Source organism: Streptomyces sp. NPDC006261, from assembly GCF_040613515.1.
Taxonomy (GTDB): domain Bacteria; phylum Actinomycetota; class Actinomycetes; order Streptomycetales; family Streptomycetaceae; genus Streptomyces.
Genome location: NZ_JBEXSI010000027.1, coordinates 1 through 55,085, shown reverse-complemented (window position 1 = coordinate 55,085; position 55,085 = coordinate 1). Strand labels below are relative to the sequence as shown.

The 55,085-nt window shown below is 72.1% G+C and carries 56 protein-coding genes and 4 pseudogenes (1 of these 60 running past the window's edge); 22 read left to right on the top strand and 38 right to left on the bottom strand.

Annotated elements, in window-relative coordinates:
* The 3 genes from ABZ154_RS19390 to ABZ154_RS19380 form a co-directional block, all read right to left on the bottom strand.
* Positions 1–658: the 5' portion of a DUF5063 domain-containing protein gene (locus tag ABZ154_RS19390; RefSeq protein ID WP_030565136.1), read on the bottom strand. The gene continues 2 nt to the left of window position 1, outside the view; 658 of the gene's 660 nt are visible here — the first part of the coding sequence; its start codon is at positions 656–658; the stop codon is cut by the window's left edge — 1 of its three bases falls inside, at position 1.
* 83 nt (positions 659–741) lie between these two features.
* Positions 742–1,341, bottom strand: a complete 600-nt coding sequence (gene recR, locus ABZ154_RS19385) for a recombination mediator RecR (RefSeq protein WP_030565138.1) — start codon at positions 1,339–1,341, stop codon at positions 742–744.
* Between the two features lie 93 nt (positions 1,342–1,434).
* Positions 1,435–1,779 (bottom strand): YbaB/EbfC family nucleoid-associated protein, encoded by a 345-nt coding sequence (locus ABZ154_RS19380; protein WP_128849177.1) that lies wholly within the window; start codon positions 1,777–1,779, stop codon positions 1,435–1,437.
* A gap of 309 nt (positions 1,780–2,088) precedes the next feature.
* Here ABZ154_RS19380 and ABZ154_RS19375 point away from each other — a divergent pair, with 309 nt between their 5' ends.
* Positions 2,089–3,036, top strand: a complete 948-nt coding sequence (locus ABZ154_RS19375) for an SLATT domain-containing protein (RefSeq protein WP_356834146.1) — start codon at positions 2,089–2,091, stop codon at positions 3,034–3,036.
* A 13-nt stretch (positions 3,037–3,049) separates the two neighbouring features.
* On the opposite strand, the gene ABZ154_RS19370 is transcribed toward ABZ154_RS19375, so the two are convergent.
* The 3 genes from ABZ154_RS19370 to ABZ154_RS19360 all read right to left on the bottom strand — a co-directional run bounded on the left by ABZ154_RS19370 (position 3,050) and on the right by ABZ154_RS19360 (position 5,967).
* Positions 3,050–3,700 carry a hypothetical protein gene (locus ABZ154_RS19370; RefSeq protein ID WP_356834144.1) on the bottom strand — a complete coding sequence of 217 codons (651 nt, stop codon included), beginning with the start codon at positions 3,698–3,700 and terminating at the stop codon, positions 3,050–3,052.
* An 80-nt stretch (positions 3,701–3,780) separates the two neighbouring features.
* Entirely contained in the window at positions 3,781–4,473 is a 693-nt protein-coding gene (locus ABZ154_RS19365; RefSeq protein WP_356834142.1) for a GntR family transcriptional regulator, read from the bottom strand.
* A 120-nt stretch (positions 4,474–4,593) separates the two neighbouring features.
* A complete protein-coding gene (locus ABZ154_RS19360) occupies positions 4,594–5,967 on the bottom strand; it encodes an aspartate aminotransferase family protein (RefSeq protein ID WP_356834140.1) in 1,374 nt (457 codons plus the stop codon).
* A 157-nt stretch (positions 5,968–6,124) separates the two neighbouring features.
* Between ABZ154_RS19360 and ABZ154_RS19355 the strand changes: the two genes are divergently transcribed.
* From ABZ154_RS19355 to ABZ154_RS19340, 4 genes and pseudogenes are all read left to right on the top strand, one after another.
* Complete coding sequence (locus tag ABZ154_RS19355; RefSeq protein ID WP_356834138.1) at positions 6,125–6,730, top strand: DJ-1/PfpI family protein; 606 nt, start codon at positions 6,125–6,127, stop codon at positions 6,728–6,730.
* Positions 6,723–7,250, top strand: a complete 528-nt coding sequence (locus ABZ154_RS19350) for a MarR family transcriptional regulator (RefSeq protein ID WP_356834136.1) — start codon at positions 6,723–6,725, stop codon at positions 7,248–7,250. The genes ABZ154_RS19355 and ABZ154_RS19350 overlap by 8 nt, the downstream gene beginning before the upstream one ends.
* Before the next feature lie 76 nt (positions 7,251–7,326).
* Positions 7,327–9,030 carry a serine/threonine-protein kinase gene (locus ABZ154_RS19345; RefSeq protein WP_356834134.1) on the top strand — a complete coding sequence of 568 codons (1,704 nt, stop codon included), beginning with the start codon at positions 7,327–7,329 and terminating at the stop codon, positions 9,028–9,030.
* A 103-nt stretch (positions 9,031–9,133) separates the two neighbouring features.
* Positions 9,134–9,499: pseudogene (locus tag ABZ154_RS19340) on the top strand (helix-turn-helix domain-containing protein); the annotation flags it as partial.
* 355 nt (positions 9,500–9,854) lie between these two features.
* On the opposite strand, the gene ABZ154_RS19335 reads toward ABZ154_RS19340, so the two are convergent.
* Positions 9,855–10,043, bottom strand: coding sequence for a hypothetical protein (locus tag ABZ154_RS19335; RefSeq protein ID WP_356834132.1), 189 nt, complete (start codon positions 10,041–10,043; stop codon positions 9,855–9,857).
* Between the two features lie 209 nt (positions 10,044–10,252).
* Between ABZ154_RS19335 and ABZ154_RS19330 the strand changes: the two genes are divergently transcribed.
* Entirely contained in the window at positions 10,253–10,891 is a 639-nt protein-coding gene (locus ABZ154_RS19330; RefSeq protein ID WP_356834130.1) for a GNAT family N-acetyltransferase, read from the top strand.
* Here the strand turns inward: ABZ154_RS19330 and ABZ154_RS19325 are convergent.
* Positions 10,848–11,270 carry a hypothetical protein gene (locus ABZ154_RS19325; RefSeq protein ID WP_356834127.1) on the bottom strand — a complete coding sequence of 141 codons (423 nt, stop codon included), beginning with the start codon at positions 11,268–11,270 and terminating at the stop codon, positions 10,848–10,850. The genes ABZ154_RS19330 and ABZ154_RS19325 overlap by 44 nt on opposite strands.
* A gap of 156 nt (positions 11,271–11,426) precedes the next feature.
* Here ABZ154_RS19325 and ABZ154_RS19320 point away from each other — a divergent pair, with 156 nt between their 5' ends.
* The 4 genes and pseudogenes from ABZ154_RS19320 to ABZ154_RS19305 all read left to right on the top strand — a co-directional run bounded on the left by ABZ154_RS19320 (position 11,427) and on the right by ABZ154_RS19305 (position 13,654).
* Positions 11,427–12,263, top strand: coding sequence for a DUF5753 domain-containing protein (locus ABZ154_RS19320; protein WP_356834125.1), 837 nt, complete (start codon positions 11,427–11,429; stop codon positions 12,261–12,263).
* Entirely contained in the window at positions 12,260–12,496 is a 237-nt protein-coding gene (locus ABZ154_RS19315; protein WP_356834123.1) for a DUF397 domain-containing protein, read from the top strand. Before ABZ154_RS19320 ends, ABZ154_RS19315 begins: the two co-directional genes overlap by 4 nt.
* A 125-nt stretch (positions 12,497–12,621) precedes the next feature.
* Positions 12,622–13,150 (top strand): annotated as a pseudogene (locus tag ABZ154_RS19310) (VCBS repeat-containing protein); the annotation flags it as partial.
* Positions 13,151–13,252: 102 nt separating this feature from the next.
* Positions 13,253–13,654 (top strand): DUF393 domain-containing protein, encoded by a 402-nt coding sequence (locus ABZ154_RS19305; RefSeq protein WP_356834121.1) that lies wholly within the window; start codon positions 13,253–13,255, stop codon positions 13,652–13,654.
* Here the strand turns inward: ABZ154_RS19305 and ABZ154_RS19300 are convergent.
* From ABZ154_RS19300 to ABZ154_RS19285, 4 genes are read right to left on the bottom strand one after another with little or no spacing between them, the layout of a single operon-like run.
* Positions 13,651–14,793, bottom strand: a complete 1,143-nt coding sequence (locus ABZ154_RS19300) for an HTTM domain-containing protein (protein ID WP_356834119.1) — start codon at positions 14,791–14,793, stop codon at positions 13,651–13,653. The genes ABZ154_RS19305 and ABZ154_RS19300 overlap by 4 nt on opposite strands.
* Entirely contained in the window at positions 14,786–15,523 is a 738-nt protein-coding gene (locus ABZ154_RS19295; RefSeq protein WP_356834117.1) for a DUF5819 family protein, read from the bottom strand. The genes ABZ154_RS19300 and ABZ154_RS19295 overlap by 8 nt, the downstream gene beginning before the upstream one ends.
* A 27-nt stretch (positions 15,524–15,550) precedes the next feature.
* A complete protein-coding gene (locus ABZ154_RS19290) occupies positions 15,551–16,609 on the bottom strand; it encodes an ice-binding family protein (RefSeq protein ID WP_356834115.1) in 1,059 nt (352 codons plus the stop codon).
* 24 nt (positions 16,610–16,633) lie between these two features.
* On the bottom strand, positions 16,634–16,810 hold the full coding sequence (locus ABZ154_RS19285) for a hypothetical protein (RefSeq protein WP_356834113.1): 177 nt from the start codon (positions 16,808–16,810) through the stop codon (positions 16,634–16,636).
* Positions 16,811–17,233: 423 nt separating this feature from the next.
* On the opposite strand from ABZ154_RS19285, the pseudogene ABZ154_RS19280 reads away from it, so the two are divergent.
* Positions 17,234–17,467 (top strand): annotated as a pseudogene (locus ABZ154_RS19280) (Ig-like domain repeat protein); the annotation flags it as partial.
* Here the strand turns inward: ABZ154_RS19280 and ABZ154_RS19275 are convergent.
* A complete protein-coding gene (locus tag ABZ154_RS19275) occupies positions 17,437–19,008 on the bottom strand; it encodes a helix-turn-helix domain-containing protein (protein WP_356834224.1) in 1,572 nt (523 codons plus the stop codon). The pseudogene ABZ154_RS19280 and the gene ABZ154_RS19275 overlap by 31 nt on opposite strands.
* Positions 19,009–19,316: 308 nt before the next feature.
* Here ABZ154_RS19275 and dnaN point away from each other — a divergent pair, with 308 nt between their 5' ends.
* The gene (gene dnaN / locus ABZ154_RS19270; protein ID WP_356834111.1) at positions 19,317–20,435 is read left to right on the top strand and encodes a DNA polymerase III subunit beta; all 1,119 of its coding nucleotides are present in this window, start codon (positions 19,317–19,319) and stop codon (positions 20,433–20,435) included.
* Positions 20,436–20,520: 85 nt separating this feature from the next.
* Here the strand turns inward: dnaN and ABZ154_RS19265 are convergent, their stop codons facing one another.
* Positions 20,521–21,408, bottom strand: coding sequence for a glycoside hydrolase family 19 protein (locus ABZ154_RS19265; protein WP_356834109.1), 888 nt, complete (start codon positions 21,406–21,408; stop codon positions 20,521–20,523).
* Between the two features lie 433 nt (positions 21,409–21,841).
* On the opposite strand from ABZ154_RS19265, the gene ABZ154_RS19260 reads away from it, so the two are divergent.
* The 3 genes from ABZ154_RS19260 to ABZ154_RS19250 are packed head-to-tail and all read left to right on the top strand — an operon-like array spanning position 21,842 to position 24,422.
* Complete coding sequence (locus tag ABZ154_RS19260) at positions 21,842–22,147, top strand: hypothetical protein (protein WP_356834107.1); 306 nt, start codon at positions 21,842–21,844, stop codon at positions 22,145–22,147.
* On the top strand, positions 22,134–23,210 hold the full coding sequence (locus ABZ154_RS19255; protein WP_356834222.1) for a polyprenyl synthetase family protein: 1,077 nt from the start codon (positions 22,134–22,136) through the stop codon (positions 23,208–23,210). The genes ABZ154_RS19260 and ABZ154_RS19255 overlap by 14 nt, the downstream gene beginning before the upstream one ends.
* Before the next feature lie 42 nt (positions 23,211–23,252).
* Positions 23,253–24,422 carry an oxygenase MpaB family protein gene (locus ABZ154_RS19250; protein ID WP_356834105.1) on the top strand — a complete coding sequence of 390 codons (1,170 nt, stop codon included), beginning with the start codon at positions 23,253–23,255 and terminating at the stop codon, positions 24,420–24,422.
* Positions 24,423–24,677: 255 nt separating this feature from the next.
* Here ABZ154_RS19250 and ABZ154_RS19245 read toward each other — a convergent pair whose 3' ends face one another.
* The gene (locus tag ABZ154_RS19245) at positions 24,678–25,961 is read right to left on the bottom strand and encodes an adenylosuccinate synthase (protein WP_030588646.1); all 1,284 of its coding nucleotides are present in this window, start codon (positions 25,959–25,961) and stop codon (positions 24,678–24,680) included.
* Between the two features lie 186 nt (positions 25,962–26,147).
* Here ABZ154_RS19245 and ABZ154_RS19240 point away from each other — a divergent pair, with 186 nt between their 5' ends.
* From ABZ154_RS19240 to ABZ154_RS19230, 3 genes are all read left to right on the top strand, one after another.
* On the top strand, positions 26,148–27,029 hold the full coding sequence (locus ABZ154_RS19240) for a diacylglycerol kinase (protein WP_356834103.1): 882 nt from the start codon (positions 26,148–26,150) through the stop codon (positions 27,027–27,029).
* Between the two features lie 64 nt (positions 27,030–27,093).
* Positions 27,094–27,366: a DUF1876 domain-containing protein gene (locus tag ABZ154_RS19235; protein WP_356834220.1), complete on the top strand. Its 273-nt coding sequence runs from the start codon at positions 27,094–27,096 to the stop codon at positions 27,364–27,366.
* Between the two features lie 100 nt (positions 27,367–27,466).
* Entirely contained in the window at positions 27,467–27,802 is a 336-nt protein-coding gene (locus tag ABZ154_RS19230; protein ID WP_356834101.1) for a hypothetical protein, read from the top strand.
* A 16-nt stretch (positions 27,803–27,818) separates the two neighbouring features.
* Here ABZ154_RS19230 and ABZ154_RS19225 read toward each other — a convergent pair whose 3' ends face one another.
* The 17 genes from ABZ154_RS19225 to ABZ154_RS19145 all read right to left on the bottom strand — a co-directional run bounded on the left by ABZ154_RS19225 (position 27,819) and on the right by ABZ154_RS19145 (position 45,307).
* Complete coding sequence (locus tag ABZ154_RS19225) at positions 27,819–29,018, bottom strand: cytochrome P450 (RefSeq protein ID WP_356834099.1); 1,200 nt, start codon at positions 29,016–29,018, stop codon at positions 27,819–27,821.
* A gap of 61 nt (positions 29,019–29,079) precedes the next feature.
* On the bottom strand, positions 29,080–29,772 hold the full coding sequence (locus tag ABZ154_RS19220; RefSeq protein ID WP_356834097.1) for a response regulator transcription factor: 693 nt from the start codon (positions 29,770–29,772) through the stop codon (positions 29,080–29,082).
* A complete protein-coding gene (locus tag ABZ154_RS19215; RefSeq protein WP_356834095.1) occupies positions 29,769–31,124 on the bottom strand; it encodes a histidine kinase in 1,356 nt (451 codons plus the stop codon). The genes ABZ154_RS19220 and ABZ154_RS19215 overlap by 4 nt, the downstream gene beginning before the upstream one ends.
* Positions 31,125–31,274: 150 nt before the next feature.
* Positions 31,275–32,096 (bottom strand): NAD(P)H-binding protein, encoded by an 822-nt coding sequence (locus ABZ154_RS19210; RefSeq protein ID WP_356834093.1) that lies wholly within the window; start codon positions 32,094–32,096, stop codon positions 31,275–31,277.
* Positions 32,097–32,185: 89 nt separating this feature from the next.
* A complete protein-coding gene (locus ABZ154_RS19205) occupies positions 32,186–33,073 on the bottom strand; it encodes an alpha/beta hydrolase (protein ID WP_356834091.1) in 888 nt (295 codons plus the stop codon).
* 123 nt (positions 33,074–33,196) lie between these two features.
* Positions 33,197–34,411, bottom strand: a complete 1,215-nt coding sequence (gene kynU, locus ABZ154_RS19200) for a kynureninase (RefSeq protein WP_356834089.1) — start codon at positions 34,409–34,411, stop codon at positions 33,197–33,199.
* A complete protein-coding gene (locus tag ABZ154_RS19195; RefSeq protein ID WP_356834087.1) occupies positions 34,404–35,252 on the bottom strand; it encodes a tryptophan 2,3-dioxygenase family protein in 849 nt (282 codons plus the stop codon). Before ABZ154_RS19195 ends, kynU begins: the two co-directional genes overlap by 8 nt.
* Positions 35,253–35,391: 139 nt before the next feature.
* Entirely contained in the window at positions 35,392–35,805 is a 414-nt protein-coding gene (locus tag ABZ154_RS19190; RefSeq protein WP_030588667.1) for a DUF3151 domain-containing protein, read from the bottom strand.
* A 90-nt stretch (positions 35,806–35,895) separates the two neighbouring features.
* On the bottom strand, positions 35,896–37,404 hold the full coding sequence (locus ABZ154_RS19185; protein WP_356834085.1) for an MFS transporter: 1,509 nt from the start codon (positions 37,402–37,404) through the stop codon (positions 35,896–35,898).
* Positions 37,405–37,518: 114 nt separating this feature from the next.
* Positions 37,519–38,670: a MalY/PatB family protein gene (locus tag ABZ154_RS19180; RefSeq protein WP_356834083.1), complete on the bottom strand. Its 1,152-nt coding sequence runs from the start codon at positions 38,668–38,670 to the stop codon at positions 37,519–37,521.
* Between the two features lie 120 nt (positions 38,671–38,790).
* A complete protein-coding gene (gene fbaA, locus ABZ154_RS19175; RefSeq protein ID WP_319175612.1) occupies positions 38,791–39,822 on the bottom strand; it encodes a class II fructose-bisphosphate aldolase in 1,032 nt (343 codons plus the stop codon).
* A gap of 166 nt (positions 39,823–39,988) precedes the next feature.
* The gene (gene pyrE, locus ABZ154_RS19170; RefSeq protein ID WP_073874771.1) at positions 39,989–40,528 is read right to left on the bottom strand and encodes an orotate phosphoribosyltransferase; all 540 of its coding nucleotides are present in this window, start codon (positions 40,526–40,528) and stop codon (positions 39,989–39,991) included.
* Positions 40,529–40,650: 122 nt separating this feature from the next.
* Positions 40,651–41,397: an aldose 1-epimerase gene (locus tag ABZ154_RS19165; protein WP_356834218.1), complete on the bottom strand. Its 747-nt coding sequence runs from the start codon at positions 41,395–41,397 to the stop codon at positions 40,651–40,653.
* 89 nt (positions 41,398–41,486) lie between these two features.
* Entirely contained in the window at positions 41,487–42,377 is an 891-nt protein-coding gene (locus tag ABZ154_RS19160) for an SRPBCC domain-containing protein (protein WP_356834081.1), read from the bottom strand.
* Positions 42,378–42,473: 96 nt separating this feature from the next.
* Complete coding sequence (locus ABZ154_RS19155) at positions 42,474–44,072, bottom strand: polyamine aminopropyltransferase (protein ID WP_356834079.1); 1,599 nt, start codon at positions 44,070–44,072, stop codon at positions 42,474–42,476.
* 115 nt (positions 44,073–44,187) lie between these two features.
* On the bottom strand, positions 44,188–44,709 hold the full coding sequence (locus tag ABZ154_RS19150) for a DUF2617 family protein (RefSeq protein ID WP_356834077.1): 522 nt from the start codon (positions 44,707–44,709) through the stop codon (positions 44,188–44,190).
* Positions 44,710–45,046: 337 nt separating this feature from the next.
* Positions 45,047–45,307, bottom strand: a complete 261-nt coding sequence (locus ABZ154_RS19145; protein WP_356834075.1) for a hypothetical protein — start codon at positions 45,305–45,307, stop codon at positions 45,047–45,049.
* A 150-nt stretch (positions 45,308–45,457) separates the two neighbouring features.
* Between ABZ154_RS19145 and ABZ154_RS19140 the strand changes: the two genes are divergently transcribed.
* A complete protein-coding gene (locus ABZ154_RS19140; RefSeq protein WP_356834073.1) occupies positions 45,458–46,639 on the top strand; it encodes a pyridoxal phosphate-dependent aminotransferase in 1,182 nt (393 codons plus the stop codon).
* A 69-nt stretch (positions 46,640–46,708) separates the two neighbouring features.
* On the opposite strand, the gene ABZ154_RS19135 is transcribed toward ABZ154_RS19140, so the two are convergent.
* Both ABZ154_RS19135 and clpB read right to left on the bottom strand, forming a co-directional pair.
* The gene (locus tag ABZ154_RS19135) at positions 46,709–47,245 is read right to left on the bottom strand and encodes a YbjN domain-containing protein (RefSeq protein ID WP_356834071.1); all 537 of its coding nucleotides are present in this window, start codon (positions 47,243–47,245) and stop codon (positions 46,709–46,711) included.
* 189 nt (positions 47,246–47,434) lie between these two features.
* On the bottom strand, positions 47,435–50,020 hold the full coding sequence (gene clpB / locus ABZ154_RS19130; protein ID WP_356834069.1) for an ATP-dependent chaperone ClpB: 2,586 nt from the start codon (positions 50,018–50,020) through the stop codon (positions 47,435–47,437).
* A gap of 176 nt (positions 50,021–50,196) precedes the next feature.
* Here clpB and ABZ154_RS19125 point away from each other — a divergent pair, with 176 nt between their 5' ends.
* Positions 50,197–50,598 carry a TIGR03618 family F420-dependent PPOX class oxidoreductase gene (locus ABZ154_RS19125; RefSeq protein WP_128847048.1) on the top strand — a complete coding sequence of 134 codons (402 nt, stop codon included), beginning with the start codon at positions 50,197–50,199 and terminating at the stop codon, positions 50,596–50,598.
* Between the two features lie 105 nt (positions 50,599–50,703).
* Here the strand turns inward: ABZ154_RS19125 and ABZ154_RS19120 are convergent, their stop codons facing one another.
* Both ABZ154_RS19120 and ABZ154_RS19115 read right to left on the bottom strand, forming a co-directional pair.
* Positions 50,704–51,024: a (2Fe-2S)-binding protein gene (locus tag ABZ154_RS19120; protein ID WP_125615796.1), complete on the bottom strand. Its 321-nt coding sequence runs from the start codon at positions 51,022–51,024 to the stop codon at positions 50,704–50,706.
* Positions 51,021–51,359: a hypothetical protein gene (locus ABZ154_RS19115; RefSeq protein ID WP_356834066.1), complete on the bottom strand. Its 339-nt coding sequence runs from the start codon at positions 51,357–51,359 to the stop codon at positions 51,021–51,023. The genes ABZ154_RS19120 and ABZ154_RS19115 overlap by 4 nt, the downstream gene beginning before the upstream one ends.
* A gap of 109 nt (positions 51,360–51,468) precedes the next feature.
* On the opposite strand from ABZ154_RS19115, the gene ABZ154_RS19110 reads away from it, so the two are divergent.
* Positions 51,469–52,473, top strand: coding sequence for a helix-turn-helix transcriptional regulator (locus tag ABZ154_RS19110; protein WP_356834064.1), 1,005 nt, complete (start codon positions 51,469–51,471; stop codon positions 52,471–52,473).
* Between the two features lie 230 nt (positions 52,474–52,703).
* Positions 52,704–53,232, top strand: a pseudogene (locus tag ABZ154_RS19105) (helix-turn-helix transcriptional regulator); the annotation flags it as partial.
* Between the two features lie 105 nt (positions 53,233–53,337).
* Here the strand turns inward: ABZ154_RS19105 and ABZ154_RS19100 are convergent.
* Both ABZ154_RS19100 and dnaJ read right to left on the bottom strand, forming a co-directional pair.
* Positions 53,338–53,793 carry a helix-turn-helix domain-containing protein gene (locus ABZ154_RS19100; RefSeq protein ID WP_356834062.1) on the bottom strand — a complete coding sequence of 152 codons (456 nt, stop codon included), beginning with the start codon at positions 53,791–53,793 and terminating at the stop codon, positions 53,338–53,340.
* Position 53,794: 1 nt separating this feature from the next.
* Positions 53,795–54,985 carry a molecular chaperone DnaJ gene (gene dnaJ, locus ABZ154_RS19095; RefSeq protein ID WP_356834060.1) on the bottom strand — a complete coding sequence of 397 codons (1,191 nt, stop codon included), beginning with the start codon at positions 54,983–54,985 and terminating at the stop codon, positions 53,795–53,797.
* Positions 54,986–55,085: the final 100 nt, after the last annotated feature.

Below are 55,085 nucleotides of genomic sequence, written 5' to 3'. Positions count from 1 at the left end.
ACTTCACCGGCCGCAGACCCAGCGGCCCCGCGATCTCCTGGAGCATGACGCGGCCCGCCTCCTCCGCCAGGTCGTCCTCGCCCGGGTCCTGGTCGGTGTCCAGGCCGTCCAGCTCCTCCAGGGGCTGGCCGAGGCGGATGTGGGCGACCAGGGACTGGAGGGCGCGGAGGGTGGCGGAGGCGGTGGAGCCCCAGTTGGAGAAGTAGGAGAACTGCCACCACCACAGCGCCTCGGCCGTGCGCTCCGCCTCGTAGTGCGCGAGGCCGTGGCCGAGGTCGGTGACCAGGTCGGCGAGGTCGTCGGAGATGCGGTGCGGGACCGGGGCCTTGCGGGGCTCGTACGGGTCGAAGACCTCGGAGTAGACGTCGATCGGCTCCAGGAGGGCCGCGAACCTCTCGCGCAGGCCGTCCGCGTCCGGCTCGGGGCCGAGGTCCGGCTCGTACCGCTCGTCGGGGAGGACGTCCTCGTACGCGCCGAGGCGGCCGCCCGCGAGCAGGAGCTGCGAGACCTGGAGGAGCAGGACCGGGACGGCCTCTTCCGGCTCGTCGACCTTGGAGACCTCGGTGACCGCGACGATGAACGTCTTGATCTGGTCCGCGATCTGGACGGCGAAGTCGCCCGGGTCCTGCGTGACGGAGTTCAGCGTGGCGTCAGACATCGAGGGGACCTCCCGTGGGCGCGGTCACAGACGGTGAAGCGGACGGCAGTGTGCGAGAAGCGCGGGGACCGGCCGCCGTGGTGTCAGACATCCAGCAGCCGCCTCCCCTCGAACGCGCGGCCCAGCGTGACCTCGTCGGCGTACTCCAGGTCGCCGCCGACCGGCAGGCCGCTGGCCAGCCGGGTCACCCTGAGGCCCATCGGCTTGACCATCCGCGCCAGGTACGTCGCGGTGGCCTCGCCCTCCAGGTTGGGGTCGGTCGCCAGGATCAGCTCCGTGATGGAGCCGTCCGCGAGCCGCGCCAGCAGCTCACGGATGCGCAGGTCGTCCGGGCCGACGCCCTCGATGGGGCTGATCGCCCCGCCCAGGACGTGGTAGCGGCCGCGGAACTCGCGCGTCCGCTCGATCGCCACGACGTCCTTGGGCTCCTCGACCACGCAGATGACACTCCGGTCGCGGCGCGGATCGCGGCAGATCCCGCACTCCTCCTGCTGGGCGACATTGCCGCACACGGCGCAGAACCGGACCTTGTCCTTGACCTCCAGGAGGGCATGGGCGAGACGGCGTACGTCGGTGGGCTCGGCCTGCAGGATGTGGAAGGCGATCCGCTGCGCGCTCTTGGGACCGACGCCGGGCAGCCTGCCCAGTTCGTCGATGAGGTCCTGAACAACGCCTTCGTACAACGGAACGCCTTTCTTTGCTTCCTGCTCCGTACCGTAGTGGGTACGGGTCGGTACCAGTAGGCCCCCGGCGTCAGCTCCCGGGGGCCCGGCCCGTCAGAACGGCAGGCCCGGGATCGAGCCTCCGCCGCCCAGGCCCTGCGCCAGCGGGCCGAGCTTCTCCTGCTGGAGCGCCTGCGCGTTCTCGTTGGCCGCCTGGACGGCCGCCACCACGAGGTCGGCGAGCGTCTCGGTGTCCTCCGGGTCCACGGCCTTCGGGTCGATCACCAGGGCCCGCAGCTCGCCGGAGCCGGTGACGGTGGCCTTCACGAGGCCTCCGCCCGCCTGTCCGTCGACCTCGGCGCTCGCCAGCTCCTCCTGGGCCGCGGCGAGGTCCTGCTGCATCTTCTGGGCCTGCTGGAGCAACTGCTGCATATCGGGCTGGCCACCACCGGGAATCACGGTCACTCCTGGCATTTCGACGACGAATGTTTCGGTAAGCCGAGCCTACGTGCTCCCCGGTCACCGCGCTTCACCCGCCGGGGACCAACTCTTTCGGGTGAGATTCGTCAACCGCCGTGAACGCTCCTATACCTGACCAGCGGCCCTGTGCAGGCGAGAATCCCGCGATTTCGACTCCGCAGACCACCATTCGGCGGTAGGAAGGGCATGCACATCGGTACGCATGCGCGCATGTGTGGTGACGCAGAGTTACCCGCGAGGAAGCCCCGACCGTCCGTTCCGTCCGTCAGAGTGCGAAGGAGTGCCCCGGTGAGTCAGCCGGAGATGCAGCCCGAGGGGCCGCCCCGCAAGGAGTCCGATGCGGGTTCCGGTGAGATCGGAGTGGAGTGTTCCGCTTCTGGCTCCCGCGCCGGCGGAGCCGGGGGAGGCGGCGGGGGTCGCGGGGTGGGCAGCGGTGGAGGAGGCGGTGGAGCCGGTGACGCCGGGGGGCCGGACGGATCGGGGAGCAGCGGGGCCAGGAGCGGTGGCGGTGCTCGTGCCGGTGGGGCCTGGGGCGGTGGCTCCGGGGCCGGCGGGCGCGACCTGACCGGGCGGCCCTTCCCCCTCGGGGACTGGGGCGAGCCCGCCGAGCGGCTCGACGAGCTCTACCGCTGGGTCGAGTCGGGCGCCCTCGCGACGGCAAAGTGGTATCTCACCGACCGTGTGTGGAAGCGCCGGGGGGCCCGGGCCCTGCGGCTGGGCACCGCCGCCGGGGTCGTCGCGGGGGCCGCACTGCCGCTGCTCGACCTGACCGGGACGCTGAGCGGGTCCGCCGGCTGGGGGTACCTCTCGCTGCTGCTGGGAGCCGCCTGCATGGGCTGCGACCGGTACTTCGGGCTCACCTCCGGCTGGATAAGGAACCTCGCCACAGCGCAGGCCGTGCAGCGGCGGCTCCAGGTGCTCCAGTTCGACTGGGCGTCGGAGTGCGTACGGGAGATGCTCGGCCCGTCCGAGGGGACGGCCAGCGAGGCGGCCGAGCGGTGCCTGGGGGTGCTGCGGCGGTTCTCCGAGGACATCACGGAGCTGGTGCGGTCGGAGACGGCGGACTGGATGGTGGAGTTCCGGGCGGGGCCCGCACCCATGGGGACGCAGGCGCTGGTTTCCGGGAGTGCGGGGGGCCGGGCCGAGCCCGGCGGGGTGCCGGGACGGTTCTCCATGCCGTCCGTCGCCGCGCGGCCGAACATGCCCCGGCAGCGGCCTCCGGAGGCGCCGCGCTAGCTCGACAGGTGGCTCAGCTGAAGATGATCATCGAGCCCTGCGCCAGCGACCGTGTGGCCGCCGCGTGCAGGCCCAGCCAGACGTGGCGCTCCCTCGCGAACGGACTGTCGTCGTACGGGACCGGGGTCGCCGGTTCCTCCAGGGCCGTGGGGCCCGGGGGCGGCTGAGGGGCGGCCGGGGGGTTGGCCGGGTCGATGCCGATGGACGGGGCCACGTACTCCAGCTCCCGCAGCAGCCCGTGCGCGGAGCCCAGGGGGCCGCCGCCCTCCAGCAGCGCGTCGTTCGAGAGCGGGGCCGGGAAGTCGACCGGGACGTACGCCCCGGCGTGGTCGTAGTGCCAGACCAGGTGCGACTGCTGCGCGGTCTGCTCGAACATCTCCAGCAGCTGCTCGTAGTCGCCGCCGAGTCCCTCGACCGGGGTGACGGCCAGACCGCTCAGCTGGAGCAGGTAGGCGCGGCGCAGGAAGTGCAGGGCGTCGTAGTCGAAGCCCGCCACCGGGGCCACGTCCCCGTTGAGGCCCGGCATGTAGGCGAACACGGGGACGGGGGGCAGCCCCGCGTCGTTGAGCGCCCGGTCGTAGACGGCGATCTCTTCGGCGAACGGATTGTCGGGGCTGTGGCACAGCACATCGACGAGGGGGACGAGCCACAGGTCACAGGCCACGAAGTCTCGCTCTCCAACGGGTTCGGCGATCGTCGGACCAGCGTAATGCGAGGTGAACCCCACGCACAGTGCGTGGGTTCCTACTCTTCCGGGCGCGCCCTGGCCCCCTGGGCCTCCAAGTGGTCCGCCCAGGCCAGCGCGTGGGCGTAGTACGCCTGCATCACCGCCAGCACCTCGCCGCGGTCGCCGCCCGCGATGGCCTCGACCAGCTCCTCGTGCCCGAACCACAGGACGTGCTCGTCCGCGTGCTCGCCGCGCAGCCGGTGGACGGCGAACGCCCAGGCCTGGACGCGGAGTTTGGCGAGGAAGGCGGTGATGTACGGGTTGAGGACGAAGGCCCCGAGCTCCCGCCAGAAGCGGAGGTCGTACCCGATCAGTACGTCGAGATCGCCGCCCTTCGCCGCGCGGACGGCCTCCGAGGCCCGGCGCCGGATCGGGGCGAGCGCCTCGGGCCGGACGGCCACCTGGTCGGCGGGGCTGCGGAAGATGCCCTCGACGACAAGGGAGCGGGCCTCGACCATCGCCCGGTAGTCCGCGATCGTGAACTCGTGGACCTGGAAGCCGCGGTGCTGGTCGGATGCGAGCAGCCCCTGGGCGGAGAGGTCGAAGAGCGCCTCGCGGACGGGCGTCGCCGAGACGCCGTACTGTTCCGCGATCTGCTTGACGGTGAACTCCCGGCCCGGGAGCAGTCGCCCGGCCAGCACTTCATCGCGCAGCGCGTCGGCGATCTGCTGGCGCAGCGTACTGCGGGTCACACCTCCGCTCGGCCCCATGGGCGGCCCTTCCCGTTCGTCGGCCGTCTTTCGGCTCGGGCCACCCTAAGCCAGCCGCCCGCCGTGCCCGATTCCGGGCAGGGCGGGCGGGGGATGGAGTGCGCGAGAGTGCTCAGACGCTTACACCGTGTGCTCGTCGGCCACCGCGAGCGCGATGTCCAGCGCCGCGAGACCCTCCTTGGCCTCGGCCTCGGTGACGTTGCACGCGGGGACGGCGTGGGTGCGGTTCATGTTGATGAACGGCCACAGGCCCTGCTTCTTCGCCGCCGCCCCGAAGGCCGCCATCGGCGCGTTCGCCTCGCCGGACGCGTTGTACGGGACGAGCGGCTCACGGGTCTCCCGGTCACGGACCAGCTCCAGCGCCCAGAACGCGCCGAGGCCGCGCACCTCGCCGACCGAGGGGTGGCGTTCGGCGAGTTCGCGCAGGCCGGGGCCGAGGACACTCTCCCCGATGCGGGCCGCGTTCTCGATGACCTTCTCGTCCTCCATCACACCGATGGTGGCGACGGCGGCCGCGCAGGCCAGCGGGTGGCCCGAGTAGGTGAGGCCGCCGGGGTAGGGGCGGGTCTCGAAGGTCGCGGCGATCTCCGCGCTGATGGCGACGCCGCCGAGCGGTACGTAGCCGGAGTTGACGCCCTTCGCAAAGGTCAGCAGGTCCGGCACCACGTCGAAGTGGTCGGCGGCGAACCAGGCGCCGGTGCGGCCGAAGCCGGCCATGACCTCGTCGAACACGAAGACGATCCCGTACCGGTCGCAGATCTCGCGGACGCCCGCCAGATAGCCCGGCGGCGGGGTCATGATGCCGGCCGTGCCCGGGATCGTCTCCAGGATGATCGCGGCGATGGTGGACGGTCCCTCGAAGGCGAGGGTGTCCTCCAAATGCTGGAGCGCGCGGGCGCACTCCTCGGCCTCCGTCTCGGCGTAGAACGGCGAGCGGTAGAGGAACGGCGCCCAGAAGCGGACCACGCCGGCCGAGCCGTTGTCGGAGGGCCAACGGCGCGGGTCGCCGGTGAGGTTGATCGCGGTGGAGGTGGCGCCGTGGTACGAGCGGTAGGCGGAGAGCACCTTCGTACGGCCGGTGTGCAGCCGGGCCATGCGGATGGCGTTCTCGACGGCTTCGGCCCCGCCGTTGGTGAAGAAGATCTTGTCCAGGTCGCCCGGGGTGCGCTCGGCGATGAGGCGTGCGGCCTCGGAGCGCGCCTCGACGGCGAACGCGGGCGCGAACGTGGCGAGTCTGCCCGCCTGCTCCTGGATCGCCGCGATCACGGTGGGGTGCTGGTAGCCGATGTTCGTGTAGACGAGTCCGCTGGTGAAGTCGAGGTAGCGGTTGCCGTCGTAGTCCCAGAAGTAGGACCCCTCGGCGCCGGCGACGGCGAGCGGGTCGATGAGGCCCTGGGCGGACCAGGAGTGGAACACGTGCGCGCGGTCCGCGGCCTTCACGGCCGCACCGGCCGCGGGGTCGGCGTACGGGGCATGAGGGGCATGAGGGGTCATGCCGGGAGCGTAGGCGCTGGTGGGGGGCGCCCTCCATGGCCATGTTGTACGGCGTGGGGCGCGGGGGTCGGCAGGGTGTCGGGTCCGGGCGCCGCCGTACTATTGACAGCATGCTGCCGTCATGACAGCCTTCTGTCATCTACTTCAGGAGGCCGTCGTGACCAGCAGCAGCAGAGCGGTTGTCCATCTCGCCGTGTATGACACCCTCGCCGACTGGGAGACCGGGTACACGACCGCCTTCCTCGCGCAGAACGGCTACACCGTGCGGACCGTGGGGCCGGAGCGGGAGTCCGTCACCACCATGGGCGGGCTGCGCGTCCAGCCCGATCTCGCGCTGGCCGAGCTGCGGCCCGAGGACAGTGCGCTGCTCGTCCTCCCCGGGGCGGGGCTCTGGGACGCGGGCGACGATCTGGCCCCGTTCGCCCGTACCGCGCGGGCCTTCCTCGACGCGGAGGTGCCGGTCGCGGCGATCTGCGGGGCGACGGCCGGGCTGGCCCGCGAGGGGCTCCTGGACGACCGGGCGCACACGAGCGCGGTCTCCTTCTACCTGGCGGCGACGGGGTACGGGGGTGGCGCGCGGTACGTGGACACCGACGCGGTGACGGACCGCGGGCTGATCACGGCCGGGCCCACGGAGCCGGTGGCGCTGGCGCGCGAGGTGTTCGGGCTGCTGGGGGTGTACGGGGAGGAGAAGCTGGGGGCCTGGTACCGGCTCTTCCACGACTCGGACGCGAGCGCGTACGAGGTGCTGGAGGGTGCGTGAGCGCGCGGAGGATGGTGGGGGAGCCCCGTCCCAGCAGGAGCTGTTGAGCCGGGCCGCGCTGACGGTGTTCCGGCTGAACGGACAGTTCCTCGGCGTGGCGGATGAGTTGGCCAAGCCGGGTGGGCTGACAGCGGCGTGGTGGCAGGTGCTGGGGGCGGTGCTGCCGGAGCCGCTGCCGGTGGCGGGGATCGCGCGGACGATGGGGATCACCCGCCAGAGCGTGCAGCGGATCGCTGACCTGCTGGTGGGGCGCGGGCTCGCGGAGTACGTCGAGAACCCGGCCCACCGCCGCGCGAAGCTGCTCCGCCCGACGGCTGCGGGCCGGGAGGCGGTGTCGCGGATCACCCCGTCGCACGCGGAGTTCGCCGCGCGCCTGGCGGCGGAGCTGGGAACGGAGGGGTTCGCGGAGGCGGTAGGGGTGCTGGAGCGGCTGGCGGGGGCCGTGGAGGCGGCGACGTCCCCTTCCCCGACCGGGCTGAGGGGGGCGGGCGGAACCGGCGGCGCGGCAGGGGTGTCGTAGACGGCGGGGACCGCGGCGGCGGCGCCCCCGACCCGCCGGGGCTATTCTCGTGCGGGCCGCAGGGGAGGAAGCGCACATGGACGAGCTCGGGCCCGACGACCCGCACCGCATAGGTGCGTACCGCCTCCTCGCCCGCCTGGGAGAGGGCGGCATGGGCCAGGTATTCCTCGCGCGCTCCGACCGAGGCCGCACCGTCGCCCTCAAGCTCGTCCGCCGCGAACTCGCGGAGCAGCCCGAGTTCCGCGCCCGCTTCCGCCAGGAAGTCCGCGCCGCGCACCAGGTCGGCGGCGCCTGGACCGCCCCGGTCCTGGACTCCGACACCGAGGCCCCCGTCCCCTGGGTCGCCACCGGCTACGTCGCCGGCCCCTCCCTCCACCACATCGTCTCCGGCCGCCCCGGCGCCCCGCTCGCGGACTCGGGGGCGTACGGCCCTTTGCCCCTGCGCTCCGTCCAGCTCCTCGGCTCCGGGCTCGCCCACGCCCTCCAGCACATCCACCGCGCCGGGCTCATCCACCGCGACCTGAAGCCCTCCAACGTGCTGCTCACCATCGACGGCCCCCGGGTCATCGACTTCGGCATCGCCCGCGCCCTGGAGTCCCTGGCCGACGGCGACCTGACCCGCACGGGAGCGATGATCGGCTCGCCGGGGTTCATGGCCCCGGAGCAGGTGCGCGGCGAGCGTGTGACCACCGCCTGCGATGTGTTCTGCCTCGGCTCCGTCCTCGCGTACGCCGCGACCGGCCGCCTCCCCTTCGGCGCGGCCGAGAGCGGCGGGGTGCACGCCCTGATGTTCCGGATCGCCCAGGAGGACCCGGACCTGACCGGCGTCCCGGCGGAGCTGGCCGGGGTCGTCCGGGACTGCCTGGCCAAGGACCCGGCCGCCCGGCCCCCCACCGAGGAGATCCTGGCGCGGCTGGGCGAGGCGCAGGCCGACGAGCCCTGGCTCCCCGCCACCCTCATCGCCCAACTGGGTCGCCACGCCGTGGGATTGCTCGACGCGGAGGACCCGGAGGCACCGGCGGACCCGCAGCGCCCGGCGGACCCGCCCACGCCCCCCGCCGCCGTCCACGCCCTGCCCACCCAGGCCGCGACGATTCACCCGCCGGCCCCGACACCGCCCCCGTACGCCCAACAGCACCAGCACCAGCCCCCGTACAGCCAGCCCCACCACCAGGGCTACAACCCCAACCCCGCCCCCGCGTACAACACACCCCTGCCACCCACCTACTTCACGCCCGTCCCGGCCCCCGCCCCCGCGCGCCGTTCCGCCGGGGCGACGGTCGCTCTCGTGGCCGTCGCGATAGTCGTGGCGATAGGCGCGGGCGGATCCGTGTACGCGTACATGAACAACAAGGGCGGTGATACGCCCACCCCCGGCCCGTCCTCCTCCGCCTCCGGCAACGCGGCGGGCACCGACGAGGGCGGCGTCCCGGACGACTACCTCGGCACCTGGTCCGCCTCCATCCCCGGCGACCGGGGCGCGTCCACCCGGAGGCTGACCATCCGCCAGGGCGACGTCGGCGACCAGGTCCTCTCCCTCACCGCCGAAGGCCCCCTGGCGCTGGGCGCCACGTACCACTGCGAGTTCACCGCTCCCCTGGCTGCTCGCCCCGACGACGGCGAAGCGGTCCTCATCGGCCCCTCCACCGTCTCCGTGGGCCGCCCGGCCGCCTCCTGCTCCCCCGGCAAGGCCACCCAGCTGACCCTGCTTCCGGACGGCACCCTGCGCCGGGAGACGACCGGGTCGGGCGAGAGCCTGATCTACACCAGGTCGCACTGAGCCGAAGACGCTTCGGCCGAGGAGACCGACGAACGCGAGGCCGCCGCGTCCGTACGTCACACCGCCGACCGCAACGCCTCCGCGACCAGCGCCGCAGCCGCCCGGTCAGGCGCAGTCCATCGTCCACGACTACGCGCCCGCCCCTCACGGCCACGCCCGGGAACCGCTCCTGGCCTGGCTCCAGGAGAACGGGGCCGCCGAGCTCACCCTGGCCGACGTCGCGTCCCGCGCCGGGATGGGCACGCGGACCCTGATGCGCCGCTTCCGCGAACGGACGGGCACCACCCCGCTCCAGCGGCTGCACCGTGCCCGCATCCGCCAGGCCCAGCACCTGCTGGAGACCACGGACCACTCCGTCGAACGGATTGGCACCGAGGTCGGGTTCGGCGGCTTCCCCACCGCCTTCCGCGACCGCTTCCGCAGAACGACCGGCGTCAGCCCCCGGGCCTACCGCCGCTCCTTCGCCTGACCTCCGCACCCTCCCGGATCGGAGGCGGTCATGGTCGCCCTCACCGTGGCGGACGTCGGTGCGTCGGCGACCGGCTGGATGCAGACGCCTGCCAGCTTCATGCCCACCCGCCACGCGGGACGCCCGCCCGCGCCCTTCGAACGCCTACGGGGCGCAGGCGTCGGACTACCGGCGCAGTTCCCCAGGTCTGTCCAGAAGTCGGCCCACCCGGACGTGCTCTTCGCGCTGCGCGTCACACCACGTCTTCACCGGCGAAGACGCCCACCGGCCCCCGCTGGCCATCGCTCGCCCATGCCTCTTAGCGCCCGCCGCACGCATCAGGCGGGTGATCGCCGGATCACCGTACCCAGGGCGGTCACCGATCGCCTCCGAGGAGGTCGTTGAGTTCGTCGGCGCAGTCCGTGCGGTCGCGGGAGAACACCAGGATTGCGCCTTCTCCCTTGCTGTTGCTCTTGGCTACGTGCATCCGGCCTTCGATCTCCGCGATGTACTCGCGGCACTCGGCCTTGATGCGTCTCTCGGGCCGCGCTTCCGGTGCCGACACGGACTGAAGCCCGGCGGTCGCGGTAAGGCCGGACACGCAGAGTGCCGCTCACGTGATCAACCATGCGCGGCGGTCCATCCGGCGTGGATTCGGCATTCAGGCAGCCTACGAGCCCGACGGCAGCCACGCCTGGGGAGCTGCTGAACCCTCCAACCACCGCCGCCGAAACTCACTTGCGGGAGCGCTCCCGCACCCCAAGGATCGGCGCCATGACTCGACCCGCCGGATCACTCCGCCCGTACCGCCCCGAGGACCGCGACGCCCTCTTCGACATCTGCGTACGCACCGGGCACGAAGGCGGTGACTCCCGCCGCCTCTACGAGGACCCGGACCTCCTGCCGAACATCTTCGCGGCGCCCTACGTCGTCCTCGAACCCGACCTCGCCTTCGTCGTGGAGGACGGCGGCCGAGCCGTCGGCTACATCCTCGGTACGGCGGACACCGCGTCCTTCGTCGCCCGCTACCGCACCGAGTGGCTCCCAGGCCTGGCGGACCGCTACCCCGCCCCCGTACAGCCGCAGTCCCCGTCCACCCCCGCCGAGATGATGACCGGGCTCCTGCACGACCCTGAGCGCATGGTGCTGCCGGAACTGGCCGCCTATCCGGCCCACCTCCACATCGACCTGCTGCCCAGCCACCAGCGGTACGGGTACGGGCGGGCGCTCATGGATACCTTCCTCGACGCGCTCCACGCCCGGGGCGTCCCGGCGGTCCACCTCTCCATGCTCACCGCCAACACCCCCGCCCGCGCCTTCTACGACCGCGTCGGCTTCCACGAGATCGCCGTCCCCGATCCAGGGCCCGTCACCTATCTCGGCCGGAGTACAGCAGCGACTCCGCCGCGTTGATCAGGATCAGCGTGTGGACGAACCGCGCCGGACCCGTCGGCGGGTACCGCCACGCCAGCGGCCACGTCCGGCCCTCCAGCGCCGGGACGGGTACATAGCTCACGCGGTTCCTCGTCGAGTTCAGGATCGTCACCTCGCGCGGCCAGCAGCGGTGCGCGGTCGAGCCCGGCGGCACGAGGAAGTACACCCCGCGCCGCCCGTTCGCCTCCGTCACCACCGGGCCCGGTTCGCCCCCGACCAACTCCTCCATGAGGTCGGCCAGCCGCCGCCCGGCGTCACCGTCGACGCGGACGGCGTCGAATTGGACGCCCGCCTTACGGAGTTGGAATCCGGCGCCCGGGATCCACCCGATGTTCCGCTCACCATTCAGTGCATTCACAGGACGATTGTGACCGCGATCACCTAGCGTTCTCTACGACTGGCGGGGGGCGTCGCACACCCGTTGACCTGCACGAACTTCGCTGTCGGGCGGTTGATTTCAGCCACATCGCGTAGTGACCGGTTGAGTTCGGTTGAGTCGAAAAGAGATCACGTCATGGCAAGTGCGGAGAACAAGGAGACGGCGAGTCCGGCGGCGAAGCTCGTGACCAAAGTGACGCGCATGCTGCGCGTCCAGCGGGAGTGGTCGCAGGACCGGCTGGGGGACGAGCTCGGCTACTCGGCCGCTGCGGTCAGCGCGATGGAGACGTGCGCCCAGCCCGCCAGTGACGCCATGCTGGTGGCGTTGAAGCGGGTCCTGAGCGAGGGCAGCGAGGTCTTCGAGACGGCCCGGCTGTACATGCGGATGGAGCGGCTTCCCGAGCAGTTCCAGAACTACGCGCTGCTGGAGCAGGCCGCGATCAGCCTCCAGCTGTTCGCCGCGAACGTCATCCACGGGCTCTTCCAGACGGAGGCCTACGCGCGAGCGCTCATCGGTGGCGGATATCCGCCGCTCTCCGACGAGCGCGTGGAAGAGCTTGTTCAGCTGCGGATGGAGCGCAAGGCCCTCTTCGACCGGGACCCGCTCCCGATGATCGAGATCATCATCGACGAGTCCGTCCTGCGCCGGGTCATCGGCAGCGATGAGATCATGCGGGAACAGCTGCTGTATCTCGCAGAATGCGCCCAGCGGCGCAATGTCACGCTGCTGGTGCTGCCTCTGGACGCCGGGATGTATGGGGAGTACGACGGTGGTCGTGGCTCGATGAGCCTGCTGGAGACGCCGACGCATGAGCACCTCGTCTATCTGGAGCCGCAGGACGAGAGTCTGCTGATCAGTGAGCCGGCGAAGGTGAGCGTCTACGCGCAGCGCTATGCGAAGATCCGGTCACAGGCCCTGGGTCCCCGTGAATCGCTGGACCTCATCATGCGGTTGGCAGGAGTGAAGGAATGAGCAGCACCCTCCGGTGGTTCACGTCGAGCTACAGCAGCGAAAGTGGCGGCGAGTGCATCGAGGTCGCCTTCGACTGGCGTCCGTCCTCCTACAGCAGCGAGAGCGGCGGCAACTGCGTCGAGGTCGCAGCCTGCCCCCACGCCGTCCACGTCCGTGACTCCAAGGTGACCGACGGGCCCGCCTTCGCCGTCGCCCCCGATGCCTGGTCCACGTTCGTCACCTGGGCGGACTGACCCACCCGCGCACGGGACCGACCCCGCTCGGCGGTCCCGTCACCGGGCATGGCTCAATACCTCCACAGAACGTTCAACTCAGGGGTGCGGGGCACCACATCATGACGAACGGCTACTTCGACCGCCGGATGACCGGCGGAGACGGCCTCACCTCCGCGGTCGGGGACGTGAACGGCGACGGTTACGGGGACCTGGTCGTCGGCGACCCCGACGACCCGAACGCGGCAGGGCGCTACGGCCATCTCGGCGGGGCCGTGCACGTGTGGTTCGGGTCGGCGAAGGGGCTCGCTTACGACAAGGCGCCGATGACCCTCCACCAGGACACGGCGGGCGTGCCGGGCTCCGGTGAGCGCGATGACGCCTTCGGGACCTCCGTCGCGGTCGCGGACCTGGACCGGGACGGGAAGGCCGAGATCATCGTCGGTGCTCCGGGCGAGGCCATCGGTACGAAGTCGCGTGCCGGCGTCGTCGTGGTCGTGCCCGGGCGGGCGACGGGGGCGCTGGGGGCGGGCTCGTACTCCTTCTCCCAGGACACGGCGGGTGTGCCGGGCGCGGTCGAAGCCCGCGTACGCGTCAGCGGTCTCCCTCGGGCCCGGTGGGCTGGGGCTGCCGAACATCAGCGGGCTGCTGCTGGGCGGCGATCTCCAGACGTGAGCCGGGCCGCTGGTTCGGACATCGGCCCCTCGACCGGGCACCGGCCCGTGACAGCGCCTTCCGGAACAGGGCAGCCGTTCGGGCAGGATGGGGTCCATGCCCATGCGACCTGTACCTGTCCTCGTCTACGACGGCGACTGCGCCTTCTGCACGACGTCGGTGAACTTCCTGACACGGCGTGTGCGGCCGCGATGCACCGTCACGCCGTGGCAGTTCGCCGACCTGGACGCTCTCGGCATCACCCAGGAGCGGGCCGAGCACGAGGTGCTGTGGATCTCGCCGCTCGGCACGGTGTACGGCGGTGCGCAGGCCGTCGCCAAGCTCCTGCTGAGCGCCGGCGGGGGCTGGGCGTGGCTGGGCGGGCTGCTCACCCTGCCCCCGGTGCGGTGGATCGCCCACGCGGTCTACCGGCTCGTCGCCGCCAACCGCACGCGCCTGCCGGGCGGTTCACCGGCCTGCGCGCTGCCGGCTAACCGCAGGCCGGGCGCACGGTCCGCGCCCTAGGTACGGTCGCGTACGGGGGAGGTGGGGCCGCCCTGCTTCGGCACCGCACCACGAGGTGCCTCCGAGGCTTCGGACGGCCCTGAGACCTCCGTTGCCTCCGGCACCTCCGGTGCCCCTGCCGGCACCGGCTGCGGCCCCTCCGTACGTCCCAGCGCACGCCGGGCCAGCCTTCCGGCCGCGATCCAGAAGCGGTCCGGCAGGAACACCGCGTCGGCGATGATCATCGCGCCCGAGAACAGCGGCAGTCCCATGAGCACCGCGATCCCGATGTGCATCCCGAGCAGCATCGTCAGCACCGGGTACTTCAGCCTGCCGAACAGCACGAACGGGAACGCGACCTGGAGCAGCACGGTCAGGTAGCCGGCCACCGCGATGGCGAGCGCCTGGTCGTCCGCCCAGTGGGAGAGCGCGGGCCACGGCTGGAAGAGGTCGAGGTTGAGGACGTAATGCAGCGCGGTTCCGGCTCCCCAGGTGCCGCCCTGGACCTTGTAGAGGCCGGCGGCGCCGTAGAGGAAGCAGACCTGGACGCCGATCACGAGGAGCCCGCAGTTGTGGAGCGTCGTGACCATCGTGGTCCGTGATGCGGCGAGTTGCGGTGGAAGGGCGGGCAGGCGTCGTCGGCGGGCGGGGGTGCGGCGGGCCCTCCTGGCGTCCAGGGACCAGCGGCGGCCGGACGCCGTGAGGACGAGGTAGAGCGCCATCAGCAGGACGAGGTTGTCGCCGCCGTCCGTCATGAAGATCGACCGCGCGTGGAACGAGGCCACGACGACGGCGAAGAGCACGGAGACCGCGCGGGTCCGCCAGCCCAGCAGGAACAGGACGCTGACCACGAGCGCGGCCGCGTAACAGAGTTCGAAGTAGAGGCGGCTGTCGGAGAGGGTCAGCACGCTGACCCAGCCGGTCTGGTCGAAGAGCTGCCGGGCCAGGTCCGGTGTCCACGGGGAGCCGGGGCCCCAGATCGCATCGCGGTGGGGGAACTCGCGCAGCAGGAAGACCAGATAGAGCAGGCCGTATCCGATGCGCAGGACCGATACCGCGTAGAGGGAGAGGGGGCGGTCCGTCAGCAGCGCCCAAGCGCGGCGGGCGGCCCCCGTCACCCGTACGAGCGGGCGGGGCGGGTTGTCGGTCGGCTCAGGCATCGGAGGTCACCTTCCACCAGGGCAGGAGCCGGGTATCGGCGTTCTTCGCGGCGGCGGTGGCCGCGCGGCGGTCGGCGTCAGCGCTGCTGCCCTGAGCGGCCACGGGGACGGTAACCACCCGGAGCTGGATGTTCTCGAACGGCTTGCCGTCCCGTTCGGCCATGCGGTCCGCGGCGATGTTCCGCAGGTACTGCTGCATCATCACGGCCCGGTCCGAACGCGAGAGGTCGTCGCCTCCGTGGAGTTCGGCGTACGACGTCCAGGACCGGCGCAGCATGTTCTGCGCGGTGTGGCTCGGGAGGGGGCTGTGCTTGATCGCGGCGGTGTCCACCGCCGTCAGGTCCACCCAGTCGCTGACGCGGACCGAGCCGTCCGGGGCCGTGTGCGCGGTGCGGGCGGAGATCTGCCGGTTGACGGAGTCCGGGTCGGGCGCGAACAGCCGCCAGTTCTGCTCGAAGAAGGGGTAGATCCAGGCGTCAACCTGGGAGTTGAAGCGCTGCGACACCACGTTCGACGGTGCCACGTGTAAGAACACCAGGCCGACGTGGGCCAGGGCCGTGGTCAGGCAGAGTGCCACGGCGGTGTTGAGAAGTCTTCTGTGTGCATGTTCCGTCGTGACTCCACCCAGCACGTGCCCCAGCCCCGCCCTGATCTCGTCGTTCTTGTGGTCGTACGTCTTGTGGAAGCGTGCGGCGGGGCAGGAGGACATGCCCCGCCGCACGCCGGTCATCGGGCAGCGCGCGTGCCGCGCCGCCGGTCAGCCCTCGTGGTGGCCGGGGCCTTCCGGCTGGTCGCCGTAGCCGCCGTGCTGCTCACCGTGGCCGGGGCCGTGGTCGCCGGGGCCTCCGTCGCCGTAGCCGTAGCCGCCGTTGTCGTGACCGCCGGAGTGACCCCCGGTGCCGCCGCCCTTGCCGCCGCCGGTGTGACCGCCGGAGTGGCCGCCGGTGCCGCCGCCCTTGCCGCCGCCGATGACGCCGCCCTTGCCACCGCCCGTGGTGTTGCCGGCGATGTTCCCCGTGGTGGTGCCGGTGGTGGTGGAGCCGCCCGGAGTGCCTCCGGTGGTGCCGCCGGTCAGGACGCCGCCGAGCACCCCGCCCAGCACGCCGCCGGTGCCGCCGCCCGTCGTACCGCCGGTCAGGACGCCGCCGAGCACCCCGCCCAGCACGCCGCCGGTGGTGCCCGTGGTCGTCCCGGTCGTCGTGCCCGTCGTCGTGCCGGTCGTCGTGCCCGTCGTCGTTCCGGTGGTCGTGCCCGTGGTCGTGCCGGACGTGGTGCCGCCGGAGCAGGTGGAGCGGGTGATGCGGTTGTTGTCCAAGGTGACCGAGCCGTTACGGGCCAGCGCCCGGCCCTCGATGGTCGCGCCGGTGGTCACGCTGATCGAGGTCAGGGCCAGGATGTTGCCGATGAAGGTCGAGTCCGTACCGAGCGTGGCCGAACTGCCGATCTGCCAGAACACGTTGCACGGCTGCGCACCGTTGATGAGGTTCACGCGGCTGGCGGACGCCGTCGTCAGGCCCGAGCCGACCTGGAAGACCCAGACGGCGTTGGGGTCACCCTCGGCGTCGAGGGTGAGCGTGCCGGTGAGGCCCAGCGTCGAGGAGGCCGTGTAGACGCCGGGCACCAGCGTCAGGCCCCCGGCGTCCGGCGGCAGCGCGGCGTCCGTGGCCTGGCCCGCCGCGTTGTTGTACGCCACCACCAGGTCGGACTTGGCCTGGAGCGCGACGGCGTCCGCCGAGTGCTGGACCCCGTTCACGAGCCCCGGCGGGAATCCGCTGATGGCCGTTCCCGGGCTGACGCCGACGTCCCCGGTGATCACGGTGGGTCCGGTGTTGGTGACCGACTACCCTGCCAGCACCGCGAAACTGTCCGCCGTCCCCAGCGGCACGGGTGTGGCGATGGCGAAGGCCGGGGCCGTCGTCACGGCCACCATGGCCGCTGCGACCGTCGCGGTGACAGCGGCGGTGAGCCAGGAGGAGACAAGGCGCCGTACTGCAAGATCAGGAGTTCTGAGCTTCATCAGAAACCGATTTTCTGTGCGAGGCGGCGGCTTCCGAGCCGTTCACGGTTTCCCGGAAGCCCTCGTGTGTTCGCCGCACATTACGCGCAGAACCACCCAAATAGTCGGGCGAAATGGGTCCAACCGCATCTCTTTTTCCTGCCGGAGAATGGAGAACGGTTTTTGCATCGCGCAGAATGCTTTCATCGAATAAAGGTGCCCAGCCGCAGGAAATCGAATAAGGAATTAATGCGCCACGTGTTCCCCTCCCGCGCGGAGCCCCCAGCACGGGGCCCGGGGTGGGGGCGCGCAGCCGTCCAGGGGCGCAAAAACTGCGCTCCATGGTCGGCGGCGTGCCTTGTTCTGCGCTCCGGGCCGCGCCTCTTCGCTTCTCTCATCTCGGGTGACGCGCGGCCCCTTCATACCGTGGGGGTACCAGTAACTGTGCGCACGCGCGGAATTTCGACCGCGACCGCGTTCGCGGTCCTCTTCAGTTCCGTGGTGCTCGTCGGCGGGACGGCGAGCCCGGCAGCCGCCGACTCCAGTGCGTCGCTGCCGATCAAGTCGAGCGGTGACATCGTCGTGGACGGCGTCCACAAGCGGGTCTTCATCAGCGATCCGCGCTCCGGCAAGGTCGTCGCGACGGACTACAACGGCAAGGTCGTCCGCCAGATCGGTTCGAGGCGCCCGTTGAGCTCCTGGGCGCGCAGCGCCAGCCACAGGTCGTAGCGGGCGCTCGGGGGGCGCAGGAGCGAGCGCTGGAGCACGGTCTCCAGCCTTGCGAGGCGCTTACGGGCTCCGGGGACGGAGATGCCCAGCTCGGCCGCCGTCGGGCCGAGGCGGCCCTCGCAGCCCAGCCAGGTGCGCAGGGTCTCCTCGGCCGCACCTCCCCCTGGCTCTGACACGGGGGCAAGTTGGCGGGCGGCCCACTCCTGGACGGCGGGGCGGCGCAGGACCTCATCGAGGTCGTGCGCCGCCCCGCCGTCGCACTGTCCGCTCGCGTGATCGTTCGCGTGGCCCGGGTCCGGGGTGCAGACCGGGGCCGGGGTGGCGCGGATGCGCAGGGCCAGGTCGAGCGCCGACTGGTCGGCCAGCCGGTGGAGGTCGAGGCCGAGCAGCTCGCCGATGAGCTTGAGGCGGGCGGCCAGGGTGTTGCGGTGGACCTTGAGGTGGTCGGTCGCGTGCGACGAGAAGGCCAGCCAGGACGCGGCGGTCGCCGCGAGCTCCTGGCTCCCCGGGTCCTGGGCCCGGCGCGGCACATGGGTCAGGAGCGGAGTGAGCAGGGCCTTCGCCCACCGCCGCCCGGCGGGGCCGACGACGAGCGCCGGTTCCGGGGCGGCGCCGAACCGGACGTGCCGGCCGGGCACTTCGCGGGCGACGGCCAGGGCGTGGAAGGCCTGGCGGTAACCGGTGGCGGTGTCGGCCAGCAACACCTGCTCGCTGACGCCCACCACGCAGCGGTCCACCAGGGCGGCGACGGCCTCGTCGGTGGCGGTCCCGCCGTCCGGGCCGTCCTCCCGCCCGTCCTCCGCCGGCATCACGAGGATGAGGTGGCGGGCGTAGACCGGGCACCGCACGATCCAGGACCGACCGCCGTCCGCCTCGGCGCAGACCCGGGCCACCTCGTCCCGGCTGTCCCCGGGGCACTCCACGACACAGACCCGTACGGGGTCGGGCAGGCGGGGGCGCAGCGCACCGGCCACCTGGTGGGCGATGGAGAGCTGGCCCGTCATCAGCAGGTGCAGCACCGCCTCCCGGCCGCGCGACTCGGCGAGATCCACCCGGCGCCGCTTGCGCTCGACCGCCTCGGCCTCCCGGCACAGGGAGAGCGGCATCAGCACGTCGGCCAGCAGCGTGGCGAGCCCGGCGGCCACAGGCCTGGGCGTGACGACGGCGAGAAGGGAGGCTGCGCCGCGGTCCTCGGCGTGCGGGTCGTGGGGGCCGGGCAGGGGGAAGAGAAGCACGGTGTGCGCGCCGGTGTCGTGGGAGTACGCCAGGGCCCCGCGCTCGGTCAGCGCCCGTACGCCCTCGGCGACCAGCCGGGTCACGTCGGGGGCTTCGGGGACGTCGGCCGGTGCGGTCACGGGCCGGCTCGGGGCGGCCCCGGACGCGCTCAGCACGGTCCCGTCGGAGCGCGCGATTCCGGCCCAGCCGTCGGCGCGCCCGGCCAGCCAGCGCAGCAGGCCGGCCGTTCCGCCGTTGCGGGCCAGCCGCTGCATCCTCAGCAGGTCGTCGGCCCGTTGCCGTGCTCGCACATGATCCCCCGATCATCACCGTGCCCAACTGTGCATCACTGTGCATCACTGTGCGGAGTGTTACCCACGCGGTCACCCCACTGGGCGCATTGAACCTCCCCGTGCCCCTACCCGTCGATCTATGGTCCGAACGTGGTGTTCCGGTACCGGTGGCAGCGGCTCACGGGGGTGGTCGCTGCCACCCGTGCCGGAGCGCTCCGGCCCCGGCCCGATGTCAGTGGTGGCCTCTAACGTCGTCGGTGTCCGGACGACCTGTGAGAAGAGGCCCCACCGTGGAGTTCCGCATCGAGCGCAGTGCCCTGACCGAAGCCGTGGCCTGGGCCGCCCGCGTCCTGCCGGTCCGCTCCCCCGTTCCCGTGCTGGGCGGACTCCTGCTGGACACGGAGGGCGGACGGCTGCGCGTCAGCGGCCTCGACTACGAGGCGTCCGCGCGCATCGACGTGGAGGCCGCCGAGGTGCTGCGCCCCGGGAGGGTGCTCGTCATGGGGCGGCGCCTGCTCGACATCTGCAAGGTGCTGCCGGAGGGGCCGGTGGAGTGCGCGGTGGAGGGCTCGCGGTTCACGGTGTCGGGGGACGGCGCCCGCTTCGGCCTGTCCGTGCTGCCGCTGGACGACTACCCGGCACTGCCGTCGCTCCCCCAGGTGCGCGGCGCGGTGGAGGCGGCGGAGTTCGCGGCGGCCGTCGCCGATGTGGCGGTGGCCGCGGGGCGGGACGACACCCTGCCCGCGCTCACCGGGATCCGGCTGGGGCTCGACGGGGAGACGGGCACGATGACGCTCGCCGCCACCGACCGGTACCGCTTCGCCGTGCGGACGCTGCCATGGAAGGCCGCCGCGGGCGACGAGAGCGCCGATGTCGTCGTCTCCGCCCGCCGGCTGACCGAGATCGCCCGCTCGCTGGGGCGGACCGGGCTGGTGAGCGTCGCGCTGGACGCCGGTTCGGCGGGGTTCGAGCACGCGGGCATGCGGACCACCGTGCGGCTGCTGGACGGGCGGCTCCCGCGCCACGACAAGCTGTTCGCCATGGAGAGCCCTGCTGTCGCGGTGGTGGACCGGGCGCGGCTGGTGGAGGCCGTCAGGCGGGTCTCGGTGGTCGCCGACGGGGACAGCCCGGTGCAGTTGGCGTTCTCGGCCGCCGACAACTCCGTACACCTCCAGGCCGGCTACGAGGACGACGTGGCGTCCCAGCGGCTGCCCGCGACGCTGGAGGGCGCCCGGGAGATGACGGTGGCGTTCAACCCCGGTTATCTGGCGGACGCTCTGGCCTCGTTCGAGGAGCCGTCGCTGCGGCTGCTGCTGATGGGGGCGGGGCAGCGGGCGATGATCACCGGTGAGGCGCGGTCGGACGCCCACCGGCACCTGCTGATGTCGGTGAAGCCGCCGTTGCTGTAGGCCGGTGACGGAACGCCGAAACGGGGGGTCCGCCCGGCAGGAGCCGGACGTACCCCCCGTACGGGTGGGGATCAGGGGGCGGGGATCAGCAGCTCAGGTTCGAGCCGGTGGTGGTGCCGAGGATCTGGGTGAACTGCGTGAACTTGTTGATCCGGCTCTGGACCTGCGCCGGGTTGCCCCCGTTGCACTCGATGGAGCCGTTGATCGAGCGGATCGTCTCACCGAAGCCGGCGCCGTTGACGATGGCGTTGTGCGCCGTCATGGTGCCGGGTCCGTTCTGCGTGTTCCAGTACCAGAGGCCGGTCCGCCAGGCCACGGAGGCGTTCTGCTCGACCAGGTGGGGGTTGGCCAGCAGGTTGATGCCGAGCGCGTCCCCGGCGGCCTTGTAGTTGAAGTTCCAGCTCAGCTGGATCGGACCGCGGCCGTAGTACGCGGCCTGGCCGGCGGGGCAGCCGTAAGGCTGGCTGGTGTCGCAGTAGTGCGGGTAGTTGGCCTCGTTGACTTCCTTGATGTGCACCAGCCCGCCGGTCTCGTGGCTGACGTTGGCGAGGAACGCGGCCGCCTCCCGCTTCTTCACCGCGTCGCTGCCGGAGTTGGCGAAGGCCGGGTAGGAGCTGAGGGCGGCGGTGAGGCCGCTGTAGGTGTAGAAGGAGTTCCGGTTCGGGAACATCTGGTTGAACTGGGCCTCGCTGACGACGAAGCCGTTGTTCTGGCCCCCGTCTCCGCCGCCGCCGGTGCCGCAGGCGCCGTTGTCGGCCCAGACGTCAGAGGAGCCCGGCCGCTCGTTCTGGGTCCACCACTTGGCGGTGTAGTTGCGTCCGCTGTACGAGGCGGTCTGGCCGCCCGTGTAGACGGACGAGGAGTTCCAGGCGGTGACGCAGGTGGCGGCCTGCGCGGTGGCCGCAGGGAGGACGACGAGCGCCGCGACGACCGCGGCGAGCGCGACCAGCAGGCTGAGGACACGTCTGATCACGTGAGCACACTCCTTTAGACGCGGCGCGACGTCCGGCCGTGCGCCGCCGTGGGGGTGCCGACACTCAAGCGATGATGGTCTGGACCTGTCAAGGTCTAGACCAGGCTCCGTGAATATGCCGCGTACCCCTGTTCGGCCCGCAGCCTCCCGTGACAACGATGCCATCAGGCCCCTCAACTGCCGTGATGCCGCTGGGAGTCGGTCCAGGTCGCCCTGTGAACAGGGCTGGAGCAGAAGGTAAAAGATTCGGGCGTGTCCAGCATGCGGAACACGCACCTCGCCGGAGGGCCACGGGTTTGAAAGCCGCCGCTCACTCGTTGGTGAGTTCCGCCGCCCCCGGCACCGGCCCCCGGCAAGACTCGGCAGCGCGGCACGAACGCGGCGCCGGCCGGGCCCGTCGGCGGCTCCGGACACACTGCGGCTGGGGGATGGCGTGGAACGAACGACGGACACACGCGAGGGCGTCGGCGGACCGGGCGAGCAGGCGGTGCTGCTGGCGGCGGGCCTCGCGGACCTGGCCGTGACCACGGTGGGCGCGGCCTTCACCTCCGTACGCGGGCTGCTGCGGCGGTCCGACACGGCCGAGCTGGCGGCCGGGGCCGAGCAGGACCTGATCGCGCGCGGCCGCCTCGTACTCGACCGGTACGCGACCGCGCCCCCGGCTCACCTGGAGGTGCTCGCCCGCCATGTGATCGCCCGGGGCGACGGTGACGGCGGCCGTGACGGTGACCGTGCCTGAGGGGTGGGAGCCGGGCTCCTTCAAGGCCCGGGTGGATCAGGTGCTCCACCGCTTCGCCGCCGGGGAGGCCGGTCAACTCACCGCGGTCGACAGCTCCCTGGGCCCGGTGGCGGACGCGGTGGAGACGGCCGTGGCGGACGGCAAACGGCTGCGGGCGGCCTTCTGCTACTGGGGCTGGCGCGCGGCCGGGCAGCCCGACAGCGACGCCCTGCTGCGGGCGGCGGCCTCGATGGAGCTGGTGCACGCGGCGGCCGTCGTCCACGACGACCTGGTCGACGACAGCCCGCTGCGGCACGGGCGGCCCACCGCACACCTGGCCCTGCGCGCGGCGGTGCGGGACCACCCCGAACCCGACGCGGCCGCCCGCTCGTTGGCCATGCTCGCCGGGGATCTGCTGATGTCGATGGCCGGGCAGCTCTTCGTGACCAGCGGCCTGCCCGCCGCCTATCTCGGCCGGGCCCGCCCGCTCTGGGCCGCGCTGGCACGGGAGCTGGTGGCGGGCGAGTGCCTGGAGATCCTGCACACCGGGGCCGCCGCCCCCGATACGGCGATCTCGCTCAAGGTCGTCCGCTACAAGACCGCCAAGTACACGGTGGAGCAGCCCCTGTTGATCGGCGCGCTGCTCGGCGGAGCCGGGGAGCGGCTGCGCGCGGGCTGCTCCGCGTACGGGCTGCCGCTGGGCGAGGCGTTCCAGCTGCGGGACGACCTCCTGGGCCTGTTCGGGGACCCCGCTCTCACCGGCAAGGACGCCTCCGACGACGTGACCGGCCACCGGCCGACCGCCCTGCTCGCGGAGACCTGGCGGCTGGCCGGGGAGGAGGACCGCGCCCGCCTCCGCGCCCTGCTCGCCCCCGGCCACGGGGCCCCGCCCGCCGACGTCTCCGGCACAGCCGACGCCGTACGCGACGTGATGCGCCGCCTGAAGTCCCCCGACCGCATCGAGGCCATGATCACCGGCCGGGTCGAGGAGGCCCTGCGCGCCCTCGAAGAGCTGGACCTGCCCGGCCCCGCCGCCAGCGCGCTCACCGGCCTCGCGCACTCGGCGGCCGTCCGCCGTTCCTGACGCCTCCCCTCCGCGAACCCACCAGAAAGGCCGTGCCCCGCCATGAGCTACACCCCCGCGTCGCTGGACGCCCTCCGCCGAAGCGGCGACGAACTCGCCGACGCCACGGTCGCCACCCTCTTCGAACGCGGCCAGGTCGGCACGTTCAACACCCTGATGCGGTACGTCTCCACCGCCGGGGCCCCGCTCCCCGAGGGCCTGCCGGACGTGGCCCGGGAGTACCTGAACGCCACCGCCGCGCCGCCGTCCTGGGTGGACTGGGGCGAGATGGAGAAGGCCCGGCTGTTCTTCATCGACAACAACGTGCACATCTCCACCGCCCTCTCCTTCGCCTCCATGCCCGCCTGTTACGTCGTCCCGCACGTGGCGAAGCTGCTGTCGGCGACGCACGGGCTGAACTACCCGTCCAAGCGGATGGCGGAGACGGGCCAGTTCACCGTCTACCTGATGCAGCCCGACGCCTTCGAGGCCGGCAGCCGCTTCATCCCCGCCGCGCAGAAGGTCCGGCTCCTGCACGCCTCCATCCGCCACCACCTGCGCCGCGAGGGCGTCTGGGACACGGAGGGCGCCGGGGTGCCGATCTGCCAGGAGGACATGATCGGCGGGCAGATGTTCTTCTCGATGCTGGTTCTGGACAGCCTGCACCGGCTCGGCATCCACATGTCCGAGGAGGGCGCGGACGCCTACTACTACGCGTGGCGGGTGGTCGGCGCCATGCTGGGCGTCGACCAGGACGCCGTACCCAAGTCCCTCGACCAGGCACGCGAGTTCCTCGACCTCTACATGATCCGGCACATGGGCCCGTCCCCCGAGGGCGCGCTGCTGACCCGGCAGCTCATCGACCTCTACGAGGAGGTCGTCCCCGGCACCTTCTTCGACCCGATCGTCTCCGCCCTCATCCGCCACCTCGTCGGCGACACCTGCGCGGACTGGCTGGAGGTGCCCCGTACGCCCTGGGACACCGTCGCCAAGGCCGTCCCGCACCTGCTCGGCGTCCTGGAGACCATCGAGGACCGCTCCCCCCTGGGCGCCTGGGCCCTGGACCGGATCGGCCACCTCACCACCGTGCTGGAGCTGTCCTCCCTGACCCGGGGGCGCGTCATGCACTACGCCGTCCCCGAGCACCTCAAGAAGGAGTACGGCGTCCCGTCCGGGCCCGCCCGGACCGGCCGCTGGAGCCCTCCGGCGGCGACCGTGCCCGGGCCCGGATAGTCCCGCCGAACCGGGGCGAGGGCTTCAAGCTGGTGGTGCTGCCCGCCGCCGACTCCCTGGCCCCCCAGCTTCCTCGGCTGTCTGAGCCGGGGACGCGGCCAGGACGTCATCCACATCCACGGCCACCTGCCGTGCGCGACGCCGAAGGGGCCGCGGGTCTGCGGGCGGGGACTGACCGGGCCGCCCGCCTACGCCGAGGGCCCCGGACCGATGAGGCGATGAGGGTCCGGGGCCCTGCGCGTACTCCCGTGGTGCTTACAGGAACGAGTTGATCTGGATCGTCTCGGTCCGGCCGGGGCCGACGCCGATGGCGGAGATCGGGGCGCCCGACATCTCCTCCAGCGCCTTCACGTACGCCTTCGCGTTCTTCGGCAGGTCGTCGAAGGTCTGGGCCTTGGTGATGTCCTCGGACCAGCCCGGCAGGTTCTCGTAGATCGGCTTCGCGTGGTGGAAGTCGGTCTGGTTGTACGGGAGTTCCTCGACGCGCTTGCCGTCGATCTCGTACGCCACGCAGACCGGGATCTGCTCCCAGCCGGTGAGGACGTCGAGCTTGGTGAGGAAGAAGTCGGTCAGGCCGTTGACCCGGGTCGCGTACCGCGCGATCGGGGCGTCGAACCAGCCGCAGCGGCGGTCACGGCCGGTGGTGACACCGCGCTCGCCGCCGATGCGCCGCAGCGCCTCGCCGTCCTCGTCGTGCAGCTCCGTCGGGAACGGACCGGCGCCGACACGCGTCGTATAGGCCTTGAGGATGCCGATCACGCGGCTGATCTTCGTCGGGCCGACACCGGCACCGGTGCAGGCGCCGCCCGCCGTCGGGTTCGACGAGGTGACGAAGGGATACGTGCCGTGGTCGACGTCGAGCAGCGTGCCCTGGCCGCCCTCGAAGAGCACGACCTTGCCCTCGTCGATGGCATCGTTCAGGATCAGGGTCGTGTCGGCGACGAACGGCTTGATCTGCTCCGCGTACTGGAGCATGTCCTCGACGACCTTGCCGGCCTCGATGGCCCGGCGGTTGAAGACCTTGGCCAGGAGCTGGTTCTTCTGCTCCAGGGCGGCCTCCACCTTCTGCACCAGGATCGACTCGTCGTAGAGGTCCTGGACGCGGATCCCCACCCGGTTGATCTTGTCGGCGTACGTCGGACCGATACCCCGGCCCGTCGTGCCGATCTTGCGCTTCCCGAGGAAGCGCTCGGTCACCTTGTCGAGCGTGACGTTGTAGGGAGTGATCAAATGAGCGTTGCCGCTGATCAGAAGCTTGGACGTGTCGACGCCTCGCTCGTTCAGACCGCTCAGCTCGGAGAGCAGGACCGCCGGGTCGACCACGACACCGTTCCCGATGACCGGGGTACAGCCCGGCGACAGGATTCCGGAGGGGAGGAGATGCAGTGCGTACTTCTGGTCGCCCACGACGACCGTGTGACCGGCGTTGTTCCCGCCTTGGTATCGCACGACATAGTCCACGGATCCACCGAGGAGATCGGTGGCCTTCCCCTTGCCCTCGTCACCCCACTGAGCACCGAGCAGCACAAGTGCGGGCACAGGCGTACACCCCTTCCGGGCGGGGCATGTCCAAGGTCAGGGGGCGTACGTAAAGGTCGTACCTGCCGCACGACGATGTACGGCAAAGCCTGAGCCGTCGAACCGGGTGCCCCGGAATAGACGAAGCCCCTGGCGCAATAGCGCAAGGGGCTCTTGCACCAAGATGCTACCCGAGGAAGGACCGAGGTGTCGGCTGCAGAGCCCCCCGGCGACGGCGACGACCAGCTTCTGGTGGTCATCGACCCGGTCGCCCGCCGGACCGACGGCGAGTCCGTCCGTATCGCGAAGGACGTGCTGAGCGCCGGCTCACACGCCAAGATCTGCCTTCCGGACACTCTGGAGGAGTTCGCCCGGGCCCTGTCCCGGCGGGGTTCGCGCCGCCCGGTGGTGGTCGGCGACGACTCCGCGCTGCTGCGTGCCGTGGCCCAGCTCCACCGGGAACGGGAGCTCGCCGGGGGTGTCCTCTCCCTCATCCCCGTGGGGGCCGCGCACGCCCTGGAGGTGGCCCATGCGCTCGGCGTGCCCCGGGGCGCGGTGGCGGCCGCCCGGACGGCGCTGGACGGGGCGGTGCGGCGCCTGGACCTGCTGGTGGACGACAGCGACGGCGTGGTGCTCGGCCGGCTGCGCATCCCCGCCCCCACGCCGGCGCCCGGTGCGGGGGCCCCGCACGCGGGCGTCACGGCCGTCTGGGACACCTGCCGCTCCCTGATGACGTCCCTGGTCCGCCCGGCGGCTCCGGGCGCCGCCACAGGGCCCCCGGGGACGTACCGGCTGCGGGTCGAGGCGGACGGGGTGCTGCTGAGCGACCTGGACGTGCCGGTGCGGGGCGTCTCGGTGCTCTCCCAGGGTGCCGGGGGCCTGGCGGACGTGGTCGTGCGCACCTCGGACGGCGAGGACGTCGCGGCGGAGGCCAAGGCCGTCACCGTCTCGGGCGCGGACTTCCGCTACCGGGCCGACATACAGACCGGGGGGCCGGTCCGGACCCGTACGTGGACCGTGCGGGCGGGCGCCTGGGGGCTGATGCTGCCGGTCCCGGCGAGCGGGGGCGGCGCGACGGGAGGACGCTAGAGGGGTACGTGCGGGATACGTACGGGAATCGGCCGCGGAGGTGACCGTCATGACCAGCACCACCATGCCCCGAGTCGCTGTCGGATGGCACGTCGAGATCGAATTCGAGGAGGACTCGCACCGCACCCGCGCGGCGGCGCTCGTCCGCCTCTCCGACGGAACCGAGGTACGCGCCCACGGCTACGCCAGCCGCCACCCCTCGGACGAGGACCAGCAGCGGGTCGGCGAGGAGATCGCGGGGGCCAGGGCGCTCAACGAACTGGCGATGAAGCTTTTGACCAAGGCACACGACGAGATCGACGAGGCGTCGGGCCGGACGTCGTACCCGTTGACGTAGGGGCATATCCAGCCCCTCCGGCGTTTGAGGAGCGGGGGCTCGGGGGCAGCGCCCCCGGGGCCTGAGGAACCGTGCCCCACCCCACCGCGTCCCCCCGCACATGGAGACCCGACAAGACGCCGTCACCGGCACCATCGGCTGCGCGGCCGCCGCGTTCGGCGCTCTCGCGGGCATCGCGGTCTGGCTCCCGTACGGCAGACGCGGCCTCTCCGGCGCTTTCGAGGGCGCGACCGCCCCGGTGGTCCTCCTGCTGGGCGTGCTCGTCATGGTCCTCGGCGGGGCGACCGCCGCCCTGGCCGTCTTCGCCCTCGTACGCCGCCGCCGACGCCCCGCACTCGGACTGCTCACGGCCCTCGTGGCCATCGCCGCCTTCGGGTACGCCTTCGACGTCCTGGCCGCCCCCCAGGCACTCCGGGACTGCGGCTCACCCTGCTGACCGGGCCCGCGGCGCCCTACACCTCCACCACCAGCTCCTTCAGCCCCCGGATCACATACCCCGGCTGCCACTCCGGCTCCGCCACCATCCGCATCGCGGGCGCCTTCCGCAGCAACTCGCCGAAGGACGCCGCCAGTTCGAGTCGCGCCAGCGGAGCGCCCAGGCAGTAGTGGATGCCCGCGCCGAGCGAGACGTGCTGGTTGTCCGGCCGGGTCAGGTCCAGCCTCTCCGGGTCCGTGAACCGCTCCGGGTCCCGGTTGGCCGAGCCGAACAGCAGCGCCACCTCCGCCCCGCGCCCGATCACCTGGCCGTCGACCTCGATGTCGTCCAGCACCCACCGCTCGAACAGCTGCAACGGGGTGTCGTAGCGCAGGAGTTCCTCCACAGCCGTCGGCAGCGACGCGGGCGCGGCACGCAGGGCGGCGAGCTGCTCCGGGTGGTGGAAGAGCGTGCGCCAGCCGTTGACCGTGGTGTTCACCGTCGCCTCGTGGCCCGCGTTCAGCAGCAGCACACACGTGGAGACCATCTCCTGCTCGGTCAGCCGCTCCCCCTCGTCGTGGGCGGCGATGAGCGCCGAGATCAGGTCGTCGCCGGGAGCGGTCCGCCGCTCGGCGATGAGCCCGCGCAGGTAGGCGGAGAACTCCTCCGACGCCCGGACGGCCGCCTCCGCCGTCTCCTCGGAGGGGTTCAGCTCGTACATCCCGCAGATCGCCGCCGACCAGGGCCGCAGCGGCCCCCGGTCCTCCTCCGGCACGCCCAGCATCTCCGCGATCACGGCGACCGGCAGGGGTTCGGCGACCTCCGCCAGCAGGTCGCCGCCGCCCTTGGCCACGAACGCGTCGACCAGCCCGGCCGCCAGCCGTCGTACGGTCGGGGCGAGGTCCTCGACCGTACGCGGGGTGAACGCCTTGGAGACGAGCCGCCGGATGCGGGGGTGGTCGGGGGCCTCCAGGTCGAGCAGCCCCTGCCCGTTGAGCGTGGTGAACGGCTCGTGCGCGGCGGGCGGCGGCGTGCGGCCGAACTCCTCGTGGGTGAAGCGGTGCAGATACGTACGGCCCAGCCGCCGGTCGCGCAGCAGGGCCGATACGTCGGAGTGGTGCGGGATCAGCCACTGCCCGGTCGGCTCGAACCAGTGCGCCCGGCCGGCGGCGCGCAGGGCGGCGTAGGCGGGGTAGGGATCGGCGACGAACGCGGGCGACCAGGGATCGAAGGACACGTGCCGACGCTACCCGTGTCCGCCGCCACCGCAAGAGGCTCAGCCGGCGGACTTGGGGCGCCTACCCCGGCGTGACCAGTCGTGCCTCGTACGCGAACACCGCCGCCTGCGTCCGGTCGCGCAGGCCCAGCTTCACCAGGATCCGGCTCACATGCGTCTTGATCGTGGACTCGGCGACGATCAGGTGCGAGGCGATCTCCGCGTTGGAGAGCCCCTGCGCGATCAGGACGAGCACCTCCGTCTCGCGCTCGGTGAGGTCCCCGATCCGGGCGAGGGCGGGCGGCCTCGGGGCCTCCGCGAGCTTGGAGAACTCGGTGATCAGCCGCCGGGTGACGGTCGGCGCGAGCAGCGCCTCGCCCGAGGCCACCACCCGTACGCCGTCCGCGAGCTGCCGGGCCGAGGCGTCCTTGAGGAGGAAGCCCGAGGCGCCGGCCCGCAGCGCCTGGTACACGTATTCGTCCAGGTCGAAGGTCGTCAGGACCAGCACCTTGGCGTCCGCGTCCTGCGCGACGATCTCGCGGGTCGCCTCGATGCCGTTCATCTCGGGCATCCGGATGTCCATCAGGACGACGTCCGGGCGCAGGGCGGCGACCTGGGCGACGGCCTGGCGGCCGTCCACCGCCTCGCCCACGACAGTGATCCCGGGCATCGCGTTGAGCAGGACGGAGAAGCCCTCGCGGACCATCATCTGGTCGTCGACGATCAGGACCCGGATGTCGGTGCCCGCCCCTGCGGTGGTGCCTGTGCTGCTCATGCGCCGCCGTCCCGTTCGATGACGAGCGTCTCCGCCGCGGTGCCCCGGTCGTCCGGCTCGTCCGGCTCGCTCTCCGCCGGCGGCACGGGCAGGAACACCGCGACCTCGTACCCGCCGTCCTCCGTCGCCGCCGCCGTCATCGCGCCGTTCAGCATCGCCACCCGCTCCCGCATCCCGGTGATCCCGTGCCCGGCCCCCGGCGACGGCTTGACCAGGCCCCTCGGGGGTCCGTTGACGATCCGCAGCCCGATCCCGCCGAGCACGTAGGCGATCTCGACCCGGGCGGTGGCGCCGGGCGCGTGCCGCAGGGTGTTGCTGAGGGCCTCCTGGATGATCCGGTACGCCGACAGCTCGACGCCCTGGGGCAGCTCGCGGACGGCCCCGGTGATCACCTTCTCCGTCTCCAGGCCCGTCTCGCGGACGTTGTCCAGGAGCCCGTCGAGGACGGCGAGGGTGGGCTGCGGGGCGTCCGGGGCCTCGTAGTCCTCCGCCCGTACGACGCCGAGGACGCGGCGCAGCTCGGTGAGGGCGGCCACCGCGTTCTCCCGGATGGTGACGAAGGCCTGCTCCAGCTCGGGCGGCGGGTTCTCCACCCGGTAGGGGGCGGCCTCCGCCTGGATCGCGACGACCGACATGTGGTGCGCGACCACGTCGTGCAGCTCCCGGGCGATGGTGGTGCGCTCCTCCAGCAGCGTGCGCCGGTCGCGCTCCACGGCGGTGACGGTGCGCTGCACGGTGACCTCGCGCTCGGCCTCGCGGACCTCCTGCGCGGCGTCGCGCCGGATGTGGACCAGGGCGACGACGAGCAGAGCGAAGGCCGAGAGGACGGCCATGGGCGCGGTGACGGACGGGTCCCCGCCCTCCAGCAGCAGTCCGAACAGCAGGGTCACCGTCCACATCCAGGCCGCCGTACGGGGCCGGGTCCTGGCGGCCACGACCACCATGACCACCACCTGCGCGATGAAGGCGCTGGGCCCCCACAGCCCCTCGCTGCCCAGGATCGCGCAGAAGATCGTCGCGAGCATCGATCCCCAGAACGCGGCGACCGGCCTGACCAGGGTCATCGCGACCGCGACCGCGGGTACGAAGCCCATCAGGAACCGGTAGTGCCAGTTGGCCATTCCCGCCATCAGCACGATCAGGGCGGCGCCCAGCACCAGCGCGTGCGGGGTCCAGACGACGGCCCGCCGCAGCCCCTCGGGCAGGCGGCGTATGAACCGCCCCTCCGGTGAGAGGGGCGGCAGCGGGCGGTAGGCGAACACATGGCGGAAGAGGTCTTCCCGGAGGCCTTCCATCGCGCCTTCGGCCGCCCGGAGCTCCGGGCTACTGGTCTTCGTCTGGGTCTCGGTCACGTTTCCACGGTAGGCGGCGCCGGAGTACGGGTCGTCCCTATCGATGCTGATTCCGGGGCATCCCTCTCAAGGACTACGTGCCCTACCCGCGCCCCGGGGCGGCGCCCCCCGACGCCGCCCCGGCACGTTCCCCGGCCCCTTCCCCGGCCCCTACGGACGGAAGAATTCCGCGTTCTCCCCGGCCCACTGCGCGAACGTCCGGGCCGGCCGCCCGGTGACCTTCTCGACGGTGTCGATCACGGTCTTCCCCTCCGGCGGGGTGTCCCGGTAGACCCCGATCAGGAACGCGATGACGTCCTCGGGCATCCCCTTGGCCCGCCAGCCGGTGAGCGCCTCCTCCTCGGTGAGCTCGACCAGCCCGATCTCCTGGCCCCGCGCCGCCGCGACGGCCGCCACCTTGTCGCCGACGGTCAGCGCCTGCGGTCCGGTGATCAGGTACACCTGGCCGCCGTGGCCGTCCTCGGTGAGCGCCGTGGCCGCGACCGAGCCGATGTCGGACTCGTGGACCATCGCGCTCAGCCGGTCGACGAAGGGCTCGCGGACCACACCCTCGGCCTTGATGCCGGGCGCCCACTCCAGGGCGTTCGCCATGAACTCGACCGGCATGACGACGGTCCACGCCAGCCCGCTCTCCCGTACAGCGGTCTCCATCGGGGTGTCCCCGCCGCCGTTGAGCACGGTCACCCGGCGCACTCCCGCCGCGCGAGCCCGCTCCATGATGTCCTCGCCGGTCGTCAGGGGGGCGAAGAGACCGCCGTCGAAGGTGATCAGATGCAGCCCGGTCACGCCCTCCAGCACGCTCTCCAGCGACGCCGGGTCGGCGAGGTCCCCGCGGACGACGTCGACGTCCGCGGGGAACTCCGCCCGCGCCGGGTCGCGCGTCACGGCCCGGACGTGCTCACCGCGCTTCAACAACTGCTCGACCACTCGACGGCCGACCGTTCCCGTGGCTCCGGTCACCAGGATCGTCATTGCGGGTCTCCTTCGTTCGGTTCGGCATCAACCAACCTAGGAACCCTTGCGGTCAGCTTCTGTCCGCGACGAACGGTGGACTTCAGGCCTCACCACGCCAGCTGCGTGATCTCCTCGGCCACGATCGCGCAGGCGTCCGCGGCCGGGTCGATCAGCGGGAAGTGCCCGACGTCGCCGAGCAGCGTGAGCCCGACCATCTCGCCGGACTTCGCCGCCGCGTCGACGTACGCCTCCGAGACGGCCAGCGGGACGACGATGTCCTCCTCACCGTGCACGATCGCGGTGGCGATCCCGGTGGGCAGCAGGGCCACGGGGTCGGCGTGGGCCGATCGCTCCTCGAACACGGCTCCCCCGCCGATGAGTTGACTCACCGCACCCCCGCACACCCCCAGCTCCACCGCCGTGGCGAAGTCCGCGATCGGGGCCAGTGCGACGACCCCGCGCAGCGGCGGTGGGGCGGGCAGGCGCCAGGGCGAACCCTCGGGCAGCACATGGCGTGCCGCCGCCCAGAGCGCGAGGTGCCCGCCGGCGGAGTGGCCGGTGACCACGATCCGGCGGACGTCGGCCTCCGGCAGCTCCCGGGCGGCCAGGGCAGGCAGGGCGTCGAGCGCGGCGGCCACGTCGTCGAAGGTCTCCGGCCAGCGCCCCGCGACCGGGTCGGCACCAGGCACGTGACCGCCCTGGTCACCCTCCTCGCCGCCGCGCCGGTACTCCACGCTCGCCACGGCGAAGCCCCGCCGGGCCAGGAAGTCCGCGAGCGGGGAGACGTGCGCCCGGTCGTAGGGGGCCCGCCAGGCGCCGCCGTGCAACAGGACGACGAGGGGGGCGGCGGTGCGGCCGTCGCGCGGGGCGTAGAAGTCGATGACCTGGTCGGGGTGGTCGCCGTAGGCGGCGGTACGGTCGGGGGCGACCACCGGATGCGCGAGCGCCGATTCGGTCTCGGCGTCGTCCCGATCACGCGCGGCAGAATCCGACATGCTGCTCAACCGTCCTATGCCTGTGTCCTGTGGCTGTGTCAGGTGCCCAACTGGGTTGACCTGCGGGGACGGTACCAGTGATCGGCACCGCCCCCGCCCGGTCGCACACGCTTGGACGATCCGTCAGGCAGCCGGTACCTCGTCGAGCACCTCGGCCAGGACCCGCGCCGCCCGTTCCGCGTCGGCGAACCCCACGTACAGCGGGGTGAAACCGAACCGCAGCACATCGGGCCGCCGCAGGTCGCCCACGACGCCCCGCTCGATGAGCCGGCGCATCACGGGCTCGGCCTCGGCGCAGCGCAGGGCGACCTGGCTGCCGCGTTCGGCGTGCGCGGCCGGGGTGAGCGAGAGCACCCGCCCGGCCGGCGCGTACGCCTCCACGCACTCCAGGAAGAAGTCCGTCAGCGCCAGCGACTTGGCCCGGACGGCGTCCACGGGGACCCCGTCCCACACGTCCAGCGCCGCTTCCAGCGTGAGCATGGAGACGATGTCGGGCGTACCGACCCGGCCCCGTACGGAACCGTCCGCCGGGGCGTAGTCGGGGGTCATGCCGAACGGGTCGGCGTGCGAGTTCCACCCCGGCAGCGGGGAGTCGAAGGCGGCCTGGTGGCGCTCGGCAACGTACAGGTAGGCGGGCGAACCGGGGCCGCCGTTCAGGTACTTGTAGGTACAGCCGATCGCCAGGTCCACCCCGTGCTCGTCCAGCCCGACCGGCAGGGCGCCCGCGCTGTGGCAGAGGTCCCAGACGGCGATCGCTCCTGCCGCGTGGGCGGCGGCGGTCAGGCCGGGCAGGTCGTGCAGCCGGCCCGTACGGAAGTCCACCTGGTTGAGCAGGACGGCGGCCGTACGGTCGCCGAGCGCGCCCGGTACGTCGGCGGGCGCGACCGGCACGATCCGGTGGCCGGTCAGCCGGGCGGCGGAGGCGGCGATGTACCCGTCCGTGGGAAACGTCGTGGCGTCAACCAGGATCTCGTCGCGTCCCTCGCCCGCGAGGCGGGTGGCCGCGACGACGGCCTTGAAGACGTTCACGCTGGTCGAGTCACCGACGACGATCTGCCCGGCGGCGGCCCCGACGAGCGGGGCGATCCGGTCGCCGATCCGCTCGGGCGCGGTCCACCAGCCGCTCTCCCCCCAGGACCGGATGCGCAGCTCGCCCCACTGGCGGGTGAGGACGTCCTGCACCCGGGCGGGGACGTGCACGGGCAGGGCGCCGAGCGAGTTGCCGTCGAGGTAGACGCCGTCGTCGAGGGCGAAGAGCTTACGCTGCGGGGCGAGCGGGTCGACGGCGTCGAGGGCGGCGGCGCGCTCGCGCAACTCCGTGTACGTGGTCTCAGACATGGCTGCGCGCCGTCCACAGCTCGGGGAACACGTTCTTCGTGGCGCGCTTCTCCAGCCAGGCCACCCCGGCGGAGCCGCCCGTTCCGGTCTTGGAGCCCATCGCGCGCCGGGTGGCGACGAGGTGGTCGTTGCGCCATCGCCAGACGAGCTCGCCGACGTCGGTGAGGAGCTCGCCGAGGCGGACCAGCTCGTCGTTCTGGTCGGTGGCGGAGTAGATCTCGGCCCACACGGCCTCGACCTCGGGCGACGGCTCGTACCGCTTGGTCAGGTCCCGGCCGGTGACGGAGTCGGGGATGGCGTACCCGCGGCGGGCCAGCAGGGCGAGCGTCTCGTCGTACAGGCTCGGCTCCCCGAGCGCCTTCTCCAGCTCGGCGTACACACGGGGCGCGCCCCGGTGCGGCACCAGCATGGAGGCGGACTTGTCGCCGAGCAGGAACTCCATCCGCCGGTACATGGCGGACTGGAACCCGGAACCCTCGCCGAGCGAGCCCCGGTAGGAGTTGAACTGGGCGGGGGTGAGTCCGGCGAGCGGCCGCCAGGACTCGTTGAGCGCCTCCAGCTCGCGCAGCGAGCGCTTCAGGGCGTCGCGCGCTACGGGTATGCGGTCCTCGCGCAGGGCGCGGGTCGCGGTCTCCCACTCATGGACGATGACCGTGAACCACAGCTCCATGACCTGGGTGGTGACCAGGAAGACCATCTCGCCGGGGTCGTCGGAGCGGAGGTGCTGCAGGTGGGTCAGGACATCCGCCTGGACATAGTCCTCGTACGGAGTCGTTCCCGCGAAGTCGAGGTGCGGGGTGTCCGCACCGGTGGCTTCGGGGCCGGGGTGATTCGTCGACATCGCTGTCTCCTCGACACGAGCTTCCGGGTAGCGGTCCGCCCCTTCCGTGAGGTGATGGAGCTCCGGTCCCCTGCTCGCATACTAAGCCGGACCCGCGCCGTGTGGGCGGCGGGCCCGGCTGAGGGGTACGCGGCCGGGGTCAGCTCAGGATGTCGGCGGCGGTCGGCGAGGAGTCGCGCAGGAACGTCGAGCAGCGCTCGTGCTCCTCGGTCTCCCCGATGGACCCGGCGGCCCGCGCCAGGGCGTGCAGGGCGCGCAGGAAGCCGCGGTTCGGCTCGTGCTCGAACGGTACGGGGCCGTGGCCCTTCCAGCCGGCCCGGCGCAGGGAGTCGAGGCCGCGGTGGTAGCCGGTGCGGGCGTACGCGTACGACTCGATGACCCGGCCGCCCTCGTACGCCTCGTCGGCGAGCTGCGCCCAGGCGAGCGAGGAGGTGGGGTACTTCGCGGCGACCTCGGCGGGCGGGGTACCGGCGGCGAGCAGCTCGCGCGGCTCGGGGTCGTCGGGCAGATGGGTCGGGGCGGGGCCCCCGAGAAGGTTCTCGTGGATGGACATGGATCAAGTGTGCCTGCACCGGGGCGCGAGTGGGGCCGCACCGCCCACCTCCCGGCTCGCGCTCCGGCGCCCGTGGCCCCGGGGGCGCCCTCACCGCTCACGCTCGGGCTCCAGCGGCGGCGCCGCGATCCCGCAGTGGACGGTGCACTCGGGCCGCTCCTCGGCCCGTTCCCGCGCGGCGGTGTGCGGCGGGGTGCGGACGGTCCAGCAGGCGATGGCCGCGCCCAGCACCAGCAGCCCGGCGCACATCGGCATCGCCCGCCGGAAGGTCGCCGCGAACTCGCCCGCGTCCCGGTACGCCTCAGGACCCGTCCCGGCGAGCAGCGGCAGCGCGGCCACCGCGAGCAGGCCGGCGGCCCGGGCGGCCGCGTTGTTGATCCCGCTGGCCAGCCCGGCCCGCCCGGTGTCCACGGCGGCCAGGACCGTCGCGGTGAGCGGGGCCACGACCACGACGAGCCCGGCGCCGAGCACCGCGACGGCGGGCAGCACCTCACTCACGTACGCGCCGAAGGAGGCGTCGTCCGGCCCCACCCGCAGCATCAGGAGCATCCCGGCGGCGGCCAACAGCGGCCCCACCGTGAGCGGGATACGCGGCCCGATCCGCCGCCCCAGCTCCCCCGACCAGGCGGAGAACAGCAGCATCAGGACGGTGGTGGGCAGCAGCGCGGTACCCGCCCCCAGCGCCGAGTACCCGGCGACCACCTGGAGCTGGATCGCGGAGAGGAAGAAGAAGCCGCCGAGGGCCGCGTAGACGCAGAACGTCACCAGGTTGACCGAGGTGAACAGCCGGGAGCGGAAGATCGACGGCGGCAGCATCGGATCCGCCCGCCGCTGCTCCACCAGCACGAACGCCACCCCGAGGAGCACCCCGCCGAGCGCCGCCCCGATCACGAGCGGCGAGGCGCCCCGCCCCGGCGCCTCGATCAGCGCGTACGTCACCCCCGCCAGCGCGAGCGCCCCGAGCGCGGCCCCCAGCACGTCGAACCGGCCGTGCGCCGCCGGATCGCGCGACTCCGGTACGTGGCGGAGGGCGACGGGCACGCAGATCGCGGCGAGCGGCAGGTTGAGCAGGAACACCCACCGCCACCCGGGCCCGTCGACGAGCCACCCGCCCACGAACGGCCCCACGGCCGCCCCGACCCCGCCGAACCCGGACCAGAGCCCCACGGCCCGCGCCCGGTCGTCGGGATGGAAACTGGCCTGGATCATCGCCAGGGACCCCGGCGTGAGCAGCGCCCCACCGACCCCTTGGAGGGCCCGGGCGGCGATGAGCACCCCCGCGTTCGGCGCGATCCCGCAGAGCAGCGAGGCCACCGCGAACCACACGATCCCCACGACGAACACCCGCCGCCGCCCGTACCGGTCCCCGAGCGCCCCGCCGAGCAGGATCAGTCCGGCGAGGGTGAGCATGTACGCGTTGACGGTCCACTGGAGCGCGGCCAGACCGGTGTCGAGGTCCGCGCCGATGCGGGGCAGGGCGACGTTGATGACGGTGGAGTCGAGCATGGCCATGCCGGACCCGAGCACGGTGGTCAGCACGACCCAGCGCCCGACGGGCGAGGCGACCCGGATCTCGCCGGGAGCGGGGGCATCAGCCATGGGATCAGCTTCCCCCGGAGCGGCCCTTCCCGCCCGCGACGGGTCCCGCAGAACAAAGCCTCTCCGGCGGACGGGGAGCGGGGCCACGGCGGCAGCGCCCCCGGACCCACTCAGCTACCGCACCGCCCGGATCAGCGCCTCCACCCCCCGCACCACCTTCGCCCGCGGGCACCCCACGTTCAGCCGCACGAACCCCGGCGCCCCGTAAACCGCGCCCCCCATGATCGCCACCCTCTCCCGCTCGACCAGCACCCGCTGCAACTCCGCGTCATCCACCCCCGCCGGCCGCAGGTCGATCCACGCCAGATACCCGGCCTGCGGCGGCCCCCATCCCAGCTCGGGAAGGGCGGCGGACAACCGCTCCGCGACGTACGCCAGGTTCCCCGCCACATACGCCCGCACCGCGTCCAGCCACGGCCCGCCCTCCCGGTACGCCGCGATGTGCGCGGTCAGCGACAGCACGGCCGGGGACGCCAGCCCCTCCGCCGTCTCCATGCGCCGCAGATACTCCGCCCGGTCGGCCGGATCCCCGATGAGCCCGTACGAACCGGTCAGCGCCGGAAAGTTGAAGGCCTTCGACCCGGAGGTGATGACCGCCCAGCGACCACCCCCGTCCCCCGCCGCCCGAGTCCACGGCACATGGACGTACCCCTCGTGCACGAAGTCCGCATGGATCTCGTCGCTGACGACAGCCACGCCGTACCGCTCCGACAGCTCCGCCATCCGGGTCAGCTCGGCACCCGTCCAGACCCGCCCGGTCGGATTGTGCGGCGAGCAGAGCACCAGGACCTTGGCGTCCGCCCGGGACAGCTCCCGCTCCAGCGCCTCCTCGTCACCCACCGGCACCCCGCGCAGCTCCCGCCCGAGCCCGGTGATCGCCTTGCGGAAGCCGTCGTACGTGGGGGTGTGGACGACGACCCCGTCCCCCTCCCCCGTCCACATCCGGAGGAGCTGGGACAGCTGGTTGAGGACGGACGGGCCGTACACGAGCTGCCCGGTGTCGATCTCGGTGCCGTACCGGGAGGCGTACCAGTGCGCGATGGCCGAGCGGAAGTCGTCATGCTGCCAGGTGGTGTAGCCGAAGACGCCGTGCTCCAGCCGGGCCCGCAGCGCGGCGAGCACCTCGGGGGCGGTGGCGAAGTCCATGTCGGAGATGGTGAAGGGCAGCAGCCCGTCGACCCCGAACCGGTCCGCGACCCCGTCCCACTGGACGCACCAGGTGCCCCGGCGGTCGACAGCAGTGTCGAAGTCGTACAGCGTGGCCACGAGCGGCCCTCCTTGCTTTCGTCTCCCGGCACAGCAACGGGCCCGGCCCCCTGGAAGGAGGACCGGGCCCGAGACCGTACATGCGTGACTACGGGCGCCTGCTTCAGCCCCGACGCGTGGTTACTTCAGCTTCGTACCGGTGGAGCGCAGGTTCGCGCACGCCTCGGTGACGCGCACGGCCATGCCCGCCTCGGCGGCCTTGCCCCAGGTGCGGGGGTCGTAGGTCTTCTTGTTGCCGACCTCGCCGTCGACCTTCAGGACACCGTCGTAGTTGCGGAACATGTGGTCCGCGACCGGGCGGGTGAAGGCGTACTGGGTGTCGGTGTCGAGGTTCATCTTCACGACGCCGTTCTCCAGCGCGGTGGCGATCTCCTCGGCGGTGGAGCCCGAGCCGCCGTGGAAGACGAAGTCGAACGGCTGGCTGCCGGCCGGCTTGCCGTACTTCGCGGAGACGCCCGACTGGAGGTCCTTCAGCAGCTCCGGGCGGAGCACGACGTTGCCCGGCTTGTAGACACCGTGGACGTTGCCGAAGGAGGCGGCCAGCAGGTAGCGGCCCTTCTCGCCCAGGCCGAGCGCCTCGGCGGTACGCAGCGCGTCGTCGACGGTCGTGTACAGCTCGTCGTTGATCTCGTGCGTGACGCCGTCCTCCTCACCGCCGGTCGGGGTGATCTCGACCTCGAGGATGATCTTGGCGGCGGCGGCCTGGGCCAGCAGCTCCTGGCCGATGGCCAGGTTGTCGGCGAGGGTCTCGGCCGAGCCGTCCCACATGTGGGACTGGAACAGCGGGTTCAGACCCTTGGCGACGCGCTCGGCGGAGACGGCGAGCAGCGGACGTACGTAACCGTCCAGCTTGTCCTTGGGGCAGTGGTCGGTGTGCAGCGCGACGGTGACGTCGTACTTGGCGGCGACGATGTGCGCGAACTCGGCCAGGGCGACCGCGCCCGTGACCATGTCCTTGTTGTACTGGCCGCCCAGGAACTCCGCACCGCCCGTGGAGATCTGGACGATGCCGTCGCTCTCGGCCTCCGCGAAGCCGCGCAGGGCCGCGTGCAGGGTCTGCGTCGAGGTGACATTGATGGCCGGGTAGGCGAACTTGCCCGCCTTTGCCCGGTCGAGCATCTCGGCGTAAGCCTCGGGGGTTGCGATGGGCATCTGACCGCTCCTTGGGATGTGCGGGTGTGCAGGCTATGAGTCCCTGACCTGGGGGCGACGTCATCGTCGCCCCCATCTTCCCAGACTCCTCATCCGGCTCCACCCGGCGGACCCTGTTTCACGTGAAACGGTCCACCCCGTCCGATATGGCTCAGGCCGCTATGGCTCAGGCGAGGCCGAGGTCGGCCACCGAGTAGACCTGGACGTACGGCAGACCGGCCTCGGCGATGGCCGGAGCGGCACCGCGCTCGACGATCACGGCGACGGCGACGACCTCGCCACCCGCCTCCCGTACAGCCTCGACGGCGGTCAGCGGCGAGCCGCCGGTGGTCGAGGTGTCCTCGACGACCAGGCAGCGGCGGCCCTTCACGTCGGTGCCCTCGATCCGGCGCTGCATCCCGTGCGCCTTCTGCGCCTTGCGGACGACGAACGCGTCCAGGCTCTCACCGCGCGCGGCGGAGGCGTGCAGCATCGAGGTGGCGACCGGGTCGGCGCCCAGGGTCAGCCCGCCGACGCAGTCGTAGTCCAGCTCGGCGGTGGCGTCCAGCATGGCCCGGCCGACCAGCGGCGCGGCCTTGCCGTCCAGCGTGATCCGGCGGAGGTCGATGTACCAGTCGGCTTCCAGCCCCGAGGAGAGGGTCACCTTGCCGTGCACCACGGCCTTGTCCTTGATCTGCTGGAGCAGGTCAGCGCGTACGTCAGTCATGACCACGAGGGTAAGCGGTGGAGCCCACCACCTCGGAGCCGAGCCTCGGAGCCGGGCCCCGGAGCCGGGCCCCGGAGCCGCGCTTCGGAGTCGGGCCTCGGAGCCGCGCTTCGGAGTGGGCCTCAGAGCCGCGTCCAGCTCCACGTCGTCGTGATCTCCAGCGGGTCGATCGGGGTGACCAGCCGGGGCACGGTGTTCAGCCCGTTCGGCGGGCCGGACTGCGGCTCCACACAGACCGCCGCGTCCTGCTCGTCGTAGATCACGACCCACTCGCTGCGGCTCTTCACCGTCAGCTCCAGCTGCTCCGGCCAGGTGAGCTTCACGTCGACGCCGTCGGGCATCCCGAAGCAGTCGTCCCACGGGCCGGGTACGGGGCCGATGCGGCGCCCGGTCGGCAGGTGGTCCCCGCCCCGCTCCTCCTGCCAGGCGGCGTCGAAGGAGAGCTCGGCGTCCCGGCCCCCGAGCGTGCGGTGGAACCAGGGGTGCCAGCCCGCCTGGGCCGGGAAGGAGTTGCCGTACGTCTCGACGGCGAGACCGAGCGTCAGCGCGTCCTCGGTCAGCTCGAAGGTCTGGGTCACCCGGCCCTCGTACGGCCAGGGCTCGGCGAGGTCGTAGTAGAAGGCCGCCTGCCCCCTGTCCACGTGGGCGGTCGCCCAGGCGGTGTCCCGGCCGGTGCCGTGGATGGCGTGCGGCGGGGAGTTCAGGGGCAGTTGGTGGGCGGCGTCGCCGTTGCGGAACTGCCCGTACCCCGTACGGCCGCACCAGGGCACCATCGGGAAGCAGCCGTACCGCTCGCCCTGGCGCAGCAGCTCGGTGGACCCGATCCGGAGGCTGCTGATCCGGCAGCCACGGGCGGGGTCGACGGTCAACTCGGCGTCGCCGGCACTCAGCCTGACGCTCTCTTCGCTACGGGTGCTCTCTTCGCTGCTGCTCACCCGACGACCCTACTGGCGGTACCTCACCTACGGCGCCGCAACGCCCGGCTCAGCACCACGGCGGAGGCCAGCGCGAGGGCCGCCGCCGGGGCGACCCAGCGCATGGTGGTGCTCGCCCCGCCCCCTTCCGGCGAGGGCACGGGGGCGTACCGGCCGCGCGGGGGCGCGTGGTCGACCTCCTCCGCGCTGCGGCCGATCATGGTGCGGCGGGCGTGCGCGGCCTCGGCGGGCGGCTCGTCGGGGACGGTGAACTCCACTCCGGCGACGGGGTCGAGGGCGGGCGGGGGGACGGGCGAGTCGAATACGGAGCCGGGTTCGGCGGGTTCGGTGGGCTCATCGGCGGCACCGGCACCGGCTTCCGCGCCGAGGGAAGCCTCTCCGCTCTCCGCAGCGTCATCGGCCGCCGCCTCGACGTCCCCCTCCAGCCCCTCGGCCGACACGTCCTCCGCACCGCCCTCCTCCGTGCCGCCCTCCTCGTGCGCGGCCAGCGTCTCGGTCACCAGCTGCTTGGTGAAGCGGTCCAGGAGGCGCTGTGCCGCCGCGAGCGCGGCGCCCTCCTCCAGCTCGCCCAGCCGGCCGTCGCCGCTCGCCGTACCGCTGTAGGCGAGGGTCGTCCCGCCGTCCTTCTCCGTGAGGCCGATGGTCAGCGCCAGCTTCACCGCACCGGCCCCCCGGGCCTCCACGCCCTCCCCGGTGACCGAGAACCGGTCGTCCCCGGGGGCGGAGAGCTTCAGCTCGCCCCGGTAGGTGATGGTGTGGCCGCCGGCCCGGAACTTCAGCCGGCCCGCCAGAGGTGACGCCGACGCGTCGGCGTCCTGCTGGATCCCCGGGACGCAGCGGGCGACCCGGACGGGGTCACCCAGCGTGCGCCGCAGGGCCGGGGCCGGGACCGGAACGAACACCTGATGCTCCATACCGACCGAGCCTAATCGCCCCCGGCCCCCACGTCAGGGCTTCCACACGCCCGACCCGCCCGCCTGCCCCGCACGCCCCCCACCGTCACGCGCCCCTCACGTCTCCTCCCAGTAGCGCGGGTGGATCAGCGTGGACGGCACCTGCCCCGGAAGCCGCAGTCCGTCGGCCGCCCGGGCCCCCTCCCGTAGCTCCCCCTCCCCCAGCGAGCGCAGTACGGGCGCTCCGGCGCCCAGCCCCGGCTCCCCCACCGGCCCGGCCGCCGCCAGGAGGAAGCCCCAGCCCTCCGGGGGCCGCCCCCCGGCGCCGAGCCGGCCGGGGCTCGCGGTGAAGCCGGAGGGACGGCCCGGGATGCGGTACGGGCGGGTCGCGAGGCCTCCGGCCCGTACCGAGGCCTCCACCGTCCAGAAGGTCTGCGGACGGACCACCGGCGGGCCCGCGTGCACCACGAGCCGCCCCCGCGGGGCCAGGGCCTCGGCGATCAGCCCGTAGAACTCGGCGGAGTACAGCTTCGTACTGGCGGTGATCCCCGGGTCCGGCAGGTCGGAGATCACCACGTCGTAGCGGTGGTGGTCGGCCCGCAGCCAGGTGAAGGCGTCCGCGCCGACCGCGGTGAGGCGCGGGTCGCGGTAGGCGTGGCCGTTGAGCTGGGAGAGGGCGGGGTCGGTGCGGGCCAGCCGGGTGACGGCGGGGTCGATCTCGATGACGGTGACCGAGCGGACGTCCCGGTAGCGGAGCACCTCGCGGGCGGCGAGCCCGTCGCCGCCGCCCAGGATGAGGACCCGGGCGCGGGGTCCGGCCATCGCGGGGTGGACCAGCGCCTCGTGGTAGCGGTGCTCGTCGCGGGCGCTGACCCGGAGCCGGCCGTCCAGGTAGAGGCCGAGGGAATCGCGGCCGGTCCCGGTCAGGACGACCTCCTGCACCCCGGTCCGCACCGCGACCCGCACCTGATCCCCGTAGAGCGCCTGCCGGGCCGCCCGCTCGAAGTCGTCGACCAGGACCGTGGCGGTGGCCAGGACGGCGATCACCGAGACGTTGACCACGACGAGGAGGCGACGGGAGCCGGGGGTGAGGTCGCGCCGGAACACCCACAGGACCAGCGCACCGCCCGCCGCCGCGTTGACCGCGCCGGTGAGGAGCGCTCCGGTGAGCTGCCCCAGCATCGGCAGCAGGAGGAAGGGAAAGGCCAGCCCGCCGACGAGCGCACCCACGTAGTCGGCGGCGAAGAGGTCGGCCACGGCCCCGCCCGCGTCCTGCCGGTCGACGCGCTGGATCAGCGTCATCAGCAGCGGGATCTCCGCCCCGATCAGCACCCCGATCGCCAGCGAGAACCCGACCAGGGCGTACTGCGACTCCCCGAGCCAGGCGAACGACGCGTACAGCACGAGCGCCGAGGAGCCGCCGATGAGCGCCAGGGCCGCCTCGATCAGTCCGAAACCGACGGCGGCGTGGCAGCGTAAACGTTTCGCGAGGAGGGAGCCGATGCCCATCGCGAAGACCATCAAGGAGAGCACGACGGAGGCCTGGGTGACCGAGTCGCCGATCAAGTAGGAGGCGAGCGCGACCAGTTCCAGCTCGTAGACGAGGCCGCAGGCCGCGCAGACGAAGACGGCGGCCAGCACGAGGAACCGGCCGGTCCTCGGCCGTACGGGAAGCCGCGCCGCGCCCCCTCGCAGCGACACCTGCTGGTCGATCATGCTGCGAACGCTACGTCACCGTCCGGTGGCCGCCTGTCACCCACAAGGGTGCAAGTGGAGCGGCCGGGAGGCACCCGGCCCCCCGGCCGCACCCGTCGTGGCGCGGGCACGGGGGTCAGAGGGCGGGCGCCGGGATGCGCACCCCCACCCGGGTCCGGGTGACCACCAACTGCCCCTCCTGCGGGTACGCGTGCCACGTGCGCCACCGCACCTGGCCCTCGATGCGCTGGGCGAGCATCGCCGTGAAGGCGTGCGGGCTGCCGGGGAAGGTGCCCGCCAGGCCGTGCGGGTGGTCGCTCACGAGCGCGAGCAGCTCCTGCGCCCGCCCCGCGAACTGCCCCTGGGTCAGGGTCTCGACGCGGGCCGCGAATTCGTACTCCCAGTCCCCGAGCCGCTTCGCGACACCGAGGGGCAGGGGGGTGCTGCTGCCGGGCATACAGGCCACGGTCTCGGAGCAGACTCCCCGGTCCTCCTGGAGGAGGACCTGGTGGGAGGCGCCGAGCAGCCTCAACTGGAGTTCGGCGCCACCGAGCTGGAGGTCGAGGACGGCGAGGGCGGGGAGCGGCTCCCGGCCCAGCATCCAGGCCAGGTCGGCGGCGCGGGTATCGGAGTAGGCCGTCTGGAGGGTGGTGAGCATGGGTGGGCTCCGCAAACACACATGGACGCATGGACAGCGGGACGCCCCCTTGATGACTGCGCGTGGGAGGTGGGAAGCGCCCGATCTGGTCCAACTGGGGTCCGAGGGCTGAATGTTCTCTTCGACGAGGGAATCACGAAGTACGCCGCACTCGCAGCGTTTTTACCCAACTTGACGTGGTTTCCATCCCCTCGGGGGGAGCCCGGTTCAACTGTTCAACCATCTTCGCCTGCGTGGCTCAACGACAGCGCGCCCGAAGGGAGTTCACCCTCGGGCGCCGTGAGCTGGAGTCAGTGTCGGTGGCGGTGACGCCTGTGGCGACGGCCATGCGGCCCGCTCAGCTGCCCCCGCCGCAGCCGCCGCCACCGCCACCGCCACCGCACGACGATCCACCGCCGCACGAGTGCCCGGAGGAGGAGCCGCAGGACGAGCCACCGCCGCTGTCACCGCCCGCCCACCAGCCTCCGCCGCCCGCGGAGACCCGGCGCCGGGCACGCGTCCCGTGCGGTCCGGTCCTGACCCTGGTCGCCCGCGCAAGGGCCACCATCAGGCCGACGAGAACCCCCGCACCGATCAGCACCATGATGAAGACAGTCATGCCTCTCACCCGCCCTCCTCTCCCCCGAAGCGCGTCTTGCGCCGTCGCTTCCCGGTCTTCCCTTGTTCCTTCGTGACAGGGGGATCCCCCGGGGCGCGCGCCCCAAAGCAGACTTGAGCAACTCCAGAGCTTGGGCACAGGATGGCGCCCATGACACAGGGACGAGCGACACAGGGACGACCGCTGCTCAACCGCCGCCTCGCCGCGTTCGGCACGACGATCTTCGCCGAGATGTCCGCGCTGGCCGCGCGGACCGGTTCCATCAACCTCGGCCAGGGCTTCCCCGACACCGACGGCCCCGAGGAGATCCGGGAGGCAGCGGTCCGGGCGCTGCGCGCCGGGCACGGCAACCAGTACCCGCCGGGCCCCGGCGTCCCGGAACTCCGTAACGCCGTCGCCGCCCACCAGCAGCGTTTCTACGGCCTGACCTGGTCCCCGGACACCGAGGTCCTGGTGACCACCGGGGCCACCGAGGCGATCGCGGCCTCCCTGCTCGCCCTGCTCGAACCGGACGACGAGGTCATCGCGTTCGAGCCGTACTACGACTCGTACGCCGCCTGCATCGCGATGGCGGGCGCCAAGCGCGTGCCGCTCACCCTGCGCGCCCCGGACTTCCGCCCGGACCTCGGCGAACTGCGCGCCCTGATCACCCCGCGCACCCGCCTGCTGCTCCTGAACACCCCGCACAACCCGACCGGCACGGTGCTCACCCCCGACGAGCTGGCCGGGATCGCGGCCCTCGCGGTGGAGCACGATCTGCTGGTGATCACCGACGAGGTGTACGAGCACCTGGTCTTCACGGGGGCGCACCACCCGATCGCCGCGCTGCCCGGGATGCGCGAGCGGACGGTGTCGATCTCCTCGTCGGGCAAGACGTTCTCGTACACCGGGTGGAAGATCGGCTGGGTCACCGGGGACGCGCCGCTGGTGGCGGCCGTGCGCGCGGCGAAACAGTATCTGACCTTCGTCAGCGGGGGCCCGTTCCAGTACGCGATCGCGGAGGCGCTCCAGCTGCCCGACGCGTTCTTCACGGAGTTCCGCGCGTCCATGCGCCGCAAGCGCGATCTGCTCGCGGAGGGGCTGCGGAGCGCGGGCTTCCGGGTGTACGAGCCGGAGGGGACGTATTTCGTCACCACCGACATCTCCCCGTTCGGCGAGGAGGACGCGTACGCCTTCTGCCGGGCGCTGCCGGAGCGCTGCGGGGTGGCCGCCGTGCCGGTCTCGGTCTTCTACGACGATCCGGAGGCAGGCCGGAGCCAGGTCCGGTTCACCTTCTGCAAGCGCGAGGACGTGCTGGAGGAGGCGGTGGAGCGGCTGCGGCGGCTCGGCTGAACGCCCAGACGGCCCGGGCGGCGGTCGTGTGACCGCCGCCCGGGCCGTTGCCGTGGATGGATCGAGGGGCTAGGCGCCCTCGGTGTCCGTCTTCTCCTCGGCCGACGTGAGGCCCAGGCGCTCGATGAGCCACTTGTCGAACTCGATCGAGGCGCGCACCCAGCTCACCGTCGAGGAGACGAAGTGCTCCAGGCTGACCCCGGTGCCGATGAGCATCTGCGCCTCACCGATCAGCCGGACGGAGCCCGCCTCGCCCTCCTCGCCCTCGTGGGCGTGGGTGTAGACCTTCGGCCACAGAGTGCGGCGGTTCCAGTCGTCGATGGCGTCCAGGAGGACGGGACGCAGATCGAGCGCGTGGGGGCGGTCGTAGAACGTACGGACCGAGAAGACCTGCTGCTCGTCCTCGCCCCGGAACATGAAGTACGTCCGGAACTCCTCCCACGGCGCGGCGAGGTCGCCCTCGTCGTCGACGACGTACTTGAGCTCCATCTGGTCGAGGAGCTGCTTGACGAGGTCCTGGTCAGGGACGACGGGGCCCTCCGGTCCTGCCGCCTGCGGTTCGGGCTGGCCCCCGAAATTAGGAATCGAGGACGGATCGATGCTCACCGTTATTTCCCTTCGTGCGGTTGCGGCCATCCTCTCCCATGGCGGGCGGGGCATGGCAAGCCCGCACGGCCCCTATCCGCCACAAGCTGACAGAGAGCCGGTGGGGACGGGGCCGGACGGGGGGACGCACACAGCGTGTGACGAACCGTGGCCGGGTGTTACGGGCCGGGGGCCTTCCGGGCCCGGTGGTTACGCGGCGCGGCCGACGGTCAGTCCGCCCTCGGACCGGCCCACCCGGACGGTGTCACCGTCCGCGATCTCGCCGGAGAGGATTTCCTTGGCGAGCCGGTCGCCGATCGCCGTCTGGATGAGGCGGCGCAGGGGGCGCGCCCCGTACGCCGGGTCGTTGCCCTCCTCGGCGAGCCAGGCCAGCGCCTCCGGGGTGACCTCCAGGGTGAGCCGCCGGTCGGCGAGCCGGGCCGCGAGGCGGTCGACCTGGAGTTTCGCGATGTGCGCGAGCTCGTCGCCGGAGAGCGCCGAGAAGACCACCAGGTCGTCCAGCCGGTTGATGAACTCCGGCTTGAAGGAGGCCCGCACCACCTCCAGCACCTGTTCCTTCTTGACCTCGGGCTTGACCAGGGGGTCCATCAGGAACTGGCTGCCGAGGTTGGAGGTGAGGACGAGGATGGTGTTGCGGAAGTCCACCGTGCGGCCCTGGCCGTCGGTGAGCCGGCCGTCGTCGAGGACCTGGAGCAGGATGTCGAAGACCTCGGGGTGGGCCTTTTCGACCTCGTCCAGGAGGACGACGCTGTACGGGCGGCGGCGGACGGCCTCGGTGAGCTGGCCGCCCTCCTCGTAGCCGACGTAACCGGGCGGGGCACCGACGAGGCGGGCGACACTGTGCTTCTCGCCGTACTCGCTCATGTCGATGCGGATCATGGCCCGCTCGTCGTCGAAGAGGAAGTCCGCCAGCGCCTTGGCCAGCTCGGTCTTGCCGACGCCGGTGGGGCCGAGGAAGAGGAACGAGCCGGTGGGCCGGTCGGGGTCGGCGATCCCGGCGCGCGTACGGCGTACGGCGTCGGAGACGGCCTGCACCGCCTCGGACTGGCCGATCAGCCGCTTGCCGAGCTCCGCCTCCATCCGCAGCAGCTTCTGGGTCTCGCCCTCGAGCAGCCGCCCGGCCGGGATTCCGGTCCAGGCGCCGACGACGTCCGCGATGTCGTCCGGGCCGACCTCCTCCTTCACCATGGTGTCCTTGGAGGCCTCCTGCTCCGCCTCGGCCGCCTCCTCCAACTCCCGCTCCAGCCCGGGGATCTCCCCGTACAGGAGCTTGGAGGCGGCGTCGAAGTCACCGTCGCGCTGGGCGCGTTCGGCCTGGCCGCGCAGTTCGTCGAGGCGCTCCTTGAGCTCACCGACCCGGTTGAGGCCCTGCTTCTCCTTCTCCCAGCGGGCGTTGAGGCCGCGCAGCTCCTCCTCCTTGTCGGCGAGGTCGCGGCGCAGCTTCTCCAGGCGCTGCTTGGAGGCGGCGTCCGACTCGTTCTTCAGCGCCAGCTCCTCCATGCGCAACCGGTCGACGGAACGCTGGAGTTCGTCGATCTCCAGGGGCGAGGAGTCGATCTCCATACGGAGCCGGGAGGCGGCCTCGTCGACCAGGTCGATGGCCTTGTCGGGGAGGAAGCGGGAGGTGATGTAGCGGTCGGAGAGGGTGGCCGCGGCGACGAGTGCCGAGTCCGCGATCTGCACCTTGTGGTGGGCCTCGTAACGGCCCTTGAGACCGCGCAGGATCGCGATGGTGTCCTCGACGGACGGCTCCGCGACCAGCACCTGCTGGAAGCGGCGCTCCAGGGCGGGGTCCTTCTCGATGCGCTCGCGGTACTCGTCGAGCGTGGTCGCGCCGACCATGCGCAGCTCACCGCGGGCCAGCATCGGCTTGAGCATGTTGCCCGCGTCCATGGCGGAGTCGCCGCCCGCCCCGGCGCCGACGACGGTGTGCAGTTCGTCGATGAAGGTGATGATCTGGCCGTCGCTCTCCTTGATCTCGGAGAGGACGGTCTTCAGGCGCTCCTCGAACTCGCCGCGGTACTTCGCGCCCGCGACCATCGCGCCGAGGTCGAGCGAGACGAGGCGCTTGTTCTTCAGACTCTCGGGGACGTCGCCCTTGACGATCCGCTGGGCCAGCCCCTCGACGACGGCGGTCTTGCCGACGCCGGGCTCACCGATGAGCACCGGGTTGTTCTTCGTCCGGCGCGACAGCACCTGCACGACGCGGCGGATCTCCTGGTCGCGGCCGATGACCGGGTCCAGCTTGCCTTCGCGCGCGGCGGCCGTGAAGTCGGTGCCGAACTTCTCCAGGGCCTTGTACTGGCCCTCCGGGTCGGGTGTGGTCACGCGACGCCCTCCCCTGCTCGTCTCGAACGCGGCCAGCAGCTTCTTGGCAGTGGCCCCCTGTCCGTCGAGGATCTCACCGGCCCGTCCGCCCTTCGCGGCGATCCCGATGAGCAGGTGCTCGGTGGAGAGGTACTCGTCGCCCAGCTCCTTCGCCCGCTGGGCCGCGTCCTGGATGACTGCCAGCAGCTCACGGTTGGGCTGCGGCGGGGCCACGGTGGAGCCGGTGACGCTGGGCAGGGCCCCGAGCAGCTTCTCGGTCCGGGCGCGCACCACGGCCTGGTCGGCCTCGACGGCGGCCAGCAGGTCGGTGATGTTCTCGTTGTCCTCACCCGCCAGGAGCGCGAGCAGCAGGTGCCCGGGGGTGAGGTCGGGGTGCCCGTCCTTCACGGCCCTGTCGGTGGCCGCGTTGATGGCGTCCCGGCTCTTGTTGGTCAGCTCGGCGTCCACGTGTGCTTACTCCTCCTCGCAGCTGGGGTACCTGATGTTTCCAACCTGCACAAAGTTGAGTCTATTCCACTCAAGCCAAGGATACGGCACCCGCCGGCCCCTTCCGTTCCGAGTCAACCGGCCCCCGGAACCGCCCGCCACCGCACCGTCACCCCCTGCGGCCTACGCTTCACCCCATGGCAGACGTACGGAACCCCACCCCCGGCTACCTCGCCTTCTGGCGCGAGCGGCACGTGTGCACCCTGACGACGCTCCGCCCCGACGGCACACCGCACGTGGTGCCGGTGGGCGTGACGTACGACCCGGAGGCCGGGGTGGCACGCGTGATCACCGGCAAGGGCACCCGCAAGGTCGCCAACATCCTGGCGGCCGGCCCGGAGGGGGCACGGGTCGCCGTCTGCCAGATGCACAAGGCCCGCTGGGCGACGCTGGAGGGCCGCGCGACCATCCGCAGCGAGCCGGAGGCCGTCGCGGACGCGGTGAGCCGTTACGCGGAGCGCTACGAGCGCACGCCGAGGCCCAACCCGGAGCGGATCGTCATCGAGATCGCCCTCGACCGGGCGCTCGGAAACGCCTGAGGCCCCCCGGACCGACACAGCACAACGGCGCCACCGTGTTCAGGTCACGGTGACGCCGCTGTGTGGGGGAAGCGCCGGAGCGATAGGTGACGACGGGGGAATCGCTCAGGCACTGCGGGGGGTGGCGGAAAGGGGTTCTGGCGCGATCAGCTCATGATCCCGCTGATCGAGGTTCACAAAGATCATTCCGTACCTGACGGCGCAGCGGACGGGCTGTGGCGCGCCACGGGGACGCCGGAGACAGCGATAGGCGCGGACGTCTTCGTCCTCTTCCATCACCACGACGATCGGCTCTCCGAACAGGGTGACCATCAACGAGTCGCCACGGCGGGGGAGTGCCGTGAGCAGATCGATGAAATGCCACCCTGAGCGATAGGCGGTTGCCATCTCGCGCCGGAAGGTGCGGTCGTCCGGCGGCGTGGTCATGCCCGGTCCTTTTCGGTCGGGGCGAAGTCCCACCCCATGTCAGGTCCGTGCTCGGCGGCCGTGGACGCTTCCGCGAGCTTGGCGGGCGCCGCATCCCAGGCCGTCGGGGCGGAGTCCCACCCCATGTCAGGTCCGCGCTCGGCGGCCGTGGACGCTTCCGCGAGCTTGGCGGGCGCCGCGTCCCAGGCCAGGTCGGCGGGCGGCCGGCCCTGGGACTGCACGGCGACCGTGCTGTCCGTACCTGCCACCGCGGGGCTCAGAGCACCGAGAGCCACGGACACAAGCCCGGCGGAGAAGGCCACGGCAAGCACCGAGCGAAGCGATTTCTTACTCATAGTGGGCTTCGTCCTCACTTCCAAGGTTTCCTCTCCCCCGCACCACAAGACGATGGCGCATCAAGGCACGTCAAACCACCGAAACGATGCATCATGTTCCTGCTGATGCATGTTCCTGGGGGGTGGAGAATTGACCACAGATAGAGCGAAAGCGACACATCCCCACTCTGTCACCACTTTGTGCGACGAGGGGGCCCGGCTCTACACGAGCGCGCTCAGCGTGGGGAAGATAGCCCGCACCGAGGCGGAAGCCGCCCCGTGCCTGCTGGAGTTCGCCCTGCTGCACCCCGATCCGGACGACCCCGCCTGGCTCCGGCCGGTACCCGCTTTCGCGGCGCTCACGCAGCGGCTCCACCCCATCGAGAAGGAGATCCAGGAGCGCAGGCGGCTCTCCGTGGAGCTGGCCGAGGCGTTCGAGCCCTTCATGACCATCAGCGCCCAGGCCCCGCCGACCACGCACTCGATCACGGTCGTCGAAGGCATCGACCGCATCAACGCCTCCATAGAGCTCGCCCTCTCCGAGTGCCAGTCGGAGGTGCTCACCATCCAGCCCGGGGGCGGGCGCAGCGAGGTCGCGCTCAACATCGCCATGGAACGCGGGAACACGCTCATGCAGCGCGGAGTCGCCATGCGCACCCTGTACCAGCACACGGTCCGGCACAGCCAGGGCACGCTCAATTACGTGGCCCGCATGGCCGAAAGCAAAATGGAGATCCGGACCCTCGAGGAACTCGTCGAGCGCCTCATGATCTTCGACCATACGGTCGCCTTCATCCCCGCCACGGAGGACCGGACCGTCGCCCTCGAACTGCGGCATCCGGTCATAGTGAAATACCTCGTCAAGGTCTTCGAGCAGTTCTGGCACCGCGGGACCCCGCTGCAGGAGCAGATCCCTTACGACCCCGGACCGGAAGGCATCTCCGGAGTCCGTCATTCCATCGCCAAACTTCTGGTCGAGGGCCACGTGGACGAGGCCATCGCCCGCCGTCTCGGCATGAACGTGCGCACCTGCCGCTCCCACATCGCCAAGCTCAGTGTCGCGCTCGGCAGCAACAGCCGGGCCCAACTCGGTTATCTCATCGCGCGGTCAGGAATCCTGGAATCGGACTCCTGACCGCGCGAACGATCCCCCCGCAAGGACACCCGGAGCGGCTGCGCAAGGGGGGAGCACAGCCGGCACCCACAGGTCGTGCCGAGGGAATTCCCGGCTCCCCCGGCGCCCCCACACTCCCCTCAGAACTACGCTGGCACCACCGTCAACTTGTTGCACTGCACAAAGCAGGGGGATCCCAAACGGGATGCAATGAAGTCAGATCGGGGCGTCCTCCACACGCGCATACCGACCTGTGCGATCACGCGCATACCGAGCTGTGCGATCCAGCGCTCCGCCTGTACGAGAAAGCCCTTCGCGCAGGGCGGATACCGCGCTCCGATCGCACCGGAGCCCCCTGTCTGACCGAACTGGCCCTGCTGCATCCCGACCCGTGGGACGAAGCGTGGATGGGACCCGTACCGCCGTCGGCCGCCCTGGACCATCTGCTGCGACCGGTCTCCCGGGAGATCGACGAACGCCTGCGCCTCGCGACGGGGCCCTGGCCAACGCCCACACCGCCATCCCGCGGGGAGCCAGCCTCCGGGCCCAGGCCGTCCCGCTGGCGGAGAACCACCAGGCGGCCGCGTCCAACGCGCCGGTCACGGCAGTCCAGCACAGCATCGCCCGCCTCCTCACCGAAGGCCACGTCGACGACGTGGTGCCCGGGAGACGGGCATCAGCGTCCGCACCTGCCGCTCCCGCATCGCCAAGCTCATGCAGACCCTCGGAGCCACCAGCCGCACCCATCTCGGCGCCCTGCTCGTCGAGTCGGGCATCGCCAGGGCGAATCCGCGCGAGCCTCTGCCGCAGACCTCGAGGCCGTACACGACGGCGGGGCCGGAAGAGCATCCGCTCCTCCGGCCCCGCCGCACACAGGCGTGTGCCCTACTCCGTGGGCGACCTCTTCGGCTTCGGCCGCCAGACCACCAGCGCGCTGGTCTGCTGCACGTCCTGGTACGGCACGAGGTCGCGGCGGTACGAGGCGTGCACCTGGGCCTCGCGCTGCTGCAGGGCGACCGCAGCGCCGTCCACCGCCGCCGAGAGCTCGGCGACGCGCTGCTGGAGCGCGGCCACCTGGTTCTCCAGCTCGATGATGCGCTTGATGCCCGCCAGGTTGATGCCCTCGTCCTGCGACAGCTGCTGCACGGTGCGCAGCAGCTCGATGTCGCGGGCCGAGTAGCGGCGGCCGCGGCCGGCCGTACGGTCGGGGGAGACCAGGCCGAGACGGTCGTACTGGCGCAGTGTCTGCGGGTGCAGGCCCGAGAGCTGGGCCGCGATCGAGATCACGTACACCGGTGATTCATCGGTCAGCTGGTACGGATTGCGTCGACGGCCGTCCATCTCAAGCTCCCTTCGCGGCCTGGAACAGTTCCGCCCGCGGGTCCTCGTCCGCGGTCGCCTTGCGGTAGGCCTCCAGCGCGTCCCTGGCCTCCTGGCCGAGGCCCTTGGGGACCGCCACCTCCACGGTGACCAGCAGGTCGCCGCGGGTGCCGTCCTTGCGGACCGCGCCCTTGCCCCGGGCGCGCATCGTACGCCCGTTCGGGGTTCCGGGGGGCAGTTTCAGGGTGACCGGCGGACCGCCGAGGGTGGGCACCTTCACCTCGCCGCCCAGCGTCGCCTCCGGGAAGGTGACGGGCACGGTGACCGTGAGGTTGTCGCCCTTGCGGCCGAAGACCGGGTGGGCGCCGACGTGGACGACGACGTACAGGTCGCCGGCCGGGCCGCCGCGCTCGCCCGGGCCGCCCTTGCCGCGCAGCCGGATCCGCTGGCCGTCGGAGACGCCCGCCGGAATCCTGACCTGCATGGTGCGGGCCGACTTCGCGCGGCCGCTGCCGTGGCAGACCTCGCAGGGGTCCTGGGCGATGAGGCCCCGGCCCTTGCAGTCCACGCAGGGGTCGGTGAGCGAGAAGCCGCCGCCCGTGCCGCGCGAGACCTGGCCGGTGCCGACGCAGGTCGGGCAGACCCTGGGAGTGCCGTTCTTGTCGCCGGTGCCGGAACACGCCTTGCAGGGCGCCTGGCTGGACATCCGCAGCGGGACCGTGGCCCCGTCGACCGCCTCGGTGAAGCTGAGCGTCACCTCGGACTCGATGTCCTGGCCGCGCCGCGGCTGGACCCGGGTGCCCGTGCCGCCGCGGTTGAACAGCCCGCCGAAGACGTCGCCGAGACCGCCCCCGCCGCCGAATCCGCCGCCCGCACCGCCCTGTCCGCCACCCGGTGCGCCTCCGCCGAAGAGGTCGCCCAGGTCGAAGTTGAAGTTGCCTCCCGCACCACCGGGGCCGGGGCGGAAGCCACCGTTGCCGAAGAGGGCGCGCGCCTCGTCGTACTCCTTGCGCCGCTTGGTGTCACCGAGGACGTCGTTCGCCTCGGAGATCTCCTTGAAGCGCTCCTCCGCCTTGGCGTCGCCCTTGTTGGCGTCGGGGTGGAACTCGCGGGCGAGCTTGCGGTACGCCTTCTTGATCTCGGCGTCGGTGGCGTCCTTGGGGACGCCGAGGACCTTGTAGTAGTCCTTCTCGACGAAGTCCTTCGTGCTCATCGACGTGCGGGCCCAGTTGGCGGGAGCCTGGTCGACCGTCGTGGTTCTGGCACTGCTGCCGGTGGCGGGTCTGGGGCTGGGCGCCGCGCTGGGAGCCGAT

Coding starts and splice junctions, on each gene's coding strand:
- fbaA (WP_319175612.1), bottom strand. CDS start 39,822: ATGCCCATCGCAACCCCCGAGGCTTACGCCGAGATGCTCGACCGGGCA.
- ABZ154_RS19220 (WP_356834097.1), bottom strand. CDS start 29,772: ATGAGCAGCACAGGCACCACCGCAGGGGCGGGCACCGACATCCGGGTC.
- dnaJ (WP_356834060.1), bottom strand. CDS start 54,985: ATGAGCACGAAGGACTTCGTCGAGAAGGACTACTACAAGGTCCTCGGC.
- ABZ154_RS19275 (WP_356834224.1), bottom strand. CDS start 19,008: ATGCAGCGGCTGGCCCGCAACGGCGGAACGGCCGGCCTGCTGCGCTGG.
- pyrE (WP_073874771.1), bottom strand. CDS start 40,528: ATGACTGACGTACGCGCTGACCTGCTCCAGCAGATCAAGGACAAGGCC.
- ABZ154_RS19250 (WP_356834105.1), top strand. CDS start 23,253: ATGAGCTACACCCCCGCGTCGCTGGACGCCCTCCGCCGAAGCGGCGAC.
- ABZ154_RS19285 (WP_356834113.1), bottom strand. CDS start 16,810: ATGAAGCTCAGAACTCCTGATCTTGCAGTACGGCGCCTTGTCTCCTCC.
- ABZ154_RS19195 (WP_356834087.1), bottom strand. CDS start 35,252: ATGTCGACGAATCACCCCGGCCCCGAAGCCACCGGTGCGGACACCCCG.
- ABZ154_RS19300 (WP_356834119.1), bottom strand. CDS start 14,793: ATGCCTGAGCCGACCGACAACCCGCCCCGCCCGCTCGTACGGGTGACG.
- ABZ154_RS19360 (WP_356834140.1), bottom strand. CDS start 5,967: ATGACCCCTCATGCCCCTCATGCCCCGTACGCCGACCCCGCGGCCGGT.
- ABZ154_RS19320 (WP_356834125.1), top strand. CDS start 11,427: ATGGCAAGTGCGGAGAACAAGGAGACGGCGAGTCCGGCGGCGAAGCTC.
- ABZ154_RS19345 (WP_356834134.1), top strand. CDS start 7,327: ATGGACGAGCTCGGGCCCGACGACCCGCACCGCATAGGTGCGTACCGC.
- kynU (WP_356834089.1), bottom strand. CDS start 34,411: ATGTCTGAGACCACGTACACGGAGTTGCGCGAGCGCGCCGCCGCCCTC.
- ABZ154_RS19235 (WP_356834220.1), top strand. CDS start 27,094: ATGCCCCGAGTCGCTGTCGGATGGCACGTCGAGATCGAATTCGAGGAG.
- ABZ154_RS19115 (WP_356834066.1), bottom strand. CDS start 51,359: ATGAGTAAGAAATCGCTTCGCTCGGTGCTTGCCGTGGCCTTCTCCGCC.
- ABZ154_RS19210 (WP_356834093.1), bottom strand. CDS start 32,096: ATGACGATCCTGGTGACCGGAGCCACGGGAACGGTCGGCCGTCGAGTG.
- ABZ154_RS19185 (WP_356834085.1), bottom strand. CDS start 37,404: ATGGCTGATGCCCCCGCTCCCGGCGAGATCCGGGTCGCCTCGCCCGTC.
- ABZ154_RS19150 (WP_356834077.1), bottom strand. CDS start 44,709: ATGCTCACCACCCTCCAGACGGCCTACTCCGATACCCGCGCCGCCGAC.
- ABZ154_RS19205 (WP_356834091.1), bottom strand. CDS start 33,073: ATGTCGGATTCTGCCGCGCGTGATCGGGACGACGCCGAGACCGAATCG.
- ABZ154_RS19120 (WP_125615796.1), bottom strand. CDS start 51,024: ATGACCACGCCGCCGGACGACCGCACCTTCCGGCGCGAGATGGCAACC.
- ABZ154_RS19230 (WP_356834101.1), top strand. CDS start 27,467: ATGGAGACCCGACAAGACGCCGTCACCGGCACCATCGGCTGCGCGGCC.
- ABZ154_RS19110 (WP_356834064.1), top strand. CDS start 51,469: ATGTTCCTGGGGGGTGGAGAATTGACCACAGATAGAGCGAAAGCGACA.
- ABZ154_RS19305 (WP_356834121.1), top strand. CDS start 13,253: ATGCGACCTGTACCTGTCCTCGTCTACGACGGCGACTGCGCCTTCTGC.
- ABZ154_RS19125 (WP_128847048.1), top strand. CDS start 50,197: ATGGCAGACGTACGGAACCCCACCCCCGGCTACCTCGCCTTCTGGCGC.
- ABZ154_RS19190 (WP_030588667.1), bottom strand. CDS start 35,805: ATGTCCATCCACGAGAACCTTCTCGGGGGCCCCGCCCCGACCCATCTG.
- ABZ154_RS19100 (WP_356834062.1), bottom strand. CDS start 53,793: ATGGACGGCCGTCGACGCAATCCGTACCAGCTGACCGATGAATCACCG.
- ABZ154_RS19145 (WP_356834075.1), bottom strand. CDS start 45,307: ATGACTGTCTTCATCATGGTGCTGATCGGTGCGGGGGTTCTCGTCGGC.
- ABZ154_RS19330 (WP_356834130.1), top strand. CDS start 10,253: ATGACTCGACCCGCCGGATCACTCCGCCCGTACCGCCCCGAGGACCGC.
- ABZ154_RS19155 (WP_356834079.1), bottom strand. CDS start 44,072: ATGATCGACCAGCAGGTGTCGCTGCGAGGGGGCGCGGCGCGGCTTCCC.
- ABZ154_RS19160 (WP_356834081.1), bottom strand. CDS start 42,377: ATGGAGCATCAGGTGTTCGTTCCGGTCCCGGCCCCGGCCCTGCGGCGC.
- ABZ154_RS19365 (WP_356834142.1), bottom strand. CDS start 4,473: ATGGGGCCGAGCGGAGGTGTGACCCGCAGTACGCTGCGCCAGCAGATC.
- ABZ154_RS19140 (WP_356834073.1), top strand. CDS start 45,458: ATGACACAGGGACGAGCGACACAGGGACGACCGCTGCTCAACCGCCGC.
- ABZ154_RS19315 (WP_356834123.1), top strand. CDS start 12,260: ATGAGCAGCACCCTCCGGTGGTTCACGTCGAGCTACAGCAGCGAAAGT.
- ABZ154_RS19295 (WP_356834117.1), bottom strand. CDS start 15,523: ATGACCGGCGTGCGGCGGGGCATGTCCTCCTGCCCCGCCGCACGCTTC.